The sequence below is a fragment of the Jannaschia seosinensis genome (assembly GCF_001408515.1).
Taxonomy (GTDB): domain Bacteria; phylum Pseudomonadota; class Alphaproteobacteria; order Rhodobacterales; family Rhodobacteraceae; genus Jannaschia; species Jannaschia seosinensis.
This window is the reverse complement of the sequence record NZ_CYPR01000060.1, coordinates 1-40,709: the sequence shown is the minus strand read 5'-3', so window position 1 is coordinate 40,709 and position 40,709 is coordinate 1. Positions and strand designations below refer to the sequence as shown.

Annotated in this window: 43 protein-coding genes and 1 pseudogene; 37 read left to right on the top strand and 7 right to left on the bottom strand. The window is 66.2% G+C overall.

The window, feature by feature from the left end:
* The 16 genes from JSE7799_RS05605 to moaE all read left to right on the top strand — a co-directional run.
* On the top strand, positions 1-729 hold a 729-nt coding region (locus tag JSE7799_RS05605), incomplete at its 5' end, for an ABC transporter permease (RefSeq protein ID WP_144431575.1).
* The gene (locus tag JSE7799_RS05600; RefSeq protein ID WP_055662748.1) at positions 719-1,735 is read left to right on the top strand and encodes a lipocalin-like domain-containing protein; all 1,017 of its coding nucleotides are present in this window, start codon (positions 719-721) and stop codon (positions 1,733-1,735) included. The genes JSE7799_RS05605 and JSE7799_RS05600, both read left to right, overlap by 11 nt.
* Positions 1,728-2,270: a PNPOx family protein gene (locus JSE7799_RS05595; RefSeq protein WP_055662747.1), complete on the top strand. Its 543-nt coding sequence runs from the start codon at positions 1,728-1,730 to the stop codon at positions 2,268-2,270. Before JSE7799_RS05600 ends, JSE7799_RS05595 begins: the two co-directional genes overlap by 8 nt.
* A gap of 48 nt (positions 2,271-2,318) precedes the next feature.
* The gene (locus tag JSE7799_RS05590; RefSeq protein WP_055662746.1) at positions 2,319-3,122 is read left to right on the top strand and encodes an OmpA/MotB family protein; all 804 of its coding nucleotides are present in this window, start codon (positions 2,319-2,321) and stop codon (positions 3,120-3,122) included.
* Positions 3,123-3,240: 118 nt separating this feature from the next.
* On the top strand, positions 3,241-4,566 hold the full coding sequence (locus tag JSE7799_RS05585) for a flagellar hook protein FlgE (RefSeq protein WP_055662745.1): 1,326 nt from the start codon (positions 3,241-3,243) through the stop codon (positions 4,564-4,566).
* Between the two features lie 24 nt (positions 4,567-4,590).
* Positions 4,591-6,015 carry a FlgK family flagellar hook-associated protein gene (locus JSE7799_RS05580; RefSeq protein WP_055662744.1) on the top strand — a complete coding sequence of 475 codons (1,425 nt, stop codon included), beginning with the start codon at positions 4,591-4,593 and terminating at the stop codon, positions 6,013-6,015.
* A 1-nt stretch (position 6,016) separates the two neighbouring features.
* Positions 6,017-7,015 carry a flagellin family protein gene (locus JSE7799_RS05575; protein ID WP_055662743.1) on the top strand — a complete coding sequence of 333 codons (999 nt, stop codon included), beginning with the start codon at positions 6,017-6,019 and terminating at the stop codon, positions 7,013-7,015.
* Positions 7,016-7,024: 9 nt separating this feature from the next.
* A complete protein-coding gene (locus tag JSE7799_RS05570) occupies positions 7,025-8,158 on the top strand; it encodes a flagellar basal body P-ring protein FlgI (RefSeq protein WP_055662742.1) in 1,134 nt (377 codons plus the stop codon).
* A 288-nt stretch (positions 8,159-8,446) separates the two neighbouring features.
* Positions 8,447-9,184 carry a S49 family peptidase gene (locus JSE7799_RS05565; protein WP_306455395.1) on the top strand — a complete coding sequence of 246 codons (738 nt, stop codon included), beginning with the start codon at positions 8,447-8,449 and terminating at the stop codon, positions 9,182-9,184.
* Positions 9,185-9,346 carry a hypothetical protein gene (locus tag JSE7799_RS21270; RefSeq protein ID WP_055662740.1) on the top strand — a complete coding sequence of 54 codons (162 nt, stop codon included), beginning with the start codon at positions 9,185-9,187 and terminating at the stop codon, positions 9,344-9,346.
* A gap of 4 nt (positions 9,347-9,350) precedes the next feature.
* Positions 9,351-10,277: a calcium/sodium antiporter gene (locus JSE7799_RS05555; RefSeq protein ID WP_055662739.1), complete on the top strand. Its 927-nt coding sequence runs from the start codon at positions 9,351-9,353 to the stop codon at positions 10,275-10,277.
* A complete protein-coding gene (locus JSE7799_RS05550) occupies positions 10,274-11,044 on the top strand; it encodes an SDR family oxidoreductase (RefSeq protein WP_055662738.1) in 771 nt (256 codons plus the stop codon). Before JSE7799_RS05555 ends, JSE7799_RS05550 begins: the two co-directional genes overlap by 4 nt.
* 299 nt (positions 11,045-11,343) lie before the next feature.
* On the top strand, positions 11,344-13,200 hold the full coding sequence (gene uvrC / locus JSE7799_RS05545) for an excinuclease ABC subunit UvrC (RefSeq protein ID WP_055662737.1): 1,857 nt from the start codon (positions 11,344-11,346) through the stop codon (positions 13,198-13,200).
* Positions 13,201-13,233: 33 nt separating this feature from the next.
* The gene (gene pgsA / locus JSE7799_RS05540; protein WP_055662736.1) at positions 13,234-13,902 is read left to right on the top strand and encodes a CDP-diacylglycerol--glycerol-3-phosphate 3-phosphatidyltransferase; all 669 of its coding nucleotides are present in this window, start codon (positions 13,234-13,236) and stop codon (positions 13,900-13,902) included.
* Positions 13,899-14,150 (top strand): molybdopterin converting factor subunit 1, encoded by a 252-nt coding sequence (moaD, locus tag JSE7799_RS05535; protein ID WP_055662735.1) that lies wholly within the window; start codon positions 13,899-13,901, stop codon positions 14,148-14,150. The genes pgsA and moaD overlap by 4 nt, the downstream gene beginning before the upstream one ends.
* A gap of 1 nt (position 14,151) precedes the next feature.
* Positions 14,152-14,646, top strand: a complete 495-nt coding sequence (gene moaE, locus JSE7799_RS05530; RefSeq protein ID WP_055662734.1) for a molybdopterin synthase catalytic subunit MoaE — start codon at positions 14,152-14,154, stop codon at positions 14,644-14,646.
* Here moaE and JSE7799_RS05525 read toward each other — a convergent pair.
* Positions 14,643-15,644, bottom strand: a complete 1,002-nt coding sequence (locus tag JSE7799_RS05525) for a Hint domain-containing protein (protein ID WP_245624809.1) — start codon at positions 15,642-15,644, stop codon at positions 14,643-14,645. The genes moaE and JSE7799_RS05525 overlap by 4 nt on opposite strands.
* Before the next feature lie 143 nt (positions 15,645-15,787).
* Between JSE7799_RS05525 and JSE7799_RS05520 the strand changes: the two genes are divergently transcribed.
* Both JSE7799_RS05520 and JSE7799_RS05515 read left to right on the top strand, forming a co-directional pair.
* A complete protein-coding gene (locus JSE7799_RS05520) occupies positions 15,788-16,567 on the top strand; it encodes an SDR family oxidoreductase (protein ID WP_055662732.1) in 780 nt (259 codons plus the stop codon).
* A 95-nt stretch (positions 16,568-16,662) separates the two neighbouring features.
* Positions 16,663-17,571 (top strand): NAD-dependent epimerase/dehydratase family protein, encoded by a 909-nt coding sequence (locus JSE7799_RS05515; RefSeq protein WP_055662731.1) that lies wholly within the window; start codon positions 16,663-16,665, stop codon positions 17,569-17,571.
* Between the two features lie 79 nt (positions 17,572-17,650).
* On the opposite strand, the gene JSE7799_RS05510 is transcribed toward JSE7799_RS05515, so the two are convergent.
* Positions 17,651-18,259: an exopolysaccharide biosynthesis protein gene (locus tag JSE7799_RS05510; protein WP_055662730.1), complete on the bottom strand. Its 609-nt coding sequence runs from the start codon at positions 18,257-18,259 to the stop codon at positions 17,651-17,653.
* Positions 18,260-18,277: 18 nt separating this feature from the next.
* Entirely contained in the window at positions 18,278-19,300 is a 1,023-nt protein-coding gene (gene adhP / locus JSE7799_RS05505) for an alcohol dehydrogenase AdhP (RefSeq protein ID WP_055662729.1), read from the bottom strand.
* Between the two features lie 235 nt (positions 19,301-19,535).
* On the opposite strand from adhP, the gene JSE7799_RS05500 reads away from it, so the two are divergent.
* From JSE7799_RS05500 to JSE7799_RS05485, 4 genes are read left to right on the top strand one after another with little or no spacing between them, the layout of a single operon-like run.
* Entirely contained in the window at positions 19,536-20,756 is a 1,221-nt protein-coding gene (locus tag JSE7799_RS05500) for an NAD-dependent epimerase/dehydratase family protein (RefSeq protein WP_055662728.1), read from the top strand.
* A complete protein-coding gene (locus JSE7799_RS05495) occupies positions 20,753-21,571 on the top strand; it encodes a glycosyltransferase (protein WP_055662727.1) in 819 nt (272 codons plus the stop codon). Before JSE7799_RS05500 ends, JSE7799_RS05495 begins: the two co-directional genes overlap by 4 nt.
* An 8-nt stretch (positions 21,572-21,579) precedes the next feature.
* The gene (locus tag JSE7799_RS05490; RefSeq protein WP_245624808.1) at positions 21,580-22,494 is read left to right on the top strand and encodes an NAD-dependent epimerase/dehydratase family protein; all 915 of its coding nucleotides are present in this window, start codon (positions 21,580-21,582) and stop codon (positions 22,492-22,494) included.
* 24 nt (positions 22,495-22,518) lie between these two features.
* A complete protein-coding gene (locus tag JSE7799_RS05485) occupies positions 22,519-23,295 on the top strand; it encodes a formate/nitrite transporter family protein (RefSeq protein WP_055662726.1) in 777 nt (258 codons plus the stop codon).
* Positions 23,296-23,356: 61 nt separating this feature from the next.
* On the opposite strand, the gene JSE7799_RS05480 is transcribed toward JSE7799_RS05485, so the two are convergent.
* Positions 23,357-23,674: an ArsR/SmtB family transcription factor gene (locus JSE7799_RS05480; RefSeq protein WP_055662725.1), complete on the bottom strand. Its 318-nt coding sequence runs from the start codon at positions 23,672-23,674 to the stop codon at positions 23,357-23,359.
* Positions 23,675-23,802: 128 nt separating this feature from the next.
* Between JSE7799_RS05480 and JSE7799_RS05475 the strand changes: the two genes are divergently transcribed.
* The 5 genes from JSE7799_RS05475 to JSE7799_RS05455 all read left to right on the top strand — a co-directional run bounded on the left by JSE7799_RS05475 (position 23,803) and on the right by JSE7799_RS05455 (position 27,950).
* A complete protein-coding gene (locus JSE7799_RS05475) occupies positions 23,803-24,225 on the top strand; it encodes a YeeE/YedE family protein (protein ID WP_245624807.1) in 423 nt (140 codons plus the stop codon).
* Positions 24,225-24,665 carry a DUF6691 family protein gene (locus JSE7799_RS05470; protein ID WP_055662723.1) on the top strand — a complete coding sequence of 147 codons (441 nt, stop codon included), beginning with the start codon at positions 24,225-24,227 and terminating at the stop codon, positions 24,663-24,665. The genes JSE7799_RS05475 and JSE7799_RS05470 overlap by 1 nt, the downstream gene beginning before the upstream one ends.
* Complete coding sequence (locus tag JSE7799_RS05465) at positions 24,662-25,573, top strand: MBL fold metallo-hydrolase (protein ID WP_055662722.1); 912 nt, start codon at positions 24,662-24,664, stop codon at positions 25,571-25,573. The genes JSE7799_RS05470 and JSE7799_RS05465 overlap by 4 nt, the downstream gene beginning before the upstream one ends.
* A gap of 61 nt (positions 25,574-25,634) precedes the next feature.
* Positions 25,635-27,410, top strand: coding sequence for a SulP family inorganic anion transporter (locus JSE7799_RS05460; protein WP_055662721.1), 1,776 nt, complete (start codon positions 25,635-25,637; stop codon positions 27,408-27,410).
* Positions 27,411-27,503: 93 nt separating this feature from the next.
* Positions 27,504-27,950 carry a protein tyrosine phosphatase family protein gene (locus JSE7799_RS05455; RefSeq protein WP_055662720.1) on the top strand — a complete coding sequence of 149 codons (447 nt, stop codon included), beginning with the start codon at positions 27,504-27,506 and terminating at the stop codon, positions 27,948-27,950.
* 29 nt (positions 27,951-27,979) lie between these two features.
* Here JSE7799_RS05455 and JSE7799_RS05450 read toward each other — a convergent pair whose 3' ends face one another.
* Positions 27,980-28,693: a VIT1/CCC1 transporter family protein gene (locus JSE7799_RS05450; protein WP_055662719.1), complete on the bottom strand. Its 714-nt coding sequence runs from the start codon at positions 28,691-28,693 to the stop codon at positions 27,980-27,982.
* Between the two features lie 139 nt (positions 28,694-28,832).
* On the opposite strand from JSE7799_RS05450, the gene JSE7799_RS05445 reads away from it, so the two are divergent.
* The 9 genes from JSE7799_RS05445 to JSE7799_RS05405 all read left to right on the top strand — a co-directional run bounded on the left by JSE7799_RS05445 (position 28,833) and on the right by JSE7799_RS05405 (position 37,801).
* Positions 28,833-29,165: a hypothetical protein gene (locus tag JSE7799_RS05445; RefSeq protein ID WP_055662718.1), complete on the top strand. Its 333-nt coding sequence runs from the start codon at positions 28,833-28,835 to the stop codon at positions 29,163-29,165.
* Between the two features lie 12 nt (positions 29,166-29,177).
* Entirely contained in the window at positions 29,178-29,390 is a 213-nt protein-coding gene (locus JSE7799_RS05440) for a YgaP family membrane protein (protein WP_055662717.1), read from the top strand.
* A gap of 16 nt (positions 29,391-29,406) precedes the next feature.
* On the top strand, positions 29,407-30,516 hold the full coding sequence (locus JSE7799_RS05435; protein WP_055662716.1) for an ABC transporter permease: 1,110 nt from the start codon (positions 29,407-29,409) through the stop codon (positions 30,514-30,516).
* Entirely contained in the window at positions 30,513-31,280 is a 768-nt protein-coding gene (locus JSE7799_RS05430; RefSeq protein WP_055662715.1) for an ABC transporter ATP-binding protein, read from the top strand. Before JSE7799_RS05435 ends, JSE7799_RS05430 begins: the two co-directional genes overlap by 4 nt.
* Complete coding sequence (locus JSE7799_RS05425) at positions 31,280-32,794, top strand: MlaD family protein (protein ID WP_055662714.1); 1,515 nt, start codon at positions 31,280-31,282, stop codon at positions 32,792-32,794. The genes JSE7799_RS05430 and JSE7799_RS05425 overlap by 1 nt, the downstream gene beginning before the upstream one ends.
* A gap of 4 nt (positions 32,795-32,798) precedes the next feature.
* Complete coding sequence (locus JSE7799_RS05420; protein WP_055662713.1) at positions 32,799-33,410, top strand: ABC-type transport auxiliary lipoprotein family protein; 612 nt, start codon at positions 32,799-32,801, stop codon at positions 33,408-33,410.
* A 112-nt stretch (positions 33,411-33,522) separates the two neighbouring features.
* Entirely contained in the window at positions 33,523-34,533 is a 1,011-nt protein-coding gene (locus JSE7799_RS05415) for a 2-hydroxyacid dehydrogenase (RefSeq protein ID WP_055662712.1), read from the top strand.
* Positions 34,481-36,037 (top strand): L-lactate permease, encoded by a 1,557-nt coding sequence (locus JSE7799_RS05410; protein WP_222101709.1) that lies wholly within the window; start codon positions 34,481-34,483, stop codon positions 36,035-36,037. The genes JSE7799_RS05415 and JSE7799_RS05410 overlap by 53 nt, the downstream gene beginning before the upstream one ends.
* A 309-nt stretch (positions 36,038-36,346) precedes the next feature.
* Positions 36,347-37,801: an alanine/glycine:cation symporter family protein gene (locus JSE7799_RS05405; RefSeq protein ID WP_055662711.1), complete on the top strand. Its 1,455-nt coding sequence runs from the start codon at positions 36,347-36,349 to the stop codon at positions 37,799-37,801.
* 266 nt (positions 37,802-38,067) lie between these two features.
* Here the strand turns inward: JSE7799_RS05405 and JSE7799_RS05400 are convergent, their stop codons facing one another.
* Complete coding sequence (locus JSE7799_RS05400; RefSeq protein WP_055662710.1) at positions 38,068-39,177, bottom strand: NADH:flavin oxidoreductase; 1,110 nt, start codon at positions 39,175-39,177, stop codon at positions 38,068-38,070.
* Positions 39,178-39,322: 145 nt separating this feature from the next.
* Between JSE7799_RS05400 and JSE7799_RS21560 the strand changes: the two are divergent.
* Positions 39,323-39,516, top strand: a pseudogene (locus JSE7799_RS21560) (IS5/IS1182 family transposase); the annotation flags it as partial.
* A 165-nt stretch (positions 39,517-39,681) separates the two neighbouring features.
* Here the strand turns inward: JSE7799_RS21560 and JSE7799_RS05395 are convergent.
* A partial coding sequence (locus JSE7799_RS05395) for an IS1380 family transposase (protein ID WP_055662709.1) occupies positions 39,682-40,709 on the bottom strand: 1,028 nt, incomplete at its 5' end.

The window sequence follows — 40,709 nt, the reverse complement described above, 5'->3', positions numbered from 1 at the left end:
CTTCTCAACGAGCAGCTTGCCCGGCGCGAGGGGCTCTGGGCCGGAACGCAGGCCGATCTGGGCCGGGCGGGGACGCAGCCGGTTCTGGGGGTCTATTCCGATTACGGCAATCCGCGCGGTCAGGCGATCCTTGGCCTCGACGCGTTCCGTGCGGTGTTTCCCGAGGCGGAGGTCGGGCAACTGGCCCTGCGCGTGTCGCCGGAGGAGGTGTCGGCGCTGGCCGAGGCGCTGACCCGCCGATTCGACCTCGCCCCCGGACAGGTCGTCGACCAGGCCGCGATCAAGGCCTTCTCGCTGCAGATCTTCGAGCAGACCTTCGCGGTGACGGCGGCGCTGAACGTCCTGACGCTGGGCGTGGCGGCCTTCGCGCTCTGGGCCTCGCTGACGACGCTGGGCACGATGCGCGTGCCGCAGGTCGCGCCGGTCTGGGCGCTGGGCCTGAGCCGGGCGCGGCTGGCGGTGATGGATCTGGTGCGGGCGCTGATCCTCGCGGCGTTCACGGCGGCGCTGGCCGTGCCGGTGGGGATCGCGTTGGCCTGGGTTCTGTTGTCGGTCGTCAACGTGCAGGCCTTTGGCTGGCGGCTGCCGCTGCTGCCCGATCCGTGGGGGTGGCTGGCGCTGACGGGCTGGGCGCTGGTGGCGGCGGCGCTGGCGGCGGCACTGCCGTCGTGGCGGCTGTGGCGGATGCCGCCCGCGCAGATGGTGAAGGTGTTCGCGCATGAACGTTAGGGTGCTGCTGATCGCGCTGTGGTTTGCGCTGCCTGCCGGGGCGCAGGGATTTGCCGGGCTGGGCCAGGGCGGCGCGGGCTTTGCCCTGCCGCAGGAGGGGCGGATTTTCGACTTTCCGGAGGATCACGGGCCCCATCCCGATTACCGGATCGAATGGTGGTATCTCACGGCGTTCCTGCAGGGCGCGGACGGGCGCGATTACGGCATTCAATGGACGCTGTTCCGCACCGCCCTCGCGCCCGGCGGGCCTCAGGTCTGGATGGGGCATTTCGGCCTGACCTCGCCGGAGCGCCATTTCACCGGCGAGCGTCTCGCCCGTGGCGGGATCGGTCAGGCCGGGGTCGAGGTGGCACCCTTCGCCGCCTGGATCGACGACTGGCGGCTTGCGGGGCCAGACTTCTCGGACCTTTCGCTGTCGGCGCGGACGGAGGAGGCGGGCTACGACCTCGCGCTTTCGGCGACCGGGCCGCTGGTGCTGCACGGGGCGGATGGATTCTCGGTGAAGTCCGAATCGGGTCAGGCCAGCTACTACTATTCTCAGCCCTTCTACGAGGTGTCGGGCAGGCTCGACCTGCCGTCGGGCCCGGTCGCGGTGACGGGGCAGGGGTGGCTCGACCGGGAATGGTCGTCGCAGCCGCTCGAGGGCGACCAAGAAGGGTGGGACTGGTTCTCGCTGCATCTGGGCGACGGGCACAAGCTGATGGCGTTCGCGCTGCGCGGGGGGCTTGGGTTCCGGTATGCGTCGTGGATCGCGCCCGACGGGACGGTGACGCCCTTTTACGGAGACGCGCTGGTCCTCGAGCCGCTGGCGCGGGCGGAGGTCGCGGGGCGCGAGGTGCCTGTGCGCTGGTCCCTGGCGCTGCCGGCGGAGGGGGTGGCGCTGGAGGTTGCGGCGGTGAACCCGGACAGCTGGCAAGCGACGCTATTTCCCTATTGGGAGGGGCCGGTTCGTGCGACGGGCAGCCATGCCGCGACCGGATATCTGGAGATGACGGGCTATGAGTGATCCTTTCGACGACCTGACCGCATTGGAGGATCATGTCTGGGGCCGGCTCGACCGGGGCGCGGCCGTGTCGGACGATCCGTTTCGCTATGTCACACTGGCGACGATGGGGGCGGCCGGTCCCGAGGCGCGGGTCGTGGCAATCCGCCGGGCGGTTCGGGAGGCGGGCGAGGTCGAGATCCATTCCGACCGGCGCACCGCGAAGATCCGTGCGATTGAGGTGGAGCCTCGTGCGGCCCTTCTGTTCTGGGATAGCGAAACGCAGATGCAGCTGCGTCTTTCGGTGACGATGCGGCTTCTGGAGGCCGAGCCGGAGCGGTGGTCGCGCATTCCCGACTTCGCGCGGAGGAATTACGGAACCGACCCCGCCCCGGGCACCCCCGTCGGCGCGCCGGAAGACGTCACGCGAAGCCCGGAGATCGCACGATTCGCCGCGCTGGTCGGCCGCGTGCGGGCGATCGATGCGCTGTCGCTGGCGCATGAATCGCATCGCCGTGCGCGTTTCGACGCGAACGGTGCGGTTTGGGTGGCGCCGTAGACAGTTTCTTTACGCCGTTTGCCTAGGTCTCGGGGTCGGAGGCCCGAGATGAACGCGAAGAACGAAAAGCCGCGCCCGATCATCATCAAGCGCAAGAAGATCATCGCCGGCGGCCATCACGGCGGTGCCTGGAAGGTGGCCTATGCCGATTTCGTCACCGCGATGATGGCCTTCTTCATGCTGATGTGGCTGCTCAATGCCACCACCGAAAAGCAGCGAAGTGGCCTGGCCGATTACTTCAGTCCGACCACCGCGATCATCAGGGCCTCCGGCGGCGGGGACGGGGCGCTGGGCGGCCGCTCGATGACCGCGGATGCGAGCCAGATCGAGATGGGCCGCGGTGGCGTGACGGACACGAATGCCAACGGAAGCGCCGCCGAGGATGGTGAACTGAAGGCTCTGGAGGCCGCAATTCTCGGCAAGGGCGGCGAAAGTCTCCTCGACGAGGAGGAGCTGCGGCATGTCGCGGTGCGGCTGACGGATGAGGGGCTGGTGATCGAGTTCTTCGACTTGCCGGGATCGCCGCTCTTCGAGGGCGACGTGCCAACGGAACTCCTTGAACGGCTGTTTGCGTCGATGGGGCCCGAACTGCGCCGCGTGCCGAATGCGCTGGCGGTCGAATCGTTCGTCGCCGCGGTTCCGGTGGTTCGGCGTGAGCCGCAGCTTTGGGAGCGATCTTCGGCGCGGGCCCATGGTGCGCGGTCGATCCTGCCGGATGTCGGCGTCAGCGATGCGCGCGTCGTGCGCGTGACCGGCCATGCCGATCGCCGCCCCGCCGCCACCGACCCCCTCTCCGACCGCAACAATCGCCTCGAAATCATCGTCCTGAGGGATCGCGTCGCACCGCGTTAATCGTGCCGCAGAAAAGAACCCAACGTTGACGGCCCCTTAACCTCCGACCGCCATGGTCACCACCATACCGCCGCGATCATGTGCCGCGTCGGACCCGAGAACCGAAGAAGGACCACCGATGACGATCTCATCCTCTCTCAATGCGGGCGTGACCGGCCTGAACGTCAACGCCAGCAAGCTGGCCACGATCTCCGATAACATCGCCAACTCGGCGACCTTCGGTTTCAAGCGGTCGGTGGCGGATTTCCATTCGCTCGTCCTCGACCAGAGCCGGGGGGCCTATTCCGCGGGCGGTGTCCGCGTCACGACCGGCCGCGCGATCGATCAGCGCGGCACCCTCATCACGACGAACAACCCGACCGATATCTCGATCGGTGGCCGGGGCATGCTGCCGGTCACGCCGATCACCGCGCTGGACGGCAATGGAAACTACCCCCTGCGCATGACCTCGACCGGGTCCTTCCGTGCGGATGCGAACGGTATCCTGCGCACCTCGAGCGGTCAGGTCCTGCTCGGCTGGGCCGCGAACCAGGATGGCAAGATACCGCCCAACCCGCGCGACACGGTCGGCGGCCTGACCCCCGTCCGCGTCGATTCCAACCAGTTCGAGGGCGATGCGACCACGCGCATCTCGCTGGGGGTGAACCTGCCCGCCACAGCGACGCGGGCCGATGCGTCTGGCGACACGATCGATCTGCCGCTCGAATATTTCGGCAATCTCGGGCAGGCGCAGAACCTCAACATCAGCTTTGAGCCGACAGTGCCCGCGGCGGGTGACGCAGCGACGAACACCTGGACGATGACAATTCAGGATGAGGAGCAGAACAACGCAACCATTGGAAAATTCACGATCGAGTTCGACGATTCGGGCGACCACGGCGGAACGATCAAGAGTGTTAACGCGGAGACGGTAACGCCAGCTCCGACCACGCCCCACAATTGGGATGCAAATACCGGACTGCTGACCATCGCGGCCCAGAGTGGTCCTCTGGAATTGGATATCGGCAAGCCTAAGGAGGCACGGGGGCTGTCGCAGCTTTCGGACGTGTTCGCGCCGCTGACGATCACGAAGAACGGCTCGCCGGTCGGCAACCTCGCTTCGATCGAGGTCGACGCGAACGGGATCATGACGGCCATCTACGACAGCGGGTTCACCAAGGCGATCTACCAGATTCCGGTCGTCAACGTGCCCAATCCGAACGGACTGAAGCCGCTGGCGAACCAGACCTATCAAGTCTCCTCCGAAAGCGGCGCATTCTACCTGTGGGATGCGGGGGACGGGCCGGTTGGCGACGTCGTCGGCTTCGCGCGGGAGGAGAGCGCGACCGACGTGGCGTCCGAACTCACCCAGCTGATCCAGACGCAACGGGCCTACAGCTCGAACGCGAAGGTCATCCAGACCGTGGACGAGATGCTGCAGGAAACGACGAACATCAAACGCTGAACCTGACCCCAGAAGGAGCCCGTCATGAGCCTTTCAGCATCCTTGAACATCGCCACGGCGGGTCTCGGTCTCAGTTCCAGGCGCGCCGAGATCGTCGCCTCGAATGTGGCGAACGCCGATCGCCCCGGTTATGCCCGCAGGAGCGCGGGCGCCGTTGGCGCCGGAACGGGGCTTCCGGGTTCCGGTCTCAGCGTGACGCGCGAGACGGAACCCCGCCTCGTCCAGTTGCGCCGCGATGCACAATCAGCCCTGTCGGACGCGAACGTGGCGCAACGCTTCGCTGCGGAATTCGACGCGGCAATCGGCGACCCCGATGCGGCTGGCAGTCTTCAGGACCGCGTTGCGCGCCTCGATGCCGCTTTCGTCTCGGCTGCGTCCGAGCCGAGTTCCGCCATCCGGTTGAGCGAGATATCGCAGGCGGCGTCCGATCTGGCGGACCATCTCAACCGGCTCGAAGATGTCGTGCAGTCTTCCCGCCAGCGCGCAGACGATAAGATCGGCTCCACGGTCGAGCAGATCAACACCGACCTCAAGGATATTGCGCGGCTGAACGTCGACATCCGGCGCCTGAGTTCCGGAGGGCATGACACGGCGACTCTGATGGACGAGCGGACCGTCCTGATCGACCGGGTCTCGACGCAGATCCCTCTGCGCGAACTTCCGCGGGAGCACGGGGCGGTCGCGCTCGTCTCCAAGGCCGGGGCGATCCTGCTCGACGGAAGTGCCAAGGAACTGGGCTTCACGCCGCACGCGATGACAATCAACGCTGGGAAATCAGCGTCGACACATCTGTCGGGACTGACGATCAACGGTCGTGATGTGCGGACGGATGAAGGTCCGGGCGGAGTCGGTGGTGCAGCGCTCTCTGCGCTGTTCACCCTGCGCGACGAGACGGGACCGGAGGCGTCGCGTCGTTTGGATGCCGTGGCTGCAGATCTGATGGAGCGGTTTGAAAAGGCCGACGTTGCGCCGGGGCTGCTGACGGATGAGGGGAGTCCATTCAGTTCCAGCGCAGCGCCCGGTCTTGCGGGGCGGATCGAGATCAATTCGAAGGTCGCGCCGGACAAGCCAGATCAGCATTGGCGTTTGCGCGATGGTCTCGGAGCGACGGCCCCCGGTGGCGCGGATGCGACCCTGCTTTTGAGCTACGGCAAAGAGATGGCGCGGCGTGTCGCACCGCCCCTCGTGGGCCTGACGGACCGCGCATCCGATGCCAAAGGCCATATCGCAACGCTCAAGTCGCTCAGTTCGGCGGATCGGGTCCGGGCCGACGACCGTTCCGATCTGTGGCAGCGGGAAGCGACCGGCCTGTCTGAGCGTCGTGATGGCGGTGCGGTCGATGTCGATGCGGAAATGCGCCGTCTCATCGAGATCGAGCAAGCATATGCCGCGAATGCCCGCGTCATCCAGGTCGTCGGCGACATGATGCAACGTCTCACGGAGATTTGAAATGACGACAAACATCATCCCGCCATTCGTCGGGCCGAAGGATCACTCGGTCGAGACGCGGACCCGGATCGCAACGCTAACCGCCGAGATGTCAAGTGGCCGGAAGGCCGATCTGGGCCGCGCCGTCGCAAGCGACTTTTCGGAGTTTTCGCGCATCGCACACGATGTTCGTACCAACGAGGCACGACGTCACGCGCTTGCCGCCGCCTCGAGCTATACGGCGACGGCGCAGACCGCTCTTGAGGCGGTCGGGAAGGTTTCGGAGAAACTGACCTCGCAGGTACTGACCAGCGCGTCGGTGGGAGGCTTTTCGGATCCGCGTCTCGTCGCCGATATGGGGCGCAACGCGCTTACCGATATCGTATCGGCACTTTCGACGCGGTCCGGCGACAGGGCGATCTTTGCAAACGGTGACGTCTCAGACACGCCGCCGATCAACTTGACTGCGCTTCTGACCGAAACGGCGGCCATCGCAGCCGGTGCAGCGAATGCCACCGATATGCTCGACGCATTCGATCTGTACTTCGCGCCCGGTGGCGGCATCGAAACAACCGCACTCTCCGCGTTCCCGGCTTCCGAGGTGGTGTTTCCGACCGGCGACGGCAACGCGATCGGAATGCCGACCTCGCTTTCGGATCCGGGCCTGCGGGAAGTTCTCAAGCAGGCTGCCTTGGCGGCTTCTCTGGACGATGTCGGGTTCGCGATGGACCAGTCGGCGAGCAGCGTCCTTGGCCAGAGGCTCAGCACTCAGGCGATTGGCGCCGCCGACGGTCTGGTGTCCGTTCAGGCGCGGATCGGAGGGGTTGAGGAGCGAATGGCCCGGGTGGCGAGCGGAATCGCCGACGAAGGGGTGAGGCTCCAGATGCGTCACAACGATCTCGTGACGGCTGACCCGTTCGAGACCGCGACGCGGCTTGAAAATGAGATGACGCGGCTGGAGACGATCTTTGCGATCACGGCTCGCCGATCCGGTCTTCGACTGACGAACTTTCTTCGCTGAGGATCCTGTATGACGCGTCTCTTTCGGTTTCCAGGATCCGCTCGCTGGATCGTCCTGCTTACGCTTGTTGCCATTCTCGTCGGCTCCATTGCGCAGGCACAGTCCATCAGGCTCAAGGATCTTGTGGAATTCGACGGCGTTCGCGGAAACGATCTGGTGGGCTACGGTCTCGTGGTCGGTCTGAACGGGACGGGAGACGGGCTCCGTAACGCTCCGTTTACCGAAGAGATCATGGCGAGCATTCTCGAACGGCTCGGCGTTAACGTGACCGGCGAGCAGTTCCGGCCGAGAAACGTCGCCGCGGTCATTGTGACAGCCACTCTTCCTCCGTTCGCCAGAAGCGGGGGGCGGATCGATGCGACCGTTTCCGCGATCGGGGACGCCAGTAGTCTGCTTGGCGGGACGCTCGTGATGACGCCGCTTACGGCTGCGGATGGCGAGACCTACGCGGTTGCTCAAGGGACGATCATCGCCGGCGGGGTTTCGGCAAAGGGTGACGCGGCGACCGTCATCGAAGGCGTGCCGACGGCCGGGGTCCTCCCGGCCGGTGCGCGCGTCGAGCGGGAGGTCGATTTTGACTTTACTGCCCTGACGCAAATTCGGCTTGCCCTGCGCAATCCCGATTTCACCACGGCATCCCGTGTCGAGGTGGCAATCAATCGGGAGATCGGGCGTGGCGTTGCACGGATGCTGGACGCCGGCACGGTTCTGCTGGACGTCTCGCGGACGGGCCGGACTTCGCCCGCGCATGCCCTGAGCGCGATCGAAAACATCACGATCACGCCCGAGCAGAAGGCCAGAGTGGTCGTGGATCAGGCATCGGGAACGATCGTAATGGGCAGCGATGTCAGGATCTCCGAAGTGGCCGTCTCGCAGAACAACCTCACGCTGCGGATCGAAGAGGCCCCGGAAGTCGTGCAGCCGAGTCCGTTCGCAGCCGGGCAGACCGTTGTGGTGCCGCGAACGGGCGTCGCGCTGCAGGAGCAACCCGGGCCGGGACTTGCTCTGGTGCAGGGCGGGACGACCCTGTCGGACGTGATTGCCGGATTGAACGCACTCGGCGTCTCTGCCCGGGACATGATCGACATCCTCAAGAGCATAAAGGCGGCCGGCGCACTGCATGCGGAGTTCGTTGTCAGGTAGTACAGACTGATACGACGCCACGCGCGGCCGGGGTTGACGCCGAGCGGATCCCGGCCGCACCGGATTGGTGGCGTCCATCCGCAGCGAGCGTTTGTTTCGGTGCATGATTTCCGCGCGAGGCGCCAACGAAAGCCTCTTCGCATTCTCTCGTAGTTTCGGCCGATCAAATAGGTTTGGGCGGGCTGCTTGTTCCGGCGAAGGCGGCGCTCTACATCGGCTCTCATGCTCAATCGTATTTCCAAGCTCGCCGGACGCCGACCGCATGTCGCGGTCGTTCGTCTCCAAGGGATGATCTCGGCGAACGGCTCCCGCGGGGTGCTGTCCGCCGCCGGCGTTGCTCCCATGTTGAACCAGGCATTTAAGCGTGGGCGCCCCGTTGCGGTCGCGCTGGCAATCAACTCGCCGGGCGGCTCACCCGTGCAGTCGTCGCTTATCGGAGCGCAGATCCGGCGGCTGGCCGAGGAAAAGCGCGTTCCGGTCCATGCTTTCGTCGAGGATGTTGCTGCCTCCGGAGGCTACTGGCTGGCCGCGTCGGCCGATGACATCTGGGTGGACTCCTCGTCGATCACGGGCAGCATCGGCGTCATTTCTGCCGGCTTCGGCTTTCCCGAGCTTCTGGCGCGCTACGGCATCGAGCGGCGCGTCCATACGGCGGGCGAGGACAAGTCGATCCTCGATCCCTTTCGACCCGAGCGCGCCGAAGACATTGAGCGGCTGAAGTCAATACAGGCGCGCGTGCATTCGAGCTTCATCGATCATGTTCGTGCCCGCCGCGGGCATAAGCTTGCCACGGACCGGGACCTGTTCACGGGTGAGATATTCGTCGGGGAGGAGGCCGTGTCGGCCGGGCTAGTCGACGGGATCGATCATCTGGTGCCGCGCATGAAGGCGCTTTACGGCGATAAGATCGTCTTCCGCCCCTTCCGCCAGCGCAGGCCGCTGTTCCAGCGTCTCGTGCCCAATGTCCTGGAGGCTGGGCTGCAGGGCGTGGAGGAGCGGGTCGCCTGGGCGCGCTTCGGTCTTTGAATGATCGTCAAGATCGTCACCCTCTTCCTGATCGGCATGGCCGTTCTCGCGATGTTCGGACGGCTGCGGTTTCCCGGGCAGGCGCGCCTCGTGCGCGGCAAATGTCGGCATTGCGGCGCCCCACGCGCCGGACGGGGACCATGTCCCTGCGGAAAGGGATGAGCGTTTGATCTACGAGTTTTTGAGCGTGGCCGTCGGCCTCGTGATCCTTGTCTTTGCGGGCGACGCGTTGGTGAAGGGCGCGGTCAATCTGGCGTTGCGGCTGGGCATCCCGGCGCTCGTCGTCAGTTTGACCATCGTGGCTTTCGGAACGTCGGCGCCGGAGCTTCTGGTCAGCGTTCAGGCGATCATCGACGGCGCGCCGGGTTTGGCGCTGGGCAATGTCGTGGGGTCGAACACGGCGAACGTGCTGCTGGTGCTGGGGGTGCCTGCACTGATCGCCGTGCTGCGGACCTCGGCCCACGACACGCGGCGCGACTTTCTGTACATGATCGGGGCGACCGTTCTTTTCCTGGCGCTGTGCCTGACGGGACGTCTCGTCTGGTGGCACGGGATCGTCCTGCTGGCCGCCTTGGCCGCCGTTCTGACGGCCACCTTCATGAGCAGCCGCGAGGCCGATGTCGAGGTCGAGGGGGCGGAGCCGGGCCTGCCGGGGTGGAAGGTCGCGGTCTTCCTGATCCTCGGCCTGATCGGCCTGCCCGTCGGGGCGAGCCTGCTGGTCGACGGGGCGACGGCGATCGCGCGGACCTATGGCGTCAGCGAAGCGGTGATCGGCTTGACGCTGGTCGCGATCGGAACCTCCCTGCCGGAGCTTGCGACGACGGTCATGGCCGCGATCCGGCGGCATGCGGATGTGGCACTCGGCAACGTGATCGGATCGAACCTCTTCAACCTTCTGGCGATCATGGGGGTCGCGGTCCTGGTCGGGCCGGTGCCGGTGGACGATGCGTTTCTGCAAAAGGATCTCTGGGTTATGGGCGCAGCCTCTCTCCTGCTCGTTCCGTTCGTCTTCATGGGCCGCGACATCACGCGGATCTGGGGCGTGGCCCTGTGCACCTTGTACGTGGGGTATCTCGGCTGGGCGCTGGCATGACGGCGCTGGTGACGGGCGCGGGGGCGCGGTTGGGCGCGGCGATGGCGGTGGAACTCGCGCGGTTCGGTCATGACGTCGCGGTGCATTACGCCACGTCCAGCGAGGGAGCCGAGGAGACGGCCGAGGCGGTTCGGGCCGAGGGGCGCCGGGCGGTCACGCTGCGGGCGGACCTGACGGACCTCGACGCGGCCGAGGCCTTGGTGCCGCGTGCGGCCGAGGCGCTGGGGAGCGCGCTGACGGTTCTGGTCAACAACGCCTCGATCTTCGAGCACGACACGATCGCCACCGCCACGCGGGAGGGGTGGGACCGGCACATGCGTTCGAACTTGCAGGCACCGTTCCTGCTGACCCAGGCCTTTGCCGCGCAGGTGCCGGAGGCGGGTTCGGACGGGGAGCCGCTGGCCCGCGGGAACATCGTCAACATGATCGATCAGAGGGTGCGAAAGCTGACGCCGGAATTCATGACCTACACGCTGGCGAAATCGGCGCTCTGGACGTTGACGCGGACGGCGGCGCAGGCGCTCGCCCCCAAGGTGCGCGTCAACGCGATCGGGCCGGGGCCGACGCTGCGCGGGGCGCGCCAATCGGAGGCGCATTTCGCGGCGCAGCGGGCGGCGACGATCCTGGAGCGCGGGGCGGATCCGGACGACATCGTGGCCGCGCTTCGCTACATTCTATCGGCGAAAGCATTGACCGGGCAGCTCATCTGCGTTGATGGCGGACAGCATCTTGTCTGGCGCACCGAGGATGTCCTGGGCGTCGAATAGCCGCTGCTGACAAATTTTTCTCCACTTTGTGCAGGTGCGGCGGGAACCCGGCCGGTGAATCGGAAATCTGCCTCTGGTCATCCCGCATGTGTTGAAAATATCTATTTACTTACAAGGTCTTGAATAATTTCCGGGTCGGGGGTCCACTGTATCAGAAATGTGACGAAAGCATTGATCCCTAAGGGCGAGGAAAATCGGCTCCCAGCTTTATCCACAGCCTTAATAACTTATCTATCGTCCGGGCGTGTCTTGATCCCCACCGATCGATGGGGCAGCGGCCGGGGAATCGGGAGGCGGACATGACCGAGACGACGAAGGCGACGGGACCGGACGTCATCAAGCGCTTCCTGCGCTCGCTCGACGGCTCGCCGGGCGTGTACCGGATGCTCGATGAGCAGAACCGCGTTCTCTATGTCGGCAAGGCGCGCAGCCTGAAGAACCGGGTGGCGAATTACACGCGCCTGCAGGGACATTCGCCGCGGATCGCGCGCATGATCTCCGAGACCGCGTCGATGATGGTGCTGACGACGCAGACGGAGCTTGAGGCGCTGCTGCTGGAGCAGAACCTCATCAAGCAGCTCAAGCCGCGCTACAACGTGCTCCTGCGCGATGACAAATCGTTCCCCAATATCGAGGTGACGACGGCGCATGGTTTCCCGCAGATCCGCAAGCATCGCGGCCACAAGGGCAAGAACCTCTATTTCGGCCCCTTCGCCAGCGCCGGCGCCGTCAACCGCGTGCTCAATCAGCTTCAGCGGGTGTTCCTGCTGCGCAACTGCTCGGACAGCGATTTCGAGGGTCGCACGCGCCCGTGCCTGAATTACCAGATCAAGCGCTGCAGCGCGCCCTGCGTGGGCTATGTGAGCGCGAGCGATTACGCCCAGTCGGTCCGCGATGCGGAGCGGTTCCTGCGCGGCGAGACGACCGAGATCCAGGAGCGGCTGGCCGACGAGATGAACCGCGCCTCCGCCGGGATGGAGTTCGAACGTGCCGCCGCCCTGCGCGACCGCATCAAGGCGATGACGAACGTGCAATCGGTGCAGGGCGTCAACCCGCAGGGTGTGCCCGAAGCCGATGTGATCGGATTGCACATGGAGGGCGGGCAGGCCTGCATTCAGGTCTTCTTCATTCGCGCCAACCAGAACTGGGGCAACAGCGACTTCTATCCCAAGGTGGCCGAGGATATGAGCCCCACCGAGGTGATGGAGGCGTTTCTCGGCCAGTTCTACGACGGTAAGGAGCCGCCGCGCATGGTGATCCTGTCGCACGGGGTCGAGGACGGCGCGTTGATGGCGGAGGCGCTGTCGGACCGGGCGGGACGGCGCGTGCAGATCGTCGTGCCGCAGCGGGGCGAGAAGCACGAGCTGGTGCAAGGTGCGGTGCGCAACGCGCGCGAGAGCCTCGGCCGCAAGATGTCGGAGAGCGCGACGCAGACCCGGCTGCTCGACGGGATGGCAGAGGCGTTCGACCTGCCCGCGCCGCCGCGGCGGATCGAGGTCTACGACAACTCCCACATCCAGGGGAGCCATGCCGTCGGCGCGATGATCGTCAGCGGGCCCGACGGGTTGGAGAAGAGCCAGTACCGCAAGTTCAACATCAAGGACGACACGCTGACGCCGGGCGACGATTTCGGGATGATGAAGGAAGTGCTGACGCGGCGGTTCAAGCGCCTGCTCAAGGAGGATCCCGAGCGCAAATCGGAGATGTGGCCCGATCTTCTGCTGATCGACGGCGGTGCGGGGCAGGTGAGCGCGGTGGACCAGATCCTGCGCGAGCTGGGGGTCGAGGACATCGCCATGGTCGGCGTCGCCAAGGGTGTGGACCGCGACCACGGCAAGGAGGAGTTCCACCGCAAGGGCACCCGTCCATTCGCGCTGCGCCGCAACGATCCGGTCCTCTATTTCGTGCAGCGCCTGCGCGACGAGGCGCACCGGTTCGCCATCGGCACGCACCGCGCCAAGCGGGCGAAGGCGCTGGTCGCCAACCCGCTCGACGAGGTGCAGGGCGTGGGGGCGGCGCGCAAGCGGGCGCTGCTTCAGCATTTCGGATCGGCCAAGGCGGTCAGCCGCGCGGGCCTCGCCGACCTAAAGGCGGTGGAGGGCGTGTCGGACGCGCTGGCGGAAACCATTCATCGCCACTTTCACGAACGCGGCTAGCCGGCCCCGCGGGGGCGCGCTAGAACGCCTGTAATGACATGGACGATCCCAAACCTGCTCACCGTTCTCCGGCTCCTTGCGGCGCCGGGGGTTGCAATCATGTTCCTCTTCTTCGCGCGCCCCTGGGCGGACTGGTTCGCACTGATCCTGTTCATCACGGCGGCGGTGACGGATTGGTTCGACGGCTATCTCGCCCGCGAATGGCAGCAGGAGACGCGCTTCGGCGCCATGCTCGACCCGATCGCGGACAAGGCGATGGTGGTGATCGCGCTTCTGGTGATCACCGGGTTCTCGGGGATGAACCCGTGGATCCTGCTGCCGGCGACGGTGATCCTGTTCCGCGAGGTCTTCGTCAGCGGCCTGCGGGAGTTTCTGGGAAATACGGCCAGCCTGCTCAAGGTCACCAACCTCGCCAAGTGGAAGACGACGGCGCAGATGGTTTCCATCGCCGTCCTGTTCGCCACCGGCGTCTTCGAACACGCTTTTGCGGAGCGGGTGCAGGGCATGGATCCGGCGACGATCGACGCGATCATGACCGGGGCCATGCCCGACGAGATCGGCATCGTGCGCCTTGAGCAGGGCGAGCAGGTGACCTTTGCGATCGGCGTGCTCCTTTTGTGGATCGCGGCGGCGCTGACCGCCTGGACCGGGTGGGATTACTTCTCCAAGGCCATGCCGCATCTTCGGGACCGCACGTCATGAAGGTCCGGGTTCTGTATTTCGCCTGGCTGCGGGAGCGGATCGGGTTGGGGCGTGAGGAAGTGGAAACATCGGCAGAGACCGTCGCCGATCTGGTGGAGGAGTTGCGCGCGCGCGAGGAGCGGTATGCCGCCGCCTTCGCCGATATGGGCGCGGTGCGCTGTGCGCTGGATCAGGAGCTGGTGCCGCTCGAAACCTCGCTGGGCGATGCGCGCGAGGTGGCGTTCTTTCCGCCGATGACGGGGGGCTGACATGTCGAACCCATCGCCATCACCCGCGCCGCAGGTGAGCCCGCGCATCGTGGTGACGGAGGCGGATTTCGACCTTGGAGCGGAGGCGGCCCGGCTCGAGGCGGGCAGCGATACCGGCGCGGTTGTCACCTTTACCGGCCGTGTGCGCGACGTGTCCGGTGGGCTGCGGCGCATGACGATCGAGCATTATCCCGGCATGACCGAGAAGGCGTTGCGCACGATTGCGGAGGAGGCGGCGGAGCGCTGGCCGCTGAGCGGGGTCACGATCGTGCACCGGCATGGCGCGCTATCACCCGGTGACCGGATCATGATGGTGGGCACCGCCTCGCGCCATCGGGACGCGGCTTTCGCGGCGGCGTCGTTCCTCATGGATTACCTCAAGTCCCGCGCCCCCTTCTGGAAGAAGGAGGAGACGGCGGACGGGATGGGCTGGGTCGCCGCGCGTGAGGCGGACGAGGCTGCGCTGGACCGTTGGCGGGACCGCGACGCGGATTAACGCGCGAGCCGCCGCAGCAAACCGCCCGGCGCGATCCTGTCGAGGTCGGATACCGTCGGCTCCACCCCCTGATGCGGCACCTGCCGGCGGCCCGCCATATACGAGACGAGGTCGCGCGCCAGATCCTCGCCGAGGCCTGCCATTACGTCGGGCGAGACCAGAAGGCTCTCGGCGGGGATGCATTCGACGTAGATGATCTCGTGCGCATCGAAGAGCAGGTGGAAGTAGTCGATGTGCCCGCCTTCGCCGCGCCAGACATTCTCCCCGTCCACGAGGTGTCGCGCCCGGACCAGAAGCTCCGCCCGCCCGCCGATGCGGGTATCCGCGCGGGAATTCCGGCGTTGGTAGATAAAGAGGCGGTGATCGGGCGACAGGACCAGATCCTCGGCATTGTTGAGCGCGCCCCGGGCGATCACGACGGGCGCATCGGCTCCCTCGGCGCGAACCGTCTGGCGGCCGGTCCAGCGAATCGGCTGGGGACCGTGGTCGCGGGTCAGGACGCGGTCGCCGGCCGACAGGGTCTCGACCGGATGCTGGTATCCGTCGGCCATGGTGATGCGGGTGCCGCGGGCGAAGCTGACCTGCGCCACGCCGGCGAGTTCTCCGGCGGCCGGGCTCGACGAGATCAGGGTGTAGTCCTCGCCCGGGGTCAGAGGTCCGAGCGGCAGGGCAAGCCGCTCCGCAGGTAAATCGACCACCAGGATCTCCACCACCGCGCCGCGTTCCGACATGAGCTGGTGGCGGGCGAGCGGGCGGATCGGCTGGCCGGGCTGCCCGATCCCGGACCCTTCGGCCACGGCCATTCCGCCATGCGCCCGCGTCAGGAGAAGTTCGCGCGGCGCGGCCGCCCGGGTCAGCACGAAGATATCCCCCGCCACGACCTCCTCGACGCCGCCGATCGGGTCGCCCATCAGCGCGCCCGTCTCGACCGTGAAGGCCTCGGCGGGATAGGCGGCGCAGCGGCTGAGCGCGGTCAGGGGGGGATTGAGCGAATTCATGCCGAACATTGTTTCAACGACTGCGAATAAAAGCAGGGCGACGCCTTGTCGCGGTGTTGCAGTCCGGTTCGGCTTTTGCACTTCCTCGGGTGAACGCTCCGGAAGCAAGTGCTAGGACGGGGCGGCAACGTCAGGAGATGCCGATGGATCTGGGGATCAAGGGAAAGCGCGCGCTCGTCTGCGCATCGTCGAAGGGACTTGGGCTGGGCTGCGCTGCCGCGCTGGCCGAGGCGGGCTGCGACCTGGTAATGAACGCGAGAGGGAGCGAGGCGCTCGAAGCCGCCGCGGCCGATCTGCGCGCGAGATTCGGCGTGACGGTGCAGGCGGTCGCCACCGACGTCACGACCGAGGAGGGTCGGGCTCAGCTTCTGGAGGTCGCGGCATCGCCCGATATCCTCGTGACCAATGCGGGCGGCCCGCCGCCGGGGATGTGGTCGGATTGGGACCGCGACGATTTCATCGCGGCGCTCGACGCCAACATGCTGACGCCGATCGCGCTGATGACGGCCTGCCTGCCCGCGATGATGGAGCGGGGCTGGGGCCGGGTGGTCAACATCACCTCCCAGAGCGTCAAGGCCCCCGTGGCCGTGCTGGGCCTGTCGAACGCGGCGCGGACCGGCCTGACCGGCTATGTCGCGGGCACCGCGCGGCAGGTCGCCCCGTCGGGCGTGACGATCAACAACCTGCTGCCCGGCATCCATGCGACGGCGCGGGCCGAAAGCCTCGACCGCGGGGTGAGCGAGCAACAGGGCATCTCGATGGACGAGGCCCGCACGCAGCGCGAGGCGACGATCCCCGCGCGCCGTTACGGCACCCCCGAGGAGTTCGGCGCCGCCTGCGCATTCCTGTGCTCGCAGCATGCGGGCTTCATGGTCGGGCAGAACGTCCTGCTCGACGGCGGGGCGACGAACGCGACCATCTGAGCGCGGCCTGACGGCTTTGCTGTCTTCCCCGCAGGGCAGGGGGCGTGCCGGCGGCGCGGGTCCTGCCCGGTAAGAAAACGAAAGCGAGGTTCGAGATGCGTATCTTCTTCACCGGCGGCGCGGGCAAGGCGGGGCGGCATGTCGTTCCCTATCTCGTGCAGAAGGGCCACGAGGTGCTCAATGCCGATCTCGTGGCGCTGGAGCATGAGGGTGTCGAGAACCTGAAGGTGGATGTCGCCGCGCCGGGTCAGGTCTTCGATGCGCTGACCATGCATCGCAGCCTGGGCGAACTGGAGGACGGCACGGGGCCGCGCGGCTACGACGCCGTCGTCCACTTCGCCGCGCTGCCGCGCATCCTGCTGCAACCCGACGGCGAGACGTTCCGCATCAACACGATGGGCACCTACCGGGTCGTTGAGGCGGCGGCGAAGCTGGGTATCCGCAAGATCGTCATCGCATCGTCGGAGACGACCTATGGCGTCTGCTTCTCCGAGGGGCGAACCGATCCGCATTACCTGCCCGTGGATGAGGAGTACGACGTCGATCCGATGGATTCCTATGCCATGTCGAAGGTCTGCAACGAGGTGACGGCGCGGTCCTTCGCACGCCGCACCGGGGCGGACATCTACGCGCTGCGGATCGGCAACGTGATCGAGCCGCACGAATATGGCGCCTTCGCGACCTTCCGTGAGGATCCGGAGAGCCGGCGGCGCAACCTCTTCAACTATGTCGATGCGCGCGATCTGGGTCAGATCGTGGATCGTTGCCTGCGGACCGATGGGCTGGGCTTTCAGGTCTTCAATGCGGCCAACAGCCATAATGCGCCCGACATTCCGGCGCCCGAGCTTTGCGCGCGGTTCTTCCCGGACGTGCCGATCAAGGGGGAGATGGCGGAGGATACGCCGCTCTATTCCAACGCCAAGGCGCGCGAGATGCTGGGCTTTCGCGACCGATACGATTGGCGCGAGGAACTGGCGAAGGCTGAGGAGCGGAAGGGGCAGTAAGCGGCGTTGAGGCCGGTTCGGAGCCGACGGGAGCGGATTGGCGGACGTGCAGGCGACCGCGAGGGGCCCGGCGCAGGGATCAAAGCCACATGCTCAGCGCCTCCACCACGGCACCGCCTGCGAGGATGATCGCCCCCGTGAGCAGGACGCTTCCGATGAGTGCGAGGAGGATGAAGAGCCCGTCGCGCTGGATCAGGCCCCAAGCCAGCAGGATGAGCAGGGTTGCCGGTGGCACGTTGAGGAACGGAATCGGCAGCCAGAGAACGAGCGACCAGACCGCACCCACCGCGCCGACCATCCGTTCCCGTCGGACCAGCGGCGCGAGGCGCGGAGCGGTGACACGCTCCGCACGGCGAAGGACGGGCGCGCCGTACCGCGCCGCGACCGCCAGAAGCCGCGGCGGAACGCGCAGCCGGGCCGCCCGGCGGGGCAGGTGACTGCCTTCGCCGAACGCGGCCAGGTGGAGCGAGATGAGCAGGAGCGGCACACCGAGGATGCCCGACAGGCCCGGCACCGGCGCGGGGATCGTCTCCGGCAGGGCGAGGATGAGGATCGCCATGCCATGCCCACGGCTGCCGATCCGTGCGGCGACGCTGCCCAGCCGGACCTCCCGGCCCGCGTCGCTGCGGGCCGCAAGCTCGGTCAGGATCGCCGAGATCGGGCGCGCCCGTCTGTCATCCTGTGGCATGGCGCAGCCCGCATGGGTTCAGATCCGCAGCACGACGCGCCCCTCGATGGCGCCCGCGCGCATACGATCGAAGATATCGTTGATGTTGTCGAGGTCGTCCCACGCGAAATGCGTCTGGACCTTTCCCTCGGCGGCGATCGCCAGCGCCTCGGCCAGATCGAGGCGCGTGCCCACGATCGAGCCGCGAACCGTCAGCCGCCGCAGCACCACGTCGAAGATCGGCAGCGGGAAGTCCCCCGGCGGCAGGCCCACGAGCGACAGTGTTCCGTGCTTGCGCAGCATGCCGACCGCCTGCGCGAAGGCGGGCCGCGACGGCGCGGTGACCAGCACGCCGTGCACGCCGCCCAGCTGCGACATGACTTCCTTGGCGGGATCGGTCTTGCTGGCGTCGATGGTCTCGTCCGCGCCGAGGTCGCGGGCGAGCGCCAGCTTGTCGGCCGCCACGTCCACGGCCACGACATGCATGCCCATGGCCTTGGCATATTGGACCGCCATATGGCCGAGGCCCCCGATCCCGCTGATGGCGACCCATTGTCCGGGCTGCACCTCGGTCTCCTTGAGGCCCTTGTAGACGGTGACGCCGGCGCACAGGACGGGCGAGGCCGGGCCCCAGTCGAGCGGGCCGGGAATGACACCGACATAATCGGCATCCGCCGCGACGTAATCGGCATAGGCGCCGTTCACGGTGTAGCCGGTCATCTGCTGATGGTCGCACAGCGTCTCCCATCCGCCGACGCAATGCTCGCAGCGACCGCAGGCGGTATGCAGCCACGGGACGCCCACGCGGTCGCCCTCCTTGAGATGCGTCACGCCGGCGCCGACGCGCGCGACCTCGCCCACGCCCTCATGGCCGGGGATGAACGGGGCGGAGGGCTTGACGGGCCAGTCCCCTTCGGCGGCGTGGAGGTCGGTGTGACAGACGCCGGAGGCGCGCACCCGGACCAGCACCTCGGCCGGGCCGATATCGGGAACGGGAACCTCTCGGATGTCGAGCGGGCGGCCGAGTTCCGTCACGACGGCGGCCTTCATCGTCTTTTCCATAATGCACCTCCGGATGCGTTGCCGCCCCCCTCATAGCGCAACTCCGGACAGGCGAATTGATGCCGGTCAATCGGCGAGCGCGGATCCTGCAGGCCTCCGGCGTCGTTTGCCGGGGGGCGACACGAATCCTTCACGTGATTTGTGGCGCGGGAGCCTTAACACTGGCGACCGGGCCGTCATGGCGTCATAAGCTCGCCAAATCGTAGGGAAAGACTGGAACTCGGGAGATCGTGACATGAAAATTGCAGTTCTCGGCGGCGACGGGTTCGTCGGTTGGCCCACAAGCCTGCACCTGTCGGACCAGGGCCACGAGGTTCACGTGATCGACAATCTGTCGCGCCGCTGGATCGATGCGGAACTGGGGGTCCAGTCCCTGACGCCGATGGATTCGATCCAGGAACGCTGCCGGATCTGGCACGACGTCACCGGGCGCAGGCTCCATTTTCACCTGCTCGATCTTGCGAAGGAATACGAGCGGCTGAAGGCGTGGCTGGACGAGCACAAGCCTGATGTCGTCATTCATTTTGCCGAACAGCGCGCCGCCCCCTATTCGATGAAGACCGATCGCCACAAGGTCTATACCGTCACCAACAACATGAACGCGACGCACAACCTGTTGGCCGCGCTGGTGGAAACGGACATCGACGCCCATGTGATCCATCTGGGCACGATGGGCGTGTATGGCTATTCCAGCGTCGGCGCGGCGATCCCCGAAGGCTATCTCGACGTCACCGTCGAAACGCTCGATGGCGGTACCGCGAAACAGGAAATCCTGTACCCGACCAAGCCCGGTTCGGTCTATCACATGACCAAGAGCATGGATCAGATCCTGTTCCAGTTCTACGCGCAGAACGACGGCCTGCGGATCACCGACCTGCATCAGGGCATCGTCTGGGGCACCCATACCGAGCAGACCCGCAGGCACGATCAGCTGATCAACCGGTTCGATTACGACGGCGATTACGGCACCGTGCTGAACCGCTTCCTGATCCAGGCGGCGATCGGCTATCCGCTGACGGTGCATGGGACGGGCGGCCAGACGCGCGCCTTCATCCACATTCAGGACAGCGTCCGCTGCATCGAGCTTGCGATGGGCGATGCGCCCAAGGCGGGCGACCGGGTCCGGATCTTCAATCAGATGACCGAGACGCACCGCATTCGCGATCTGGCCGCGCTGATCGCGAAGCTGACGGAGGCGGAGGTGCTGAACCTGCCGAACCCGCGCAAGGAGGCCGCCGAGAACGATCTGGTCGTCGACAACGCGCAGTTTCTGTCGCTGGGCCTGAACCCGACGACCCTCGCCGAGGGCCTGATGGAGGAGGTCGTGGACGTCGCGCGCAAGTTCGCGCATCGCATCGACCGCAGCCGCGTTCCGGCGGTTTCGGCCTGGACCCGCGATCTTGCGGAAACGGTTGAGCGCGACCCGGAAGGCCGGAAGATCCGCCTTGTCTCATGAGCGCCGGAGCGGACCGCGCCTATGTGACCCTCGTAACCAATGCGGATTTCGCGCGGGGGGCCGCGGCGCTGATCCGGTCCTTGTCTTTGAGCGGCACCTCCGCCGATCTGGTCGTGATGCATACCGGTGGCGTGACGGCTTCCGATCTGGCCCCGCTGGAGGCGCGGGGCGCGCGGCTGGTTTCCGTCGATCTGCTCGACACGTCGGCCGCGTTCAATGCGGCGCATGACCGGACGCGCCTGCACCGCGACGCGCCGTTCACGAAGGGCAGCAAGCCGGGATTTCACACCCCGCTCGACAATTTCGCCAAGCTGCGCCTGTGGCAGCTCGATTACGACCGCGTGATCTATCTGGATGCCGACACGCTCGTCCTGCGCAACTGCGACCGGTTGTTCGATTATCCGGAATTCTGCGCCGCGCCGAACGTCTACGAGACGCTGGGCGACTTTCACCGGATGAATTCCGGCGTCTTCACCGCCCGGCCCGATACCGCGACCTTTGCGGACATGATGGCGCGGCTGGACGTGCCGGACGCGTTCTGGCCCCGCACGGACCAGAGCTTTCTACAGGCGTTCTTTCCCGATTGGCATGGGCTGCCGGTCATCTACAACATGTTGCAATATGTGTGGTTCAACATGCCCGCCTTGTGGAAGTGGGCGGATATCCACGTCCTGCACTACCAGTACGAAAAGCCGTGGCAGGCGGACCATCCGCGCAGGGCGCAGCTGGAGCCGCTGATTGCTCTCTGGCAAACCTATGCCGCGGCCGACGGCCCCGTCCCGGCCCTTTCGGACCTGTTGTCCCCGCCGGGATGAGGGTTGCGTTGACAGGGGCGACGGGGCTGGTCGGCTACCGGATCGCCCGGCATCTCGCCCGGCGGGGGCATGCCGTTTTGGCTCTGGGGCGTCGGCCGGTGGATCTTCCAGGCGTTGCGCATCGCCGCTTCGAGCTTGCCGGGGCGCTGCCCGATCTCGGGGAAGTCGATGCGCTGGTCCACGCGGCGCTGTCCCATCTGCCCGGCCGCTATCGCGGGGGCGAGGGCGAGGATTCGGCAGGTTTCAGGCGCGACAATCTCGACGGTACGCTGCGTCTCTTCGCCCATGCGCGCGCCTGCGGAGTGGGCCGCATCGTGTTCCTGTCGTCGCGGGCCGTCTATGACGGCTATCCGCCGGGCACTGCGCTGGAAGATGGCCTGCCGGCGCGTCCGGCAGGTCTTTACGGGTCCGTCAAGGCAGAGGGCGAGGCGGCCTTGGCCGATATGGTCGGGGACGGTGCCGCTGTCGCAAGCCTGCGGGCGACCGGGATCTACGGAGCGTCCGCACCCGGTCATCCGCACAAATGGGCCGATCTCTTCGCGGCCTTCGACGCTGGCGAGGCGGTTGCCCCGCGGGTCGGGACGGAGCTTCACGGCGACGATCTCGCTTCTGCGGTGGACCTGCTGCTGCGCGCCGAGGCGGCCGCGCTTCGGCCGCTGACGTTCAACGCCTCCGACATCGTTCTCGATCGTCGCGACCTGCTCGCGACCTATGCCGAACTTGCCGGAGGGGCAGGCCGCCTTCCGCCGCGCGGCGATCCCGCCCGCGTCAGTGTCATGCGGTGCGACCGCTTGCGGCAACTGGGCTGGACGCCGCGCGGAATGGCAGGGTTCCGGCAATCCCTTCGCGACATGCTGGCCCGTGAGGCCGGCTCCGCAGTGCCGGAGGGGGGCGAGACGCGCCAGAGCGCGAAGGAACCGTGACGGCCCTGAAGGCTTTGATCGGTCATGTCCGATGCCCTGAAACCCGCCGAGATTTTCGAACGATCAGCCGAGGAAGGTGAGCGGCGACTGAACCAGAGCATGCTGGAGCTGCTTTCGACCGGCTTCATCGCCGGATTCACGATCGTCTTCGGGATCATCGCGCTCGGTATCGTGGAGGCCCTTGCGGAACCGGCGCTCGGGGAGCTTGCCGGGCTTCTCGGGGCCCTTGCCTTCGGCATCGGGGTGCCGTTTCTGATCCTCGGGCGCGCGGAGTTGTTCAGCGAGAATTTCTTCGATCCGATTGCGGCCGCCTTCAAGTTGAAGCTCAAGGGCGTGACGCGGAAGATCCTCCGTCTCTGGGTCTTCACGCTGGTTCTGAACCTCGTCGGGGGCGGTGTCCTGGTCCTGGTCCTTTCGGTGGAGGGCGCGCTTCCCGCGGGCGCTCACGAAGTTTTGGATCGAGCGGCGGAGGAAATCGCCCATCGAAGATCCCTCGCCACGTTCATGCGGGGGATCGTCGGCGGCGCGCTCGTGGCGCTTCTGTCCTTCCTGGTGATCGCCAGCCGGGACTCGACCGGGCGGATCATCCTTGCCTACATCACCGGCGTCCTACTTGCTCTCGGCCCGTTCGAGCATGGCGTCGTCACCATGCTCCACCTTGCCTTCGGGTTCATGTTCGATGCGTCGGTGACGACGGCCGACATCGCGCGTGTCTCGGGGATTTCGATCCTTGGCAATCTGCTCGGTGGTGTCGGCCTTGTGACGATGTCGCATGCCGCGCAGGCGAGGGGCGCAGATTGAGGGCGGGTTCCCGTCGTGAGCCTCGGGTCCGGCGTGCCCGGTGGGTAACGCGTCTGCCCCGTCATGGCTCCTTGCAGAAGATATCGTAGAGCGCCGTCATCAGCGCCTCCGTCTCGGGATCGCCCAGACGGTAGTAGATCGTCTGCGCCACACGTCGTGTCGCAACCATGTCCGCCTCGCGCAGGCGGGCGAGGTGCTGGCTCAGGGCCGATTGGCTGAGATCGACCGCCGCCTGAAGAGCGCCGACCGACCGCTCGCCCTTCGCCAGCTCGCACAGGATCAAGAGGCGCTTGGCATTGGCCAGGAGGGAAAGGCGCGCAGCGACGGAATCCGCACGCTCCTGCAGGGCGGCGATCGGAAGAGCGGCCGTGTCTGTCATTACATTAGCCTTGACTGATACAGTAACGACTAATACATAGGCCGTCGACGCACCGGGCACAAGCGCACCGGGCACGAACGAATGGAGGACATATGGGTCCGCTCACGCCAACAGAATTCACGCCGTGGATGTCCCTCGGGGGCGGCATCCTGATCGGCATCAGCACGGTCATGGTGATGGCGCTGTTCGGGCGCATCGCCGGGATCGCCGGCATCACCAATGGCGTGCTGGGCGCCGTGGTGCCGATGGGGGGCGCGCCGCGCGACCGCGACTGGCGGATTGCCTTCATCCTCGGGCTGATCGCGGCGCCGCTCGCATTCGCCCTTGCCGGCGGAACGGTGCAGCAGACCGTGCCGGGGAACCTGCTGGGCATGGCGATTGCCGGATTGCTGGTGGGAGTGGGCACCGGGCTCGGGTCGGGCTGTACCTCGGGGCACGGGGTCTGTGGCATGGCCCGGTTGTCGCGGCGCTCCTTCGCCGCGGTCGCGGCCTTCATGGCGGCGGCGTTCGTTACCGTCTTCGTCCTGCGGCATGTCATGGGGGGCTTCTGATGCGCACGTTTCTCGGTTTTCTGTCCGGTCTCGTCTTCGGCCTCGGGCTGGTGATCTCGGGGATGGCCAATCCGGCAAAGGTGCTGAACTTCCTCGACCTTGCCGGAACCTGGGACCCGAGCCTCGCCTTCGTGATGGCGGGGGCAACGGTGACCGCGTTTCTCGGCTACCGTCTGGTCTGGCGGCGGTCGGCACCGGCGCTGGGCGGGGCGTTCGACCTGCCGACGGCGACGCGGATCGACCGGCCCCTGATCGTCGGCGCCATCCTTTTCGGCGTGGGCTGGGGGATCGGCGGCTTCTGCCCCGGGCCGGCCTGGACCGCGCTGCCGTTGCTTGCGCCGGGAACCCTTGTCTTCATTCCGATGCTGCTCGTGGGCCTGTGGTTGGGCGCGCACAGCAAATCCCTCTCCATCCTCAATCCAGACGGAGCTTTTCGATGAACAAACTTGACGAACGTGTCGTCCGCCACTCGCCCTCGCGCGGCGCCGGAAGCCCCGATGTCTGGGGCATCTACGAGCCCGATACCGGCTCGATCCAGTATGTCTGTGCCGATCCGGCGACGAAGCAGGCGGCACTGATCGATGTCGTCTGGAACTTCGATCCGAAGCATTACCGCTTCTCGACCGGCAGCATGGATCAGGTCCTCGACCTCGTGGCGGAGAACGGGCTGACCGTGGCCTGGGTTCTCGACACCCATCCGCATGCCGATCACGTGATGGCTTCGGCGCAACTCCGGGAGCACACGGGGGCGCCCAATGCGATCGGCGAGAAGGTGCCTGACATCGCCGCGATCTGGGCCGAGATCTACCACATGCCGGACGCCTTCAATGCGGAGCGGGACTTCGACAGGCTTCTGGCCGAGGGTGAGACGCTCCGGCTCGGGGATCTGGAGATGCGGGTGATGCTTTCACCCGGGCACACGCTCGGTTCGATCACCTATGTCTGCGGCGATGCGGCCTTCACCCACGACACGCTGATGCAGCCCGATGCGGGTACGTCGCGCGCCGATTTCCCGGGCGGCGATGCGGCGGAGCTTTGGGATTCCATTCAGCAAATCCTGGCCCTGCCGGACGAGACGCGGCTTTTCGTCGGGCACGATTACGGCACTAAGGACCGGAAGGAGCCCGAATGGGAGGCCACCGTGGCCGAGCACAAGGCGCGCAACATCCATGTCAAGGACGGCACCAGGCGCGAGGACTGGATCGAGCGGCGTGAAACCCGCGACGGGACGCTGGCGCTGCCCGATCGCATCCTTGCCGCGCTTCAGATCAATCTCCGGGGCGGACGGCTGCCCGAGGCCGAGAGCGACGGACGCCATTACCTGAAGCTTCCGGTCGACCGGTTCTGAGCCCTGCCGCGGCGCGCCTGACCCGCGCGCCGCCATCGCCCCCACGGGCACGAGGCATTCCATGTCAATTTCCCGCTACCTCCCCATCCTCGATTGGGGTCGCCGCTACGACCGGCAGGCGCTGACCGCCGACGGTCTGGCCGCGGCGATCGTCACGATCATGCTGATCCCGCAATCGCTGGCCTATGCGATGCTTGCGGGGCTGCCGCCGGTGGTGGGGCTTTACGCCTCGATCCTGCCGCTGATCGCCTATGCGATTTTCGGCACCAGCCGCACGCTCGCCGTCGGGCCCGTCGCGGTCGTCTCGCTCCTGACGGCGAGCGCGGTCGGCGCCGTGGCCGCACCCGGCAGCGCGGACTACATCGCCGCGGCGCTGGCGCTGGCATTTTTGTCGGGATTGATGCTGCTGGCCATGGGCATTTTCCGGCTGGGCTTCGTGGCGAACCTGCTGTCGCATCCGGTCATCTCGGGTTTCATCACGGCCGCGGGTCTCATCATCGCGACCAGTCAGCTTCAGCACATCCTCGGCGTGCGCGCCGGCGGCCACGACATGGTGGAACTGGTGCGGTCGCTTCTGTCCGCGCTGCCGCAGGTGAACGTGCCGACGCTGATCATCGGGGTGGCGACGACGGCCTTTCTTTTCTGGTCTCGCACGCATCTTCGTCCCGCGCTGGTGCGGCTTGGTCTCGCACCGGGCGCGGCGGCGCTTCTTGCCCGCACCGGACCGGTGGCTGCCGTGGCGGTTTCGATCATCGCCGTGGTCACGCTCGATCTGACCGCCGTCGGCGTCTCTGTCGTGGGCGAGGTGCCGCAGGGGCTGCCGCCCTTCACCATGCCGGTCGTGGATCCGGGTCTCTGGCTGGCCCTGCTACCCGCGGCGTTCATGATTTCCGTCATCGGCTTCGTGGAATCGGTCTCGGTGGCGCAGACGCTGGCGGCCAAGCGGCGTCAGTCGATCACCCCCGATCAGGAGCTGATCGGCCTCGGGGCCGCCAACCTCGCCGCCGCCTTCTCCGGCGGATATCCCGTCACCGGGGGCTTCGCCCGGTCGGTGGTGAATTACGACGCCGGCGCACAGACGCCGGCCGCCGGCGCGTTCACCGCCATCGGGATCGCGCTTGCCTCGCTGTTCCTGACGCCGCTGCTGCATTTCCTGCCGCATGCGGTTCTGGCCGCCACGATCATCGTCGCCGTGCTCAGCCTCGTCGATCTGGGTGCCTTGGGCCGCACCTGGCGCTATTCGCGGCACGACTTCGCGGCCCTTCTCGGAACGATCGCCGTCACCCTCGGTGCCGGGGTCGAGGCGGGCATCCTGACAGGCATCGCGATCTCCGTCCTCTTGCTCCTCTGGCGCACGTCGCGGCCGCATGTCGCCGTGCTGGGGCAGGTGCCGGGGACTGCGCATTTCCGCAACATCCGGCGCCACGACGTGGTTTGCGCCCCCGAGGTTCTTAGCCTCCGGATCGACGAAAGCCTCTATTTCGGCAATGCCCGCGCGATCGAAAGCGTCGTCCAGGAAGCGGTCGCTAGCCATGCGCAGGTGCGGCACGTGGTGCTGAACTGCGCCGCGGTGAACGGCATCGACGCCAGTGCGCTGGAGAGTCTGGAGCTCATCATGCACCGCCTCTCGGACCAGCAGATCGCGCTGCATCTCTCCGAGGTGAAGGGCCCGGTCATGGACCGGCTGGCCCGGACCGAGTTCCTGTCGCATCTCACCGGGCAGGTCTTCCTGTCGCATCACGAGGCGCTCGCCGCGCTTGCCCCCGAAGCCACCCGGACGGCGGATGCCGCGAGGCGCCCGCCGATTGACGCCGCGCGGCCCTTTCCCGAGCATTGAACTGCCCGCGAGGCCCGCACGTGCCGGGACCCTTCTGCCACCGCGATGCGTTGCATTGCCAAGGTCACACCCAATCGAACTCAAGGAGCCACCATGCAGGATATCGTGCAGGTCAACGACAGCATCCAGATCGCCAAGTTCGCGCCGGACGCGGACGCGCTTCGGCGGATGTCGCAGGAGGGCGTCAAATCCGTGGTCAACCTGCGGACCGAGGGTGAAAAGCAGGAGATCGGACCGGAGGAGGAGCGTAGGCTCGCCGAAGATGCGGGGCTCGCCTACGTGCATCATCCTGTGGCGGGCGACCGGATAAGCGAGGAGGTCGTGGATACATTCCGCGAGAAGCTCAAGGATCTTCCGACGCCGATCATGGTGCATTGCGCTTCGGGCAAGAGGGCCGGCGCCCTGACGATGATGCATATCGGAGCGGAGCAGAATCTCAGCGGCGACCAGACGATGGATCAGGCCCGGTCGCTCGGTCTCGAACCGGGGTCGCCGGAGCTTGAGGCGTTTCTGCGATCCTATGTCGAGGGCCACCGCTGATCCGCCCGTAATACGGCGGGAGCGGGACCTTAGCCCATGTTGAAAAGCCCGCCGACGAAATAGGCGATCGCCGCCGCCGTCCCCCCGATGGCAAGGGTCTCGCCCGCCGAAAGCCACCACGGTGACAGCGACCATCGGCTCTTGATCGCGCCGATGGCGAGGAACGTCAGGGACGTCATTGCGACCGACCACGCGAAAGGGTCCGCCACCGGCAGCACGAAGGGGACGAGCGGAACGAGGCCGGCGCAGAGAAACGCCCCGAATGTCACGGATGCCGCCCGAACCGGGGCGGGTTCGATCGGTCCGAGGCCGTATTCCTCGACGAGCATCGTCTCGATCCAGGCATTCCGATCCGCCGCGATGGCCTCGATGGCCGCTTCCAGCCCCGCGCCCGAGAGACCCTTGGCGGCGAAGATCTGGCGCAGCTCCTCGCGCTCGCCTTCAGGGTAGCGATCGATGTGCCGACCCTCGCGCGCGCGCAGGCGCGTCCGGTCGTCACGATCCGCCTTGGTGCCCGAATAATTGCTCGCGGCCATCGAGAACCCGTCGGCCAGCACGTTCGCCAGGCCGAGCGCGAGGATGACCCCCACTGGAAGCCCCGCCCCGGCGACGCCCGCGACAATCGCGAATGTCGTCACCGCGCCGTCGATCCCGCCATAGATCGCATCGCGCAGATGACCGCTGCCGCCCCGCGCGGCCAGCCGGGCGGCGACCTCCTCGGGGCTGTGTCCGTGTTCGGGCATTGGCGGGGTTCCTTCCTCATCCGATGTCTGGATAGAGGGCATGGTATGGCGCGGATTTGACAGGGATCAAAGCGCGCCCGCCGCTCATGCTCCAGAACACCAATAGTCGCATCCGCATCGACGGAGGGGGAGCAAGCCGATGGCCGATACGAAAACGAAGACGCAGGACAAACCGGCCGCAGCGGCCGGGATGGGCCTTGCGGCCGTGCCTTGGACCGTTGGTGGCGGCCTTGCGGCGACATGGCTTGAGAGCGTGACGCGGATGAACGGCGAATGGGCCGGATTCATCGCAGGCCGCCTGAAATCGGATGCCGAGGCGCAGCACCAGATTTTCGCCTGCGGTTCGCCCTTGGAGGCCCAGATGCTCAGCGTGCGCTTCATGCAGCGCGCAGTCGACGATTACCTGACCGAGGCGGCCCGTATCGCGGCCGTCGGGATGCGCGTCGCCCAAGACGCGGAAACACGGGCGTGAGAGGAGGGCGCAATGATACGCAACGTCGGAAATGCGGATGGGGTGATCCGGAGCGTTCTGGGCCTTGTGCTGATCGTGATGCCCTTGCTGTTCGTGCCGGTCATCGAATGGCAGGGCCTGTGGTTCTATAAATCGCTGGTCGTCGGCTTCATCCTCATTGAAACCGGCTTTGTGCAATTCTGTCCGCTGTACCGCATGCTCGGGGTGGATACCTGCCGCGCCTGATGGCAGCTTGCTCCCGATGAGCGAGACCTCGAATGCGATAGATGTGCCGTCCGCGCAGGTCGCGGGCGACACGCTGACGCTATCCGGCGATCTGACGATCGACGTGATTGCCAGTGTCCCGACGGATGCGGCGCGCGATGTTGCGCGGATCGTGCTCGACGGCGTCACACGGTTCGATACGGCCGGCGCGTGGCTCGTCGTGCAGATGTCCCGCCGCGAGGGCGAGGATGCGATCGAGGTGTCGGGCGCCACGCCCGCGCAGGCCAAGCTGATCGAGACCGTCCGCGATATTGATGCGCCGCCACAGGCCGCGCCCGAGAGGCGGCTTCTACGCGACGGCATCGTCGCCTTCGGTCACGCCATCTGGGACGCGGTGCGCGACCTCCTTGAGTTGACGGCGTTCTTCGGGCGCATCCTCGTGGAATTGGGCCGCCTCCTGCGCCATCCCGGCCGCGCCCGCCTGACGCCTCTGGTTTACCACATGCAGGCCGCGGGCCTCAACGCCGCGCCGATCGTCACGTTGATGTCGCTCCTCATCGGCGTGGTCGTGGCGTTCCAGGGCTCGGCGCAGCTCGAGCGGTTCGGTGCCGAGATCTTCGTGGTCGACCTGATCGCCATCTCGATCCTGCGCGAACTGGGGATCCTGCTGACGGCGATCATCGTGGCGGGCCGCTCGGCCTCGGCTTTCACCGCCGCCATCGGATCGATGAAGATGCGTGAGGAGGTCGATGCGCTGCGTATTCTCGGGCTCGACCCGGTCACGGTGCTGGTTCTGCCGCGCATTCTCGCGCTGGTCCTGACGTTGCCGATCCTCGCGATCCTGGCGGATGTGGCGGGGCTGGCCGGGGGCGCGGCGATGGCGTGGATCGATCTCGGGATCACGCCGCGCGCCTTCGTGGTCCGGATCGCCGACGGGACCAGCCCGTGGCACCTGGCCGTGGGTCTCATCAAGGCGCCGGTCTTCGCGCTGATCATCGGCCTCGTGGGCTGCCGCAACGGACTTGAGGTGGGCGGGGACGCCGACAGTCTCGGGCGCCTCACCTCGTCCTCGGTCGTCACCTCGATCTTTCTGGTGATCGCCGCCGATGCGGTGTTTTCGATCTTCTTCGCGCTGTTAGGGGTCTGAGCGTGGATCCCGCCATCCGCGTGCGTGGCCTCGTGACCCGCTTCGGCGACCATGTGGTGCATGAGGACCTCGACCTCGATGTGCGGCGGGGCGAAATCCTGGGCGTGGTCGGCGGGTCCGGCACCGGCAAATCGGTGTTGCTGCGCCAGATTACCGGTTTGCTCGAACCCGATGCGGGCCGGATCGAAGTTCTGGGCGAGACCGTCCGCGACACCTCGCCCGAGGCGTTCCGCCGTCTGCGACGCCGATGGGGCGTGATGTTTCAAGGCGGCGCGCTCTTCTCCGCGCTCACGGTGCGCGAGAATGTCGAGGCGCCCATGCGCGAGCAGCTCGACCTGCCGGATGATCTGCGTGCGCGGCTGGCCGCCGTGAAGGTCCGCATGGTCGGCCTGCCTGCGGATGCGATGGAGAAGCGTCCGTCCGAGCTTTCGGGCGGGATGCGCAAGCGCGCGGGCTTCGCGCGGGCCATCGCGCTCGACCCCGAAATCGTGTTTCTCGATGAGCCGACGGCCGGTCTCGACCCGATCGGCGCGGCGGCTCTTGACGCGCTGGTGGCGCAGCTGCGCGACGTGCTGGGCCTGACGGTGTTTCTTGTCACGCACGACCTCGACACGCTGCACGCCATCTGCGACCGGGTTGCCGTTCTGGCGGAGCGGCGAGTTTTGGCCGTGGGATCGATTGACGAGCTGCGCGCGCTGCCGCATCCGTGGATCGCGGAATATTTCGGCGGCCCGCGCGGCCGGGCCGCGGCGGGAGAGCGCTGATGGAAATCAAGGCCAACTTCCTGCTGATCGGAGCTTTCGCGCTTGTCGGGCTGGCGGCGATTCTGGGCGCGTTCGTGTGGCTCGGCGCGCTGCGGATCGACCGCGACGTGGCGCGGTATGGAATTCTGTTCGGGGATGTGTCGGGCCTGCCGCCCTCGGGGGAAGTGGTTTTCAACGGCTTGCCCGTCGGCCGGGTGGTGGATCGGCGCCTTCACGAAGCGGATCCATCGCTGATCTACACCGAGATCGAGGTCAATTCCGCGACCCCGGTGCGCGCCGACACCATTGCGCAGCTTACCGTACAGGGTGTGACGGGCGTGGCATATATCGCGCTGGTCGGAGGGACGACGGATGCGCCGCCGCTGCCGACCGATCCGGACGATCCGTCTCTGATCCCGTCGCGGCGCGCGGGACTTCAGACGCTGATGAACGAGGTGCCCGATCTGATCGAGGAATCTACCGCGCTCATCTCGGAGCTTCGTACCTTCGTCGGCCCGGAGACGCAGGCGCGCGTGTCGAGCATCCTCGCCAATGTCGATACCGCCTCAGGCAAGCTCGACAGCGCGCTCGACGGGGTTGCGGACCTGACCGAAGGACTGTCGGCGACCGCGGCGCAGATCGGGGCATTTGGCGATACGATCGCGACACTGGAGGGCGATGTGCGGGCGGTTCTGTCGGGCGCCGACGATGCGCTGGCCGCCGCGACGGATGCGTTCGCCGCGGCCACGCCCGCCATCGACGAGGCGCGCGAGGCGGTGGCGCTGACCCGGGGGCTTCTGGCCGAGGAGGCGGGCGCCACGCTCTCCGCCTGGCGCGACAGCGGTGTGGCGCTGGAGGAGACTATCGCCCGCGCCGCCGGGGCTCTCGAGACGTTCGACACCGCCTCGGCCGAGGTGGCCGCACTGGCCTCCGGCGACGCCGCGGCAATCTTGGCGCAGGCGCGTGACGCCGTCGATGCTGTCGCGCCCGCCCTGCGCGACGACCTGCCGGCGGCGTTGGCGGATCTGCGGGTGGCTTCCGCCGAGGCCCGCAGCGCCTTGCGCCAGATCGGCGAAGACCTTACGCAAGCCACCGCCGAACTCGACCCGCTGGCCACTGAGGCCCGTGCCGCTTTGGCCGGTGCGTCCGACCTGATCGAACGGGCGGGGCCAGCGCTCGACACGCTCGACCGCACGCTCGGATCCGCCGACGCCGCTTTCGGTGCTGCGACGAGCGTGATCGAGACGGATATCGGACCCGCGATGGGCGATCTGCGCGTCGCCGCCTCCGCCATCACTCAAGACCTGCCCGCCATTACCGCCGAGGCCCGCGCCACCCTGTCGCGTCTGAGCGGCGCGGTCGACGCGCTGTCCCCCGGCCTGCGTGCCTTCGGCGAGACGACCTTGCCCGAAGTAAGCCGTCTGGTAAGCGATGCGCGCGGCTTCCTTCGCAACCTGTCCGACCTTGTCCGGCGGATCGAGCGCGACCCTGCCCGGTTCATTCAGGGCGGCCAGGTCCCGGAATATCGGAGATGACAACATGACGCCTCTTCCTCGCCGTGCCCTGCTTCTGGGGCTCATCGCCACGACCTCGGGCTGCGCGACGCTCAGTGCGCTTGACGACGCGGCGCGCGTGCTGCCGACGTTCGAGCTGGCCCCCCCCGCCGGCCGCACGGGCGCGCGACAGGCCGTTGCGCTCGTGGTGCCGCCGCCCGCCGCGCCGGCCTCGGTTTCGACGGACCGTATCCTCGTGAAGCCCGACCCCCTGTCGGTGACGTATCTTCCCGAGGCTCGCTGGTCGCAGGAGGCGCCGCTGCTGCTGCAATCTCTGGTCGTCCGGTCGATTGCCGGAACCGATCGGATCGCGCATGTCGGCACACCGGAGAGCGGGCCGGTTCCGGATTACGCGCTGCTCGTGCGGATCGACGCGTTCCAGGCGGAGCCTGTGCCCGACCGGCCGAACATTCCGGTGCGCGTGGCGCTTGGGGCGACGCTGGTGCGCGACAGCGATCAGCGAATTGTCGCGACGGAGGGTTTCGCGCGGACAGCGCTCGCCGCATCCGACCGGCCCGCCGCCATTGTCGCGGCCTTTCAGGAGGCGGTCGCATCGCTTCTGCCGGCGCTTGCGGATTGGGCGGCCGACCGCGTCTGACCGGGGCAGGCCATTCGATTTTCACGGCCGGCCCGCTATCCTTTGGACAGGCGCCGGGGCTTTTGTCCGGACCTTCACGCCATCCCGGCCAATTGCAAGAAAAGGAGCGTCCATGCGGATCGCCGTCTTCAGCGCCAAACCCTACGACGAATCTACCTTTCGTGCGGCCAACGACCAACTCGACAAGCCGCACGACCTGCAGTTTCTCGCAACACCTCTCGATGCCGGCACGGCGGTTCTGGCGCAGGATTTCGACGCCGTCTGCGCCTTCGTGAATGACGATATCGGTGCCGAGACCGTTGCGGCGCTCGACGATCTGGGTGTCGGCCTCGTGCTGATGCGATGCGCGGGGTTCAACAATGTCGATGTGGGGGCGGCCACGCAGGCGGGCCTGTCGATCGGCCGGGTGCCCGCCTATTCGCCGCACGCCGTCGCCGAGCACACGATCGGCCTTTTGCTGGCGCTGAACCGTCGCCTGCACCGGGCCTATAACCGGGTGCGGGAGGGGAACTTCGCGCTGGACGGGCTGATGGGGTTCGACATTCACGGCAAGACGGTCGGCGTCGTCGGCACGGGCCGGATCGGAATCTGCGTCGCCCGGATCCTTGGGGGCTTCGGCTGTCGCGTGCTCGCTCACGATCCCCAACCCGCGCAGGAGGCGCGGGATGCGGGCGCGCATTATGTTCCGCTCGAGGAGCTTCTGGCCGAGTGCGACATTGTCACGCTGCACTGCCCGCTGACGCCGAAGACGCATCACCTGATCGATGCGGATGCGCTTTCCAGCATGCGCGACGGCGCCTTCCTCGTGAACACCAGCCGTGGCGGCCTCGTGGATACGCGTGCGGTGATTGGGGCGCTGAAAAGCGGCCGCCTCGGTGGCCTGGCGATCGATGTCTACGAGGAGGAGGACGATCTGTTTTTCGAGAACCTGTCGGGGCAGGTGCTGCAGGACGATGTCTTTGCCCGGCTTCTGACCTTTCCGAACGTGTTCGTAACGGGTCACCAGGCGTTCTTCACGGCCGAGGCGCTCGATGCCATCGCGCGCACGACCTTGGCCAACGCCACCGCCCATGAGGCTCACGGCGCGCCCGAACATCCGGTCACGGAGGAAATGGTCGCGTGAGACGGGAGCCGCCCCCGATGTCATGCTGAGTGCGCTCGCCGCAGCGCCAATTGCGGCCGTCCTCGTCCTGATGCTGCTCGGCGGCTGGTCGGCTGCCGGGGCGGGCAGCGTGGGCGCGGGCCTTGCGATCGTGCTGGCGCTCGCGGCATTCGATCCGGCGCCGGGCGCGGCGCGGATGCTCATGGGGGCGGCGGCCGAAGCGGGGTTCACGACGGCGACGATCCTTTGGATCATCTGGCCCGCCTTGTGCATCCATGCGCTCCAGACGGGCACGGGCCGGATCGCCATGTTGCAGGCCGCGCTGGAGCGGTTGTCAGGCGATAATGTCGCGCGCACGCTTCTGATCGGTTGGTTTTTCGCCCTGTTCATGGAGGGTGCGGCCGGTTTCGGCGCGCCGGTCGCTCTTGCCGCGCCGCTTCTGGTGTCTCTGGGCCTGCCGCCGGTCCGGGCGCTGACGATTGCGCTGATCGGTCATGCGGCGGGCGTGTCTTTTGGCGCCGTCGGTACGCCGATCCTGCCGCAGATCGCGGCGACGGATCTGTCGGGCAGGGCGCTTGCGGTGGTGCCGGCGCTTTTGCACGGGGCGCTTGGATGGGTGCTCATGCTCGCCCTTCTGCGCGAGATGGGTGCGTGGCGGTGGCGGCTGGGCCTCGTCGCGGCCTTGGCTTTCTTCGTGCCTTACGTCGCGCTCGCTTTGTTGTTCGGGCCGGAGCTTCCGACGCTCGGTGGGGCGCTGATTGGCGGAGTGGGGTTCGCGCTTTTCCTGCGCATCCGTGGAGGCGCCGCTTCGAGTGGAGGTGGTGCGACCTCTCCCGGCGACCTCGCTATGGCTTTCGCGCCTTATCTCACGCTCGTCGTTCTGATCGTGGTTGCCCGTCTCCCCGGCCTGCGTGAGGTGTTGGCGAATGCCGATTTGTCCTGGGGCTTGTGGGAGCGCTTCTCGGGCACCTTCGCGCCGCTCTACCATCCGGGCACCCTGCTGGCCGTGTCGTTTCTGGGGGGCTGGGCCCTTCAGCGCCCCGCTTTCGCCGAGGTCCGGGGCGCGATCGGGCGGGGGACGCGGCAAGTGCTGCCGGTCGTGCCAGCCCTTCTGGTGATGCTCGTGCTGGCCCGCATTCTCGTCCACGCCGGCATGATCGACCAACTCGCGCGTGATGCCGCGAAAGCGTTCAGCGGGATCTGGCCTCCGATCGCTCCTCTTGTCGGGATGCTCGGTACCTTCGTGACGGGCTCTGCCACAACGTCCAACATCCTGTTTACCGAACTACAGGCCCGCATTGCGTCCGAGTTGAATCTGTCTCTGCTGCTCGTCCTCGGGGCGCAGACCTTCGGCGCGGCGGTCGGCAATATCGTCTGTCCGCACAACGTCGTGGCCGGCTGCGCGACCATCGGCCTGGTGGGGCGCGAGGGGGAGATCCTGCGGCGGACTCTCCCGGTCGGGCTGCTCTACGGTCTGCTGGGGGGCGGGCTTGTCTGGCTCCTCTCGGTGGTGGGGCTGTTTTGAGTTGCCGGTTAGGGTGCGCGCTAGAGCGACGGCCGGGCTGAGACGTTGGAGTCCGCGCGCGTCCGCCATGCTGTCCAAGGGCATCCTGTCTAACAGAATGCGCTGCGCCTGACAGCAGGGCGATGTGTGGATCGCTCTCATCATGGCGTCCGGAGATGGGACGCGGAACCTGTCATCGCGCCGCATGGGGAAGAAGTTCAAATTCCTGATTTCGCTTTCAACTCCGGCTCCGCCTGTGCAACCATCAAACCGGTCGGATTGTGAAGGTCCAGGCCAGAGCCAAGTCAGATAGAAATTGAGGCCGCCGCCGTGGGACTGATCGAGAGCTTTTTCGGCACGATATCGTCATTGACCTGGGGATGGTCGCTGATCCCCTTCCTGGTCGTGCTCGGCATCTTTTTCACGCTGATCTCGAATTTCGTTCAGTTCCGATATTTCACCACGATGTTCAATGTCCTGCGATCCGACCCGGAGGCCGGAAAGCGCGGTCATGTCAGTTCGCGCGAGGCGCTGCTTGTCTCCGTCGGCGGGCGCGTCGGGGGTGGCAATATCGCGGGCGTCGCGGTGGCGATTACTTTGGGTGGACCGGGCGCGGTATTCTGGATGTGGGCGATCGCCATCGTCGGCATGGCTACCAGCCTTTTCGAATGCCTGCTCGCCCAGGCTTTCAAGGAGGACCAAGGCGACGGCACCTATCGCGGCGGCCCCGCGCGCTACATCACCGAAGGGCTTGGCCGTGAATATCGCTGGCTCGCGATCATCTATGCAGTCTGCCTGATTGCCGCATTCGGATTGGGCTTCAACGCGTTTCAAGGCAATACCGTCGCGGGCGCCGCGCAGGAAAGTCTCGGCATTGACCGTGTCTGGACCGGTGCGGGCCTCGCCGTTTTGACCGGTCTCATCGTCTATGGCGGCATCAAGCGTATTGCCAAGGTGGCCGATGTGATCATCCCGATCATGGCTTTCGGCTATATCGCCATGGCGCTTCTGGTCATTGCGATCAATATCGTGGAGTTGCCGGGCGTCATTTGGGAAATCGTCTCGAACGCCTTCGGCCTTCAGGAAGCCGTCGGAGGCGGCATGGGTGCGGCAATTGCGCAGGGTCTTCGGCGCGGACTTTTCTCAAACGAGGCCGGGCTCGGGTCGGCTCCGAATGTCGCCGCCGCAGCCTATGTGCCCCATCCTGTCAATCAGGGCATCGTGCAGGCGTTCTCGGTGTTCATCGATACGATCATCATCTGTAGCTGCACCGCATTCGTGATTCTTCTTGGGGACGTCTACCAACCCGGCGTCGATATCGATGGGGTCGTATTGACCCAGCAGTCGCTCGTTTTTCACGTCGGGGATTGGGCGAGCTATTTCCTGACCTTCGCGATCCTCTTGTTCGCTTTCAGTTCCATCATCTACAATTACTACCTTGGTGAGAACGCGCTGACTTTTCTGACCAATAACAAGCCGATGGCGCTCCATGTGCTGCGCCTCACTATCGTGGCGGTCGTCTTCATCGGTGCGACCGCACCCGGTGCGACGGCCATCTTCTTCTTCTCCGATCCTCTGATGGGGGTGCTGGCTCTGGTCAATTTGCTGGCGCTGGCCATGCTGTTCCCGACGGCGCTCAGAATCCTCAACGATTTTCGTGCGCAGCAGAGGGCAGGCAAGAAACCCGTCTTTAATCCTGCGGATTTCCCGGACCTGAAGATCGATGCCAGAGCCTGGAGTGACGCCGCGGAAGACGCTTCGGCCCCCTCGGCGAGATCTGCCTGACCGCCGCAGGTGGGGGACCGAACCGTTTCGTTCTTCAGCGCGGCCATGAACGCGCAGCCAAGGGGTCAACAGGATGGCCTTGCTGCACGTTTCTGGCTTTGAACTGGATCAGTTGAATTCATGCGGCGATGACCGCCGCATGAAGAGGAGATTATCTGTGAGCGTTTGCTCTCTTGGCGGCTCCAGCTGCGCATTTTCGTGTCCGGCGCCAAATAGAGCCTCGGTGGTCAAGCCGCCGAAATTTAGGGCACCGCCGCCGCTGTGACTCAGACCAATTCGGCAAGGGCCGCGGCATCGAAATCTCGCAGACCTTCGCGATCGTTGGCTGCGATTTTGGCTACCCAATCCGGATCGCTCAGGAGGGCGCGGCCGACGGCTATCAAGTCGAATTCGTCGCGTTCCATCCGCTCGACAAGGCGGTCCAGACCCGCCGCTTTGGATCCTTGGCCACCAAAAGCGCCGATGAAATCACCGCTCAGGCCTACCGAACCCACACTGATCGTTGCCGCACCGGTCAGCTTCTTTGCCCAGCCCGCAAAATTCATACCGGTCTCGCCGTCAATCTCGGGGAACTCAGGCTCCCAGAACCGACGCTGCGAGCAATGCAGGATATCAATACCTGCTTCGACAAGCGGCAGAAGCCAATCCGTCATCTCGTCCGGGGTATCGGCAAGGCGGGCCGTGAAATCCTGCTGCTTCCACTGACTTACCCGAAGAACGATAGGGAAGTCCGGCCCGACCGAAGCGCGGACCGCCGTGACGATTTCGGCCGCAAAGCGAGACCGTTCGCGGATTGTGGCGCCGCCGTACTTGTCGTCGCGTGTGTTGGTTCCACCCCAAAAAAATTGATCGATCAGGTAGCCATGTGCGCCGTGAATTTCGACGGTATCGAAGCCGAGGCGCTTTGCCTCTGCGGCGGCTCGGGCGAAGGCGGCAATCGAATCCGCGATATCTTCGTCAGTCATGATCTTGCCCCGCGGTGTGTCGGGATCGAGCAAGCCAGACGGGCTTTCGACCGGAACTCCGGGCTCCCACTCCCCACCCCGTGTCGATCCCGTGTGCCAGATCTGCGGTCCCATTTTGCCGCCTGCGGAATGAACGGCGTCGATGACGTTTTTCCAGCCTTCAAGTGCTTTCTCGCCGTAGAAGAACGGAATGGCTGGCAGATTACGTGAGGCGGGCCGGTCGATGACCGTGCCTTCCGACAGGATCAGACCAACTTGTCCGGCAGCGCGGCGGCGGTAATATTCCGTGTTGACCGCACCGGGCACACCTTCGGGTGCAAAGTTTCGGGTCATTGGTGCCATTACAATCCGGTTGGGCAGTTCAAGGGACTTAAGCTTGAATGGGCGAAAGAGCGGCTCTGCTGATGCCATTTCGGGTCTCCTTTTGCATTTGCCGGCGGGTACGTATGCATCAGAGGATTCTGCGCAAGAGCGCACAACAATCCGGCCGCGAGGCTCTGCTGCGCAAATCGCGTGAGGGTTTCATCTCGTGAATCCACGGCAGTAGCTGGCTGGCATGGGCAGACGCACGCACGCGGCCTGCAGGACCAGGAACTGGCCGGCTCCTGGCGAGGCGCTCGAGCGCCATGTCCGCTGACGATCTGGTTCGGCCTCGAGATGAGCTGGGAGTCCGCGCCGGCAGCTCGGCCTGGCCGCCAGCGGACCTCCGGCGACGCTGCCAAGCAGGTCTGTCTGACGGTGAAGGTGCTAACCCGCATAATTCATGAAGCTGCGGACTTGTGCTCCGTGGGATGGTTTCCCCGGTCTCGGTTTTCTTGCGCGCACCCGGTGTTTGCGTCCGGTTGGTATGCCGGCCGGTGACTTGGGTCTTGGGCGATACGGGTTGATGTTTCTGGGTTTGTCGGGGCGCTTGCGTCAGGCTGTTTTCGGTGGGGCGAGGGCGTCGAAGAGAAGGAGGAGAAGTCCCTTTCGGGGACACGATGCCGGCAGGGTCACGATGATCCGGGTCTTCTTTTCGACGATGGTGGCGGCCAGCCTGACGAGATGCAGCCGCAGCGTGTCGAACTGGGCGCGGCGCCATGGTGAACGTTTTGGGCAAGCCGCGCGAAGCTTCCACCAGACCCAGTAGGCGCAGCCGTGCAGCATCAGACGCATCTGATTGGCGTTGGCTTTCGAGCACGACGTCCGGTCTGATGCGAGATGGGTTTTCCACGCCTTGATGTGGTTCTCGGCCTGGCCGCGAGCGGAATAGATCTTCTCGTAAAGGTGCTTACCGCGGCCGCCCTCGAGGTTGGTGACGACGTAGCGGGTGTCCCGACCCATGGGGCCAACCTCGACGCGGGCGATGACGCGGCGGGGTTTCGACCACGAGCGGGCTGCGTAGGAGAAGGTTTTGAACCGGCGCAGCTTCTGGCCCGGCGTGCGGGCGTAGCGCGCCGCAGTCGACGCTTCCAGAGCCGAGATGTTCCGCGCCAGACGGCCGTTCTTTGACAGACCGAAGACATAGCGCAGCCCGAGCCTGTCACACAGGTCCAGAACCTGCGGGGTGCAGTAGTGGCTGTCGGCTCGCAGCAGGATTTCTGTCTCGGGCCAATGCCTGGCGATCTGCCGGATCAACCGGCGGATGTGGGCCGCGCTCTCAGCCCCATTGGGGCGGCGGGCCGGGCGCAACAGTGTCCCGACGAGCCGGCCTTCGCCGTCAAACACGACGATCGGCTGGAAGCCGAACTCGTCGTAGAACGCATTGAACAGGCGCAGCTGCTGGTGGCCATGCACCGCGTCAAAGGTATCATCGATATCGAGCACGATTCGGCTTGGAGGGCGCGCAAACGAGTGGCAGTAGAACCGGATCATCTCGCGGCCCATGCGGATAAGGGCGCGGGTGTCGGGCAGGTTTTCCATGCGCGAGATCGTCGGCTGCGAACACAAGGCCGGCCCTGTTT

Excerpts from the sequence above, each read along its gene's own strand:
- JSE7799_RS05480 (WP_055662725.1), bottom strand. The coding sequence starts at position 23,674 with ATGACAGACACGGCCGCTCTTCCGATCGCCGCCCTGCAGGAGCGTGCG.
- JSE7799_RS05600 (WP_055662748.1), top strand. The coding sequence starts at position 719 with ATGAACGTTAGGGTGCTGCTGATCGCGCTGTGGTTTGCGCTGCCTGCC.
- JSE7799_RS05520 (WP_055662732.1), top strand. The coding sequence starts at position 15,788 with ATGGATCTGGGGATCAAGGGAAAGCGCGCGCTCGTCTGCGCATCGTCG.
- JSE7799_RS05500 (WP_055662728.1), top strand. The coding sequence starts at position 19,536 with ATGAAAATTGCAGTTCTCGGCGGCGACGGGTTCGTCGGTTGGCCCACA.
- moaE (WP_055662734.1), top strand. The coding sequence starts at position 14,152 with ATGTCGAACCCATCGCCATCACCCGCGCCGCAGGTGAGCCCGCGCATC.
- JSE7799_RS05485 (WP_055662726.1), top strand. The coding sequence starts at position 22,519 with ATGTCCGATGCCCTGAAACCCGCCGAGATTTTCGAACGATCAGCCGAG.
- JSE7799_RS05550 (WP_055662738.1), top strand. The coding sequence starts at position 10,274 with ATGACGGCGCTGGTGACGGGCGCGGGGGCGCGGTTGGGCGCGGCGATG.
- JSE7799_RS05590 (WP_055662746.1), top strand. The coding sequence starts at position 2,319 with ATGAACGCGAAGAACGAAAAGCCGCGCCCGATCATCATCAAGCGCAAG.
- JSE7799_RS05525 (WP_245624809.1), bottom strand. The coding sequence starts at position 15,644 with ATGAATTCGCTCAATCCCCCCCTGACCGCGCTCAGCCGCTGCGCCGCC.
- JSE7799_RS05400 (WP_055662710.1), bottom strand. The coding sequence starts at position 39,177 with ATGGCATCAGCAGAGCCGCTCTTTCGCCCATTCAAGCTTAAGTCCCTT.
- JSE7799_RS05445 (WP_055662718.1), top strand. The coding sequence starts at position 28,833 with ATGGCCGATACGAAAACGAAGACGCAGGACAAACCGGCCGCAGCGGCC.
- JSE7799_RS05570 (WP_055662742.1), top strand. The coding sequence starts at position 7,025 with ATGACGCGTCTCTTTCGGTTTCCAGGATCCGCTCGCTGGATCGTCCTG.
- JSE7799_RS05585 (WP_055662745.1), top strand. The coding sequence starts at position 3,241 with ATGACGATCTCATCCTCTCTCAATGCGGGCGTGACCGGCCTGAACGTC.
- JSE7799_RS05495 (WP_055662727.1), top strand. The coding sequence starts at position 20,753 with ATGAGCGCCGGAGCGGACCGCGCCTATGTGACCCTCGTAACCAATGCG.
- JSE7799_RS05455 (WP_055662720.1), top strand. The coding sequence starts at position 27,504 with ATGCAGGATATCGTGCAGGTCAACGACAGCATCCAGATCGCCAAGTTC.
- JSE7799_RS05420 (WP_055662713.1), top strand. The coding sequence starts at position 32,799 with ATGACGCCTCTTCCTCGCCGTGCCCTGCTTCTGGGGCTCATCGCCACG.
- JSE7799_RS21270 (WP_055662740.1), top strand. The coding sequence starts at position 9,185 with ATGATCGTCAAGATCGTCACCCTCTTCCTGATCGGCATGGCCGTTCTC.
- JSE7799_RS05425 (WP_055662714.1), top strand. The coding sequence starts at position 31,280 with ATGGAAATCAAGGCCAACTTCCTGCTGATCGGAGCTTTCGCGCTTGTC.
- uvrC (WP_055662737.1), top strand. The coding sequence starts at position 11,344 with ATGACCGAGACGACGAAGGCGACGGGACCGGACGTCATCAAGCGCTTC.
- moaD (WP_055662735.1), top strand. The coding sequence starts at position 13,899 with ATGAAGGTCCGGGTTCTGTATTTCGCCTGGCTGCGGGAGCGGATCGGG.
- JSE7799_RS05415 (WP_055662712.1), top strand. The coding sequence starts at position 33,523 with ATGCGGATCGCCGTCTTCAGCGCCAAACCCTACGACGAATCTACCTTT.
- JSE7799_RS05515 (WP_055662731.1), top strand. The coding sequence starts at position 16,663 with ATGCGTATCTTCTTCACCGGCGGCGCGGGCAAGGCGGGGCGGCATGTC.
- JSE7799_RS05450 (WP_055662719.1), bottom strand. The coding sequence starts at position 28,693 with ATGCCCGAACACGGACACAGCCCCGAGGAGGTCGCCGCCCGGCTGGCC.
- JSE7799_RS05465 (WP_055662722.1), top strand. The coding sequence starts at position 24,662 with ATGAACAAACTTGACGAACGTGTCGTCCGCCACTCGCCCTCGCGCGGC.
- JSE7799_RS05510 (WP_055662730.1), bottom strand. The coding sequence starts at position 18,259 with ATGCCACAGGATGACAGACGGGCGCGCCCGATCTCGGCGATCCTGACC.
- JSE7799_RS05440 (WP_055662717.1), top strand. The coding sequence starts at position 29,178 with ATGATACGCAACGTCGGAAATGCGGATGGGGTGATCCGGAGCGTTCTG.
- JSE7799_RS05565 (WP_306455395.1), top strand. The coding sequence starts at position 8,447 with ATGATCTCGGCGAACGGCTCCCGCGGGGTGCTGTCCGCCGCCGGCGTT.
- JSE7799_RS05595 (WP_055662747.1), top strand. The coding sequence starts at position 1,728 with ATGAGTGATCCTTTCGACGACCTGACCGCATTGGAGGATCATGTCTGG.
- adhP (WP_055662729.1), bottom strand. The coding sequence starts at position 19,300 with ATGGAAAAGACGATGAAGGCCGCCGTCGTGACGGAACTCGGCCGCCCG.
- JSE7799_RS05475 (WP_245624807.1), top strand. The coding sequence starts at position 23,803 with ATGTCCCTCGGGGGCGGCATCCTGATCGGCATCAGCACGGTCATGGTG.
- JSE7799_RS05470 (WP_055662723.1), top strand. The coding sequence starts at position 24,225 with ATGCGCACGTTTCTCGGTTTTCTGTCCGGTCTCGTCTTCGGCCTCGGG.
- JSE7799_RS05580 (WP_055662744.1), top strand. The coding sequence starts at position 4,591 with ATGAGCCTTTCAGCATCCTTGAACATCGCCACGGCGGGTCTCGGTCTC.
- JSE7799_RS05575 (WP_055662743.1), top strand. The coding sequence starts at position 6,017 with ATGACGACAAACATCATCCCGCCATTCGTCGGGCCGAAGGATCACTCG.
- JSE7799_RS05460 (WP_055662721.1), top strand. The coding sequence starts at position 25,635 with ATGTCAATTTCCCGCTACCTCCCCATCCTCGATTGGGGTCGCCGCTAC.
- JSE7799_RS05410 (WP_222101709.1), top strand. The coding sequence starts at position 34,481 with ATGAGGCTCACGGCGCGCCCGAACATCCGGTCACGGAGGAAATGGTCG.
- JSE7799_RS05435 (WP_055662716.1), top strand. The coding sequence starts at position 29,407 with ATGAGCGAGACCTCGAATGCGATAGATGTGCCGTCCGCGCAGGTCGCG.
- pgsA (WP_055662736.1), top strand. The coding sequence starts at position 13,234 with ATGACATGGACGATCCCAAACCTGCTCACCGTTCTCCGGCTCCTTGCG.